The sequence below is a fragment of the Paenibacillus shenyangensis genome (assembly GCF_000346635.1).
Taxonomy (GTDB): Bacteria; Bacillota; Bacilli; order Paenibacillales; family Paenibacillaceae; genus Saccharibacillus; species Saccharibacillus dauci.
In genome coordinates, this window is the sequence record NZ_AOIG01000008.1 from 1 (window position 1) to 57671 (window position 57671).

Annotated in this window: 50 protein-coding genes and 3 pseudogenes (1 of these 53 running past the window's edge); 18 read left to right on the plus strand and 35 right to left on the minus strand. The window is 44.2% G+C overall.

The features are described from left to right. The 4 genes and pseudogenes from H065_RS25430 to H065_RS0106740 form a co-directional block, all read right to left on the minus strand. A pseudogene (locus tag H065_RS25430) lies at positions 1-214 on the minus strand (hypothetical protein); the annotation flags it as partial. Positions 215-349: 135 nt separating this feature from the next. Further along, positions 350-2584, minus strand: a complete 2235-nt coding sequence (locus tag H065_RS0106730; protein ID WP_017812266.1) for a TerD family protein — start codon at positions 2582-2584, stop codon at positions 350-352. A 577-nt stretch (positions 2585-3161) separates the two neighbouring features. Beyond that, a complete protein-coding gene (locus tag H065_RS26895; RefSeq protein WP_017812267.1) occupies positions 3162-3866 on the minus strand; it encodes a hypothetical protein in 705 nt (234 codons plus the stop codon). A gap of 624 nt (positions 3867-4490) precedes the next feature. Further along, on the minus strand, positions 4491-5174 hold the full coding sequence (locus H065_RS0106740) for an NAD(P)-dependent oxidoreductase (RefSeq protein WP_017812268.1): 684 nt from the start codon (positions 5172-5174) through the stop codon (positions 4491-4493). A 301-nt stretch (positions 5175-5475) separates the two neighbouring features. Here H065_RS0106740 and H065_RS0106745 point away from each other — a divergent pair, with 301 nt between their 5' ends. Further along, positions 5476-6033 (plus strand): TetR/AcrR family transcriptional regulator, encoded by a 558-nt coding sequence (locus H065_RS0106745; protein ID WP_017812269.1) that lies wholly within the window; start codon positions 5476-5478, stop codon positions 6031-6033. A gap of 191 nt (positions 6034-6224) precedes the next feature. Here the strand turns inward: H065_RS0106745 and H065_RS27305 are convergent, their stop codons facing one another. Then, positions 6225-6452 carry an aldo/keto reductase gene (locus H065_RS27305; protein WP_152425833.1) on the minus strand — a complete coding sequence of 76 codons (228 nt, stop codon included), beginning with the start codon at positions 6450-6452 and terminating at the stop codon, positions 6225-6227. Positions 6453-6553: 101 nt separating this feature from the next. On the opposite strand from H065_RS27305, the pseudogene H065_RS0106750 reads away from it, so the two are divergent. After that, a pseudogene (locus H065_RS0106750) lies at positions 6554-6859 on the plus strand (helix-turn-helix domain-containing protein); the annotation flags it as partial. A 92-nt stretch (positions 6860-6951) separates the two neighbouring features. Here the strand turns inward: H065_RS0106750 and H065_RS0106755 are convergent. Next, complete coding sequence (locus H065_RS0106755) at positions 6952-8112, minus strand: MFS transporter (protein ID WP_017812271.1); 1161 nt, start codon at positions 8110-8112, stop codon at positions 6952-6954. A gap of 509 nt (positions 8113-8621) precedes the next feature. On the opposite strand from H065_RS0106755, the gene H065_RS0106760 reads away from it, so the two are divergent. Then, positions 8622-9209: a hypothetical protein gene (locus H065_RS0106760; RefSeq protein WP_017812272.1), complete on the plus strand. Its 588-nt coding sequence runs from the start codon at positions 8622-8624 to the stop codon at positions 9207-9209. A 1415-nt stretch (positions 9210-10624) separates the two neighbouring features. Then, complete coding sequence (locus tag H065_RS27680; RefSeq protein ID WP_238557910.1) at positions 10625-11272, plus strand: site-specific integrase; 648 nt, start codon at positions 10625-10627, stop codon at positions 11270-11272. Positions 11273-11826: 554 nt separating this feature from the next. Here the strand turns inward: H065_RS27680 and H065_RS0106770 are convergent. Together H065_RS0106770 and H065_RS0106775 are read right to left on the minus strand one after the other, a co-directional pair. Continuing rightward, positions 11827-12045 carry a hypothetical protein gene (locus tag H065_RS0106770; protein ID WP_017812273.1) on the minus strand — a complete coding sequence of 73 codons (219 nt, stop codon included), beginning with the start codon at positions 12043-12045 and terminating at the stop codon, positions 11827-11829. A gap of 707 nt (positions 12046-12752) precedes the next feature. Next, complete coding sequence (locus H065_RS0106775; RefSeq protein WP_017812274.1) at positions 12753-12938, minus strand: hypothetical protein; 186 nt, start codon at positions 12936-12938, stop codon at positions 12753-12755. Between the two features lie 778 nt (positions 12939-13716). Here H065_RS0106775 and H065_RS26900 point away from each other — a divergent pair. From H065_RS26900 to H065_RS28555, 3 genes and pseudogenes are all read left to right on the plus strand, one after another. Next, positions 13717-14418: an NPCBM/NEW2 domain-containing protein gene (locus H065_RS26900; protein ID WP_017812275.1), complete on the plus strand. Its 702-nt coding sequence runs from the start codon at positions 13717-13719 to the stop codon at positions 14416-14418. A 1532-nt stretch (positions 14419-15950) separates the two neighbouring features. Next, positions 15951-16420 (plus strand): annotated as a pseudogene (locus tag H065_RS28445) (arylamine N-acetyltransferase). Then, positions 16393-16551 carry a hypothetical protein gene (locus H065_RS28555; RefSeq protein WP_443146857.1) on the plus strand — a complete coding sequence of 53 codons (159 nt, stop codon included), beginning with the start codon at positions 16393-16395 and terminating at the stop codon, positions 16549-16551. The pseudogene H065_RS28445 and the gene H065_RS28555 overlap by 28 nt, the downstream one beginning before the upstream one ends. A gap of 532 nt (positions 16552-17083) precedes the next feature. Here the strand turns inward: H065_RS28555 and H065_RS0106795 are convergent. Next, the gene (locus H065_RS0106795) at positions 17084-17689 is read right to left on the minus strand and encodes a pentapeptide repeat-containing protein (protein WP_017812276.1); all 606 of its coding nucleotides are present in this window, start codon (positions 17687-17689) and stop codon (positions 17084-17086) included. Positions 17690-18003: 314 nt separating this feature from the next. On the opposite strand from H065_RS0106795, the gene psiE reads away from it, so the two are divergent. The 6 genes from psiE (at position 18004) to H065_RS0106825 (ending at position 22628) form a co-directional block, all read left to right on the plus strand. Next, positions 18004-18420: a phosphate-starvation-inducible protein PsiE gene (gene psiE / locus H065_RS0106800; protein ID WP_026136075.1), complete on the plus strand. Its 417-nt coding sequence runs from the start codon at positions 18004-18006 to the stop codon at positions 18418-18420. A 72-nt stretch (positions 18421-18492) separates the two neighbouring features. After that, positions 18493-20235, plus strand: coding sequence for a sensor histidine kinase (locus tag H065_RS0106805; RefSeq protein ID WP_017812278.1), 1743 nt, complete (start codon positions 18493-18495; stop codon positions 20233-20235). A gap of 57 nt (positions 20236-20292) precedes the next feature. After that, entirely contained in the window at positions 20293-20973 is a 681-nt protein-coding gene (locus H065_RS0106810) for a response regulator transcription factor (RefSeq protein ID WP_017812279.1), read from the plus strand. Between the two features lie 45 nt (positions 20974-21018). Next, positions 21019-21543, plus strand: a complete 525-nt coding sequence (gene pssA, locus H065_RS0106815) for a CDP-diacylglycerol--serine O-phosphatidyltransferase (protein ID WP_017812280.1) — start codon at positions 21019-21021, stop codon at positions 21541-21543. A gap of 6 nt (positions 21544-21549) precedes the next feature. Next, the gene (locus H065_RS0106820) at positions 21550-22041 is read left to right on the plus strand and encodes a DedA family protein (RefSeq protein WP_017812281.1); all 492 of its coding nucleotides are present in this window, start codon (positions 21550-21552) and stop codon (positions 22039-22041) included. A gap of 68 nt (positions 22042-22109) precedes the next feature. Next, positions 22110-22628, plus strand: coding sequence for a GNAT family N-acetyltransferase (locus H065_RS0106825; protein WP_017812282.1), 519 nt, complete (start codon positions 22110-22112; stop codon positions 22626-22628). Positions 22629-22793: 165 nt separating this feature from the next. Here H065_RS0106825 and H065_RS0106830 read toward each other — a convergent pair whose 3' ends face one another. The 3 genes from H065_RS0106830 to H065_RS0106840 all read right to left on the minus strand — a co-directional run bounded on the left by H065_RS0106830 (position 22794) and on the right by H065_RS0106840 (position 25930). Beyond that, positions 22794-23309, minus strand: a complete 516-nt coding sequence (locus tag H065_RS0106830; RefSeq protein ID WP_017812283.1) for a hypothetical protein — start codon at positions 23307-23309, stop codon at positions 22794-22796. 214 nt (positions 23310-23523) lie between these two features. Beyond that, the gene (locus H065_RS0106835; protein WP_017812284.1) at positions 23524-24153 is read right to left on the minus strand and encodes an NUDIX hydrolase; all 630 of its coding nucleotides are present in this window, start codon (positions 24151-24153) and stop codon (positions 23524-23526) included. 16 nt (positions 24154-24169) lie between these two features. Next, a complete protein-coding gene (locus H065_RS0106840; RefSeq protein ID WP_017812285.1) occupies positions 24170-25930 on the minus strand; it encodes an ABC transporter substrate-binding protein in 1761 nt (586 codons plus the stop codon). Between the two features lie 140 nt (positions 25931-26070). Here H065_RS0106840 and H065_RS0106845 point away from each other — a divergent pair, with 140 nt between their 5' ends. After that, the gene (locus H065_RS0106845; protein ID WP_017812286.1) at positions 26071-27324 is read left to right on the plus strand and encodes an MDR family MFS transporter; all 1254 of its coding nucleotides are present in this window, start codon (positions 26071-26073) and stop codon (positions 27322-27324) included. A gap of 469 nt (positions 27325-27793) precedes the next feature. Beyond that, positions 27794-28714 carry a heme o synthase gene (gene cyoE, locus H065_RS0106850; protein ID WP_081604070.1) on the plus strand — a complete coding sequence of 307 codons (921 nt, stop codon included), beginning with the start codon at positions 27794-27796 and terminating at the stop codon, positions 28712-28714. A gap of 178 nt (positions 28715-28892) precedes the next feature. Here the strand turns inward: cyoE and H065_RS0106855 are convergent, their stop codons facing one another. The 11 genes from H065_RS0106855 to H065_RS0106905 all read right to left on the minus strand — a co-directional run bounded on the left by H065_RS0106855 (position 28893) and on the right by H065_RS0106905 (position 42931). Continuing rightward, entirely contained in the window at positions 28893-29522 is a 630-nt protein-coding gene (locus H065_RS0106855) for a hypothetical protein (protein WP_017812288.1), read from the minus strand. Between the two features lie 170 nt (positions 29523-29692). Beyond that, positions 29693-32824, minus strand: coding sequence for an efflux RND transporter permease subunit (locus H065_RS0106860; protein WP_017812289.1), 3132 nt, complete (start codon positions 32822-32824; stop codon positions 29693-29695). After that, positions 32817-34340: an efflux RND transporter periplasmic adaptor subunit gene (locus tag H065_RS0106865; RefSeq protein ID WP_026136078.1), complete on the minus strand. Its 1524-nt coding sequence runs from the start codon at positions 34338-34340 to the stop codon at positions 32817-32819. The genes H065_RS0106860 and H065_RS0106865 overlap by 8 nt, the downstream gene beginning before the upstream one ends. Before the next feature lie 501 nt (positions 34341-34841). Continuing rightward, positions 34842-35534, minus strand: a complete 693-nt coding sequence (locus H065_RS0106870) for a response regulator (RefSeq protein ID WP_017812291.1) — start codon at positions 35532-35534, stop codon at positions 34842-34844. 9 nt (positions 35535-35543) lie between these two features. Further along, on the minus strand, positions 35544-36635 hold the full coding sequence (locus H065_RS25440) for a sensor histidine kinase (RefSeq protein ID WP_238557912.1): 1092 nt from the start codon (positions 36633-36635) through the stop codon (positions 35544-35546). A gap of 274 nt (positions 36636-36909) precedes the next feature. Continuing rightward, entirely contained in the window at positions 36910-37353 is a 444-nt protein-coding gene (locus H065_RS0106880; protein ID WP_017812293.1) for a MaoC family dehydratase, read from the minus strand. An 81-nt stretch (positions 37354-37434) separates the two neighbouring features. Further along, positions 37435-37941 carry a GNAT family N-acetyltransferase gene (locus H065_RS0106885; protein WP_026136079.1) on the minus strand — a complete coding sequence of 169 codons (507 nt, stop codon included), beginning with the start codon at positions 37939-37941 and terminating at the stop codon, positions 37435-37437. A 126-nt stretch (positions 37942-38067) separates the two neighbouring features. Continuing rightward, positions 38068-38850, minus strand: coding sequence for an isocitrate lyase/PEP mutase family protein (locus tag H065_RS0106890; RefSeq protein WP_017812295.1), 783 nt, complete (start codon positions 38848-38850; stop codon positions 38068-38070). A gap of 2 nt (positions 38851-38852) precedes the next feature. Continuing rightward, positions 38853-39899, minus strand: a complete 1047-nt coding sequence (locus H065_RS0106895) for a bifunctional transcriptional activator/DNA repair enzyme AdaA (protein ID WP_017812296.1) — start codon at positions 39897-39899, stop codon at positions 38853-38855. A gap of 195 nt (positions 39900-40094) precedes the next feature. Next, complete coding sequence (locus H065_RS0106900; protein WP_017812297.1) at positions 40095-41057, minus strand: AEC family transporter; 963 nt, start codon at positions 41055-41057, stop codon at positions 40095-40097. A 158-nt stretch (positions 41058-41215) separates the two neighbouring features. Beyond that, complete coding sequence (locus tag H065_RS0106905) at positions 41216-42931, minus strand: NAD-dependent malic enzyme (protein WP_017812298.1); 1716 nt, start codon at positions 42929-42931, stop codon at positions 41216-41218. Positions 42932-43287: 356 nt separating this feature from the next. Between H065_RS0106905 and H065_RS0106910 the strand changes: the two genes are divergently transcribed. From H065_RS0106910 to H065_RS0106920, 3 genes are all read left to right on the plus strand, one after another. Continuing rightward, on the plus strand, positions 43288-44169 hold the full coding sequence (locus H065_RS0106910) for a LysR family transcriptional regulator (protein ID WP_017812299.1): 882 nt from the start codon (positions 43288-43290) through the stop codon (positions 44167-44169). Between the two features lie 205 nt (positions 44170-44374). Next, positions 44375-46069: a hydroxylamine reductase gene (gene hcp / locus H065_RS0106915; protein WP_017812300.1), complete on the plus strand. Its 1695-nt coding sequence runs from the start codon at positions 44375-44377 to the stop codon at positions 46067-46069. Positions 46070-46133: 64 nt separating this feature from the next. After that, positions 46134-46373, plus strand: coding sequence for a hypothetical protein (locus H065_RS0106920; RefSeq protein ID WP_017812301.1), 240 nt, complete (start codon positions 46134-46136; stop codon positions 46371-46373). Between the two features lie 162 nt (positions 46374-46535). Here H065_RS0106920 and H065_RS0106925 read toward each other — a convergent pair whose 3' ends face one another. The 12 genes from H065_RS0106925 to H065_RS0106980 form a co-directional block, all read right to left on the minus strand. Then, positions 46536-46934: a hypothetical protein gene (locus H065_RS0106925; RefSeq protein ID WP_017812302.1), complete on the minus strand. Its 399-nt coding sequence runs from the start codon at positions 46932-46934 to the stop codon at positions 46536-46538. A gap of 53 nt (positions 46935-46987) precedes the next feature. Next, positions 46988-47566, minus strand: a complete 579-nt coding sequence (locus H065_RS0106930; protein WP_026136082.1) for a histidine phosphatase family protein — start codon at positions 47564-47566, stop codon at positions 46988-46990. A gap of 58 nt (positions 47567-47624) precedes the next feature. Next, positions 47625-48239, minus strand: coding sequence for a hypothetical protein (locus H065_RS0106935; RefSeq protein ID WP_017812304.1), 615 nt, complete (start codon positions 48237-48239; stop codon positions 47625-47627). A 355-nt stretch (positions 48240-48594) separates the two neighbouring features. Next, positions 48595-50148: a protoporphyrinogen oxidase gene (gene hemG / locus H065_RS0106940; protein WP_017812305.1), complete on the minus strand. Its 1554-nt coding sequence runs from the start codon at positions 50146-50148 to the stop codon at positions 48595-48597. Continuing rightward, positions 50145-51263 carry a TIGR04053 family radical SAM/SPASM domain-containing protein gene (locus tag H065_RS0106945; protein ID WP_017812306.1) on the minus strand — a complete coding sequence of 373 codons (1119 nt, stop codon included), beginning with the start codon at positions 51261-51263 and terminating at the stop codon, positions 50145-50147. The genes hemG and H065_RS0106945 overlap by 4 nt, the downstream gene beginning before the upstream one ends. 27 nt (positions 51264-51290) lie before the next feature. After that, a complete protein-coding gene (locus H065_RS0106950) occupies positions 51291-52001 on the minus strand; it encodes a YwiC-like family protein (RefSeq protein WP_017812307.1) in 711 nt (236 codons plus the stop codon). A gap of 23 nt (positions 52002-52024) precedes the next feature. After that, positions 52025-53041 carry a GTP 3',8-cyclase MoaA gene (gene moaA / locus H065_RS0106955; protein WP_017812308.1) on the minus strand — a complete coding sequence of 339 codons (1017 nt, stop codon included), beginning with the start codon at positions 53039-53041 and terminating at the stop codon, positions 52025-52027. Between the two features lie 120 nt (positions 53042-53161). Then, positions 53162-54664, minus strand: coding sequence for a nitrate/nitrite transporter (locus H065_RS0106960; RefSeq protein ID WP_017812309.1), 1503 nt, complete (start codon positions 54662-54664; stop codon positions 53162-53164). Positions 54665-54996: 332 nt separating this feature from the next. Then, complete coding sequence (locus tag H065_RS0106965) at positions 54997-55338, minus strand: thioredoxin family protein (protein WP_017812310.1); 342 nt, start codon at positions 55336-55338, stop codon at positions 54997-54999. A 57-nt stretch (positions 55339-55395) separates the two neighbouring features. Continuing rightward, positions 55396-55764, minus strand: a complete 369-nt coding sequence (locus tag H065_RS0106970) for a rhodanese-like domain-containing protein (RefSeq protein ID WP_081604071.1) — start codon at positions 55762-55764, stop codon at positions 55396-55398. Beyond that, the gene (gene trxB, locus H065_RS0106975) at positions 55764-56699 is read right to left on the minus strand and encodes a thioredoxin-disulfide reductase (RefSeq protein WP_017812312.1); all 936 of its coding nucleotides are present in this window, start codon (positions 56697-56699) and stop codon (positions 55764-55766) included. The genes H065_RS0106970 and trxB overlap by 1 nt, the downstream gene beginning before the upstream one ends. Before the next feature lie 316 nt (positions 56700-57015). Next, on the minus strand, positions 57016-57671 hold the 3' portion of the coding sequence (locus H065_RS0106980) for a phosphotransferase (protein WP_017812313.1). Its footprint extends 259 nt past the window's final position; only the last 656 of its 915 coding nucleotides appear in the window; its start codon lies off the right edge, out of view; it ends in the stop codon at positions 57016-57018.

The following is a 57671-nucleotide window of genomic DNA, read 5'->3' on the forward strand; positions in this document are numbered from 1 at the left end:
TTTTAAAACACGCCCTAGTATTTATGTAATAGAAGTCTTCATGTTCGCAAGCCGTCTCCTGCCATAAAATAAATTGTTCGGCATACTGTTCTTGGTATTCTCTTTTCAGAAAATAATAACCATCTTCAAATTTAAGAAAATTCCCGTCAAATGGTAATTCTGCTGCTTTTCCTTCTTTTATACAATTACAATATACATATGCATCAAGTCCCATAACTCTTCCCCTTTTTATAAAAATAAATATTATTATATCAATAAAGTCGAGTAGGAAATATAGATTTTTAGAATGACAAACTAAAAAGGAGTGAATACTATCACTCCTTTTAATCGTTATGTTTTTATACTAATCTTAAATATACTCACCCAGGATTACATCCGTCTGATAAGGTGTAATCCCCTCTTCCATAGCAAACACAGTATCCGCTTCTTCTATGGAATCGACCAGAGTACCGCGTGCTTCTGCATGCAGCGTGAACAGCTCTGCCAGCGTCGCTTTTCGTATATCTGTAAAGGCATGTCCAAGCATCTCAATTCCATTCATATTCTGCTCGGCGGTAATGGCAAAGCTTCGATTTTTGAGAACGGCATCCATCCAGATCATCTCTCGCTGCTGCAGATCCAGTGCCAGTGGAACGGCTTGCTGGGCATCGACAGTCAGATCGAATTTGGTCTCGACGGTACGTGGATCATAGATCTCGCCGGTCTGACTGTAGGTACGCATCATGAATCCCGCAAAGCATTCCGGCAGTTCCGAAAAGGCCTGACGGGTAAAGCAAGATACCTGGACCATCGCATAACGGGCTTGGGTCGCCTGTAGTACTGCCGGTATATGCAGATCGATGAATTCCGACGCACCATCCTTGCCTCCATCCGTAATATCACCGCTGTGTGCACCATAGGATTCTTTCAAATTATAAAATGCCAGCGTCTCGATCGAATTCCAGTGCTCATCTAGCAGAACCAGAGACAGATCGACATCGACTCGGCGCTGGTTCTTCACACCGGTGCGAAGATTGGTCCACCAGCAGAACAACCGCACTGTTTCTCCGTTTGGCATGGCTACCCGGCTACCGCGCGGCAGCGGACGAAGTGATTGACTGGCAGATCGCTGAGAGAACGGTACCGGAATTTTGGCCAGTACCGGATCGATATAGACTCGTCCCAGTGCCGTCCGGTCTGCAAAGCGTGTCCGAAGTTCCTTTTCAATCTGCTGTACAATTTCTATAGACCATGCCGTATTCAGAGATGGCAGATGGTTATATACAGCAACAGCCTTGCCCATATTGCCTTTCGGGAAAAATACCCGGTAATCGCGCTGCTCATCACGGTGCTTGAAATGAGCCATCAGCTGCAGCAATAACGGTACTGCTATCTGGCCAATCACAGAAGTAAAAGAATTCAGTATTTCTTCGGATGCCTGTGGCTGGGAACGAAGCAGCAGGTCAAGTCGGCGTGCAAGTTCGCCCGGACGTGAAGCGAGTCTCGCAATAACCGCTACGTCACGGTGATACAGTCCCTGCTCTACTTCACTGCGGAATGTAGGAATATGTTTTTCCCGCCGTAGACGTGTAAATGCTTCGAAGGCATGGGGATACTGATTGCGCATTTCACCAGGATGTAGAATCTCGCCAAGACGCTTCCACAATTCCCGGTACAATACCATATCTTCAAGTGGCTGTGATGTTTGCTCCAGTAATCCGAGCAGAAGACGGCGCTCTGACCGCTTGAATTTGCGAAAATGGTAGACTGGTGCTGGCTGCTGATCAGGAGTTAATTGGACATTCATGCTTTGGTTCATATTGTACATATTCTGAAAAGGCTGCGTTAGCTGTGGGATTCTCTTGGCCCAGTACAGACTGGTATCCAGTCCCGATAGTCCAGCTGCCAGACGTAATACATCGGTTGCCGTCCGGAAGTAACGGGATAATCGCTCTATGCTCGCCCGCTCCTGTGTCAGCAATACGGATGCGATCCATGCGGCATTTTCCTTATAAGGAATATCATCTGGCAGAATATTATCTATACCAGGCATATGAGTCAATGCAGTGACCAGATCAGCTTTGTCCTCGTCGGATAATGAACCGTTGGCACCGGCAAGATTGCGCATCATTTGAGTGAACTGCTGTTCTGTACCAAGATCAATTACTTTCAGCTTTTTGTGATCCAGACTCAAAGGACGTTCTTTGACTTCTGTATTTGGCAGTAGTCCATACGTATAGTGAAGCACTGCATTCAGATACAGTTCCACTTCGGAGGCTTCCATCACCTCATCCGGGAAATTTGGGTACATCGGACGATGCTGTACATGCGCTCCGAGTATTTTTTGCAGTACTGGCAGGATCGTCTGATACAGAGTGACCATCTGTTCCTGATTCAGGGATTGGGCTGCACGGGTGAGTTGTGCTGAAAAGGTGTAGCCAAGACTTTCGATATTTTTAAGCAGCGCAGCGAGTATGCTTCGATCGGCTGGCAGCTGTTTGGTTAAGTTCTCTGCAGGTGGCAGTATGATCTTCTGACTGCGCCGCAGGAAAACAGGATTCATTATCTGAAGTAATGCAGCTGTATCGACATTCTGGATATTCATATGTAGAACCTCCTTTTAAAAAAGAGGCTGCAGGAGAGCCGGAACACTGACGTCCAATGTTTTAGAAGGAAGTACTCCGATAGCCTGCAGCCGATTGAGTTGTATTTGGATATGACAGTTTAGCTTCGTATAGATAATAAGATCTGATGATTATATATGGTTTGATGTTCTATGGTATCGATAATCTAATTTACGTGTTATGGTTGAACGATTCACTGATGATAAACGGATAAGCTGCAGGAGAGCTGGTACGCTATACTTGGGATGTGTTTAGAAGGAAGCACTCCAATAGCCTGCGGCTTATCTGTTGACTTTAGTGTAGTTGATTTCAAACACAGCGAACAGGGCACAAGTATGGCGAAGCCTATTTTTTGAACAGGTGCAGCTATAAAGACACAAAAAAACCGCAGGAGAGCGGAAATGCTAACTTACCGGCCCGGTAGACAATGTCCCCGGTGTCCGGTGCCCAATAGTAGAAGGAAGCTTTTCCATAGCCTGCGGCTGTATAGGTTTGTATTTAGAATACAGAATATACGTTTGTGATGCAAGGTTGTACTGATGTTTTGGTTGGTTATCTCTACTTTATTTCTTTGGCCTGGCTGATCAGCATATCTACTTCTGCCGCGGGTATCTTGAGGTTGCCACCATATATATAATTTTCATGGAAGCTCCAGTCTCCGTAAGCAACCAGACGATAATCTGTTTCCAATATATGCAGTAGCGCCCAGATTCCGATATCCCCTTCTGCTCCATCGCTGAAATACAGCCATTCCTCAAATTGATCCAGATCAAGCCCTCTGAACATACCCATGTCTTTAAGAAACCCGCTGCCATTTTGTTCATCCAGGTGAGTATCCATTTGATTTAGAAATAATACATCCTCGATCATAACTTTAATATAGGCATTGTTGATATTATCAGAAACGACAGACAAAAAGGTACACCGCACAAAAGCAGATTCATTAATTTCATGCTGATTTCTCTTTTCCCATCCATTTAAAAAGGAATCTGGGGGAGAGAACAATCCCCAGAACGTATCTCCTATAGCGTAATTAAAAGGGAATCTTACCAGGACGACGCTCTCTTTGCCTTTTACAGGTGCCTGTTCTGCTAGTATGAAGCGTTCAGAATCTACAAGTGAACCATCTTCTGCTGTCAATGTCTCCATCCAGCTTATCGCTTGTTCAAAAGCAAATATTTCATATCCTTTTTTTAATTTTGGGTATACCGGTGGACCACTTCCGCAACTGCTGCATGTGAATCCAAACAATGTGTTTTCCATTATTATTTTCTCCTTACGTGGTTAAGTCGTTTAATTTGATTGCGTTTTTTTCTACCAGAATAGATTTATGTTTTGCTCCTATGTACGTTGAGCTTTTGTTTTGTTGCTTTTATATATCTTCTTCTTATTTGTCTGCTATGAACAGGGTACAAGTATGGTGATGGAATCGATTTTGAGGTAGCTGGCTTTTATCATAGATGATGTGGATGATTTGTTGTATATTTTTGTTGCTTATTGATACTGGATTGTGTAGTTTTCTTTTTTACAATTAGTGCTCTTATTTTGAGTTTTGCTGATAGTAACAAGGTACATTTTGTTTTATTATTGTGAATTTTTCATATGTTGAAATTTTAATTTAAAGGGATAATATCGGTCTTAACCATTCAATTCATTTATTCATGATTTTTCTCTTCCCTCTCCAAATCGTTCATTGTCTCGTTCATTTTTGAAAATAAGACGTAAAAAAGAAGCAAATGATTGATTTGCTCCTAAAAAACGTTCTTTTTCTTTTTTAATGGAATCAAGTATTTTCTATTCCAGCCATAAAGCAAAATCGAACATTTTAAAATCGGAAAAGTGGTTTACGTCTGTTTGACGATATAACCCTGTTTGAGGCAACCCTTGTTATCGCCCAACATTAATGATCTTTCTGATCCAGGTTGGCTCATTTGTCGCCGCCCTCACGAGGCAGTCAGCGCAATCTGCGAAAGAAAGTGGTCGGAGCGGAGAAATGCGGATCAAGGGTCCTGCTGCATATTTTGAAGTGGCAGCGGTATCGCTAAGAGCTGGCGGTCGGACAATGACCCAATTCAGCTCGCTCTGTTGTACTGCATGCTCAGCTACAGCTTTATCCTCAACCGCCTTTGTGAAAATGCGACCCGAGATATGTATAGCCAAGCGATTTAATACTGAAAGTTCTTTTCCATCGCTCAGACCAATGCCACTCTGCATAACGAAGCGCTTCACTCCCGCGCTTTCGCAAGCTGCCAGGATATTCGTAATGCCCACCGACATGGTAGTGCCTGGCGAAAAGTTTTTGCGTATGCTCGAGATCCCCTCCGATATAACGGTACCTTGCGAAAAGTTGCCACTAGGACCCAGGCAACTAATTACCATATCTGTATCAACCAAAGCTTCAGCCATACTCGGCATATCGAGTACATCTCCCTGCCGAACGCTAAGGCGCGCTGTAGGGGTGATGACTTCTGGCCGGCGAGCTACGGCTATAACTTCATGCCCCAGATCAAGTGCTCGCTCTACCACTTTCCTGCCAGTCGCTCCTGTTGCTCCTATTACCGCAATCTTCATTATGTAGCTCCCCCTTCAACTATGATACTTATGAATTCTAGTCCATAGTCGCTTTATGTTTACTGGATAGCACTAGTGATATTGAACACTTTGACGCAGCTTACGAGCCGTGAAGACAGTCGTCTCTTGATTGTTTAATCAATATTCTCAAAAAATGCACACTGGTGTATTAATTAGCAACTGTATATAATCATAAACAAAAAAATAATGCGTTAGCAATTGCCAAGTAACCGTAATCCGTGCATTTATTCACAAATCATTTAAAGTTGTGTAATTTAATTCAGAAAGTAGCGTGACTACTGTGCCCAAGGTAGATAGAAGAATAATCAAATCTCAAGAAGCGATAAAAAAAGCCTTTATTGAACTAATGATTGACAAAAAAATTGATCAAATTACGATCCAAGAAATTTCTGACAAAGCAAATGTTAGCCGAAGAACCGTCTATCTTCACTACACCGATAAATTTGATCTGCTGGATCAGCTAATCGAAGAACATATTTGCGAACTGCGGAAGCTCTGTGAATCAGAGGATAATAATGGTTATATTGATACGGTATTGTTATGGTTCGAGTACTTTGAGAGCCATTACTTGTTCTTTTCCACTATGCTCGCGAATCAGGGAGGACCTTTTTTTCGCAGCCGATTCCTTGAATTTGTCCTCCACGAGTTGAAAAGTGTAGAAAGCCTAACCGAAGGAAGTTCTTCAGGATTAAATGACGGTGAAGATGAAGATGTGATCATTCAATTTTTTGGATCTGCTATTGTAGGGGTGGTGGAATCGTGGTTCAAAAAGGAACAGCCTTCCTCTCCTCCCTATATGGCACAACGAGTAGGAGCATTGTTGGAAAAGAATTTATAATCGATCTGGCATCGGCAACTATAAGGGGTTCTCGCCTTGTATCACAAAGTATATAAAATCAATTAGAAGAGCACTCTATTCAATAGATTCAGTTATGTAATAAAAAGCCGATCCTGCATAGTAACCATTCAACAGAATCGGCTGTATTTCTTTATAATCGGGATGATTGATTACTATTTATAACAACTATTCTAGTTGGCACCTACCACGGGATGCGGTATATATGGTTCCTCCAGAAAAGCTACATCTTCCGCTGTCAGCTTCACATCCAGTACCCCGACACCATCTTCCAGATGCGCAATTTTGGTCGCTCCGATGATAGGTGCGGTTACCAGACTCTTTTGCAGAATCCATGCTATACACTCCTTTGATCGGTTATAGTGATGTAGAATAACTGATAATATGTGTATACATTTGATTTACTGATGTACGCTTAATAGCGATATGTTTCTGCAGGCTTGTTCTGTTATGATTATATGCTGCTGGAATTGAAATGTACGGTGTACTGCTCAGAATGTACGTCGAGCAGATCACCCGTCATTATGACCAGCCGCTGCGTGTCGAAGAGTTGGCCGAACTGGCAAGTATGAGTGTCTCTTCCTTCCACCGCAATTTCAAGGAAGTAACCGCGATGAGTCCGCTGCAGTTCCAGAAGCAGATGCGTCTGCTGCTCGCCGAATCGTCGTATGCGGCAGATGTATCTTTTCGCGTAGGATACGAGAGTGCGTCACAGTTTAGCCGGGAATATTCCCGTATGTTCGGCGCTCCGCCGAGAACAGACATCAAGCGTCTAAAGGAACAGTATGAGAAAGCGCTTAATGCCTGAACCAACCTGTCTTTTTGAGTATCGCCGTTTTATCATCGTTTGATATTATCATGCATAACGATGGTGCAGACTTGCAGGATCACTCCTGCTGTTCAGACATTAGCCGGTTCACGAAAGCCCCGTCTCAGTAAAATGAATACCAGACTTGGTACAAGCGAAATAATACCTACGGATATCACATATGGCGTACCCCATAACGAGATAAATAGCCCTCCGGCCGCTGTCCCGATAGTCGTACCCAGATTGACGGAAGACAAAAAAAGTCCATTTGCAAAATCGGGTGCTTCTGGAGCGGCGGAAGTAATCCAATATTGATTGATATTGCCTGCTAGACCCGCCAGTATTCCCCATACCAGCGTGATGATAGCCATTGGCACAGTAAACTGCCCCAGCATCCCTAACAGGATATAGATGAATCCGAGTGCAAAAGGAAATACGATCACCGTTCTGTTCGCATTGTCGGTCAGCAGCCTGCCTGCCACGATATTGCCGATAATATTGGCGGCCCCAAAAACAACGAGCATCATACTGATCCAGCTGCCGGACATACGGGTCACTGTGCCCAGATACTCCGCCAGGTAACTGTATACGCCAAATACCGCCGAATTCAGCAGTATGACTGCACCGATCGAAAACCACATGATCGGTTTTTTCAGTACAGATAACTGGGCTCCGTAAGAGAGTCTTTCCTTTACAGGCATCGATGGGAACATAGCCAGCACAGCCACAAATACGATAGCATTTACAATAGCAAAAAAGGACATCGAGACCTGGTAAGAGATAGCGCTGGCAAGAAAGCTGGCAATCGGTACACCGAGTACCATGCCTGCCGACACGCCAATAAACACTTTGGAGACGGCTTTTGGTACTTCTTCCTTGCGAACGGAATTGGCAGCCATCGTAAAAGCAGCCGAGAAATAAATAGGGTGAAAAATTGCCGGAATCACACGTGCAATCAGAGCGACCGCAAAATCGGATGTGAATATGGAGACGATATTACTTGCTATAAAAACTCCGAGTACGAGCAGCATGGCCTTTTTGCGATTCATTCCGGAAAACAATAGCGGCATGGTAGGACCCGAGAAGGCAACGGTAAGTGCAAACAGACTGACCAGCCAGCCCGCTTTGGGTACGCTGATATCAAAATGTTCGGCAATATGAGGCAGTATCCCGATAACACCCATTTCCGTATTAATGATGCCAAATGCCCCAATGATCAGTATCAGGATAAGCAGATAATTGTGTTTATACATGGAGTATGCGCCAACTGCTTATAGGTTTACCCTAGATCGGTTACGGTTCCTATGACCAATCCTCTACCACAGATATACAGTTGCTTCTCAAACCGTAGGCTTACCTCCCTTGAACGTTTACCAGCAATGTTCTATCGATACTTTACTATGTACTTTTAGGAACGGTCACAGCAAGAGATGGGGTCACATCTATTCTTGCTGTATTTCGTATTGCTTATGCTTGTCTTTCTACTTGCCAGACTCTCTCACGATAGAAGATATAGAGAAGAGACTAATAAAGCTTCACAAAAACCTGGTTAGGCTAAAATTTTTGTGAATTTTTATAATTTCCGAGTAACTAGCCGATACAGTTTATGCGGGACTATTAGACTATTAATATAACTGATCTATCAAAGGGGGATGATGCGGACAAGAGCAAGTTATCTGGAGTAGTATACAACGTAGTTAATTCTTATTCTTTTACATTAAGAAAGCGAAAATTTATTTATGAATGATAAAGGAGAAGTTTCATGCAGTATATAATAGCTTACACAAAAGCAATTAAAGCTTTAAACAAAAAATATTATTTAACTCCCTTTTTATTACTTATGTATAGCTCTTTAATCATAAATATTTCAAGGGTAGTTACCCGATTTATTGAAGATGGACAATACTCGTTAGGAGATTTAACTTTATTTTTCGTGGCTTTTATTCAAGTATATGCATTGTCATTTATCAAAATTCTTTTTTATCCACATGCGAGTTTCTATATACAATCAACCTATTTATATCAAAAAATTTTTGGAAGCTTTTTTGGAAATATAAAATCAAGTTTTCTTCGTTATATCAGTGTTGGTAATAATATACCAGATGATTTTACTGCCTATTCTTCTCGCGGAGAAAAATATACAATCAGTTACGGCTATAAATCAAAGTTGACTAGAGTGGATGAAGCAAGAACAATGCAACTAATCCTTTTTTTCTTTAAATTTTTCTTCAAAGATTTAGTTTTACGTATATTCACACATTTACTAATCTATACGTTCAGTCCACTACTGTTCCTAATTGCTGTGCCATTGCTTAATAAAAAAGGAATACTTTCAAATATTGAAAAATAATATTATAAACAGTAGTAAACGAAAGAATGATAAACTATGGTATAACAAGATCTTTGAATAAATTGATAAAGATCAAATAAAATTATGTAAGTGAATTTTACGGGTGTATTGATTTGCAACTTACCTACAAATCAATACACATCTTTGAATGCATACTAATAAATATTCTATAGATGTGTTAAATCGAACTTCCTTATAACTAGCTCTCTTAATTGAGATATCCGTGATGCTACTTATCGTGAACTATTTTAAAATAAAAATGCTGGTAACTATAATGACTTTGTCTAGATCATAATTGTTTGTTCCATTCTTAGGTACATACTGAAATGCATCAAAAAAGATAATTATCATAGCTATGTTTTTAAAAATTTTATTCAGAGATGTATATAGGCAAATATCCTATAATGTATTGACGATCCTCCTGACCTTTTAGCGATTTTTAAAGCTAGTATTAAATTAGAGGCTAACGTTTAAAGAATATACACTAAACTTCTAAATTACCACATGTGAAATGTAACCTTATACATTTAAGATCGTATTAACTTTATTAATCATAATATTTTTTTGAGAGGGATACTATGGCATTTAAAAAACCGATTTCTAAAAGACAGAGATAAGGCATCAAAAAAGAATGTAAACAAGAGAAGAAATCTTTGATGATTACAAGTGTTATTTTTTGTGTATGTAATATATTATTTTCTTCGTTAGCTGAAAATATATATGATGCTCATCCTTACGCTTGGTACCAAGCCTTCCCTCATATTGATTTTATGCTTATAGGTTTCTCTTTTATATTCTTATCAATGAATTATTATAATAAAGTGAGACATCTATTTTTAGAATATCATTTCCAATTCGGCAATTATAAATTCATGTTAATATCGATTCTTTTTCAATTAGCTTTTACAGTTTATTCTCTGACCCAATTACCACCTCCTTATATTCTCGCATTTATCAGTATTATAGCAATTCATGTCTTGCAACACCTTAAACTAAGAACTTCTATAGTAGAATAAAAAACAGCAGTTTCTTGGTATAACTGCTGCACAAGCGGATGAACCGCTCCCAACCAAAAAATATTGTTTGCATTAATGATCTCTGTAACTTTCATCGGGCACGCTTTGGTAAAGAGAACGTAGCATTACAAGCGGCTGTTGAATTTGATCTAGCCAGCTAAATACACATTAACAACCTAGCAGTAATGTAAAAGAAAAAATGCTACTTGGTCATACCCTGTCAAGCAGAAATTAAAAATCACGTTACAAAACACGGCCTTTTCTCGAAATTATTTCGAGGAGAGGCCGTTTGGTTTGCTCTGGAAACATTCTTCATTGTAATATGTCAAATTGTAAATGTATTAGTTACTAAAAAGTAATAAAAATAAATTTATTCTTGATATTATATAGTTAAGCAACTTGGATGTGGAGCATATTCAGCTATATGCAGAGAGTTCGGTTGTCTATACTGAGAGAAGCAAAACAGACCAAGAAGGCAAAGGCGAATCGATCCTTATTCCATATGACCAACATAGCTTTACTTGTCCTGTCCAAGCATATCTGAACTGGATTGAAGCCGCGCAGATTGATTCTGGTCCTCTATTTCATTCAATAACTAAGATGAATAAACCTCTTTCTCAACGCTTATGTGAAGATTCTATATCAACTATCGTTAAAAAGTATATTGACCTAGCTGGATTAGATAGCTCAGAATATCGTGCTCATAGTTTGCGTGCTGGTTTTATTAGTAGTGCTACAAGTAATTCTAACTGTCATTCCTATGCTTATTATTCTACTTCTTCAACCAATAAATATTGGATTGACGATCCTACACCTTATTTAAATGATGGAAGTTATAAACAATATACAGGCAGCCTTGCTAATCTACCGAAGGGAGTGGTAGCATCTTACTCTATTACTGTACACTCTGCTAAAGTAGAACCGGTTAATGGAGCAAATACTCTTAGTAGCTTAGCTGCAATCTCCAAATGGGGTGAAGGTCCTGTAATGAGTCATACATTAAGTGATTCTCCATATAGCAACCAAATTAAGCTGTGGTACCGTTAAATATAAAAGCTCCTCTTTGTTTAAAAGAGGAGTTTTTATATTTATATAGAAGACACAAAGAAACGAAGATTATAAACCACTCTAAAACATATATAGATCAATATACTGTAGCAAAATAAGTAAATTTTAGTAACTATTAACTCCTACACCATTTTTTATACGTATTCATTTTTCTCGTCATTGTAGTGCAATACTTCTTGGATCATCCGTTGGATTGAATGAAGGATACTGTTTAGCAAACCACATGACAATGTTCGAACCAGCTGTTAGGGAGCATCCACTGGCTCGACCTGGTTGAACATCCTATTATTTTAAACTTTTCACACCGTTAATATAACCATTGTCTATACGTCTATAATTGGGCTCCCAACCATTAGGAGTTTCGGATCGCCATGAGGATCAGGGCCGTATCCATTTACACCACTAGAAGCGTAAGAGTAATGCTATCAATCTGCTTCCATTTCGCCCGGTTCCCTTCATTGCAAGCAGGCTCTGGATATCTTACCTCTGTTTCATCTTCTATTGCAGCAGTCAACGAATCCGATCTCATGCTATCATCTACGGCTACTTTCGACGTAATCAGTCTCTTTAGCCTGCCCCTGTTCATTGAATGTCACCTTTACTTTCTTTCCATCTGGATATTCCCGTATTACTTTGTCACCAATCATATAGGTGAAAGGAACACCCGCTGCTTTTGCTTCTTGTATTGCTTGCCGAGCTGCCTTCTGTCCGATTTTCTTCCATTCTTCATCTGTCAATTTAAATTCTGCCATTTGTTATACCACCTTTTTAGAATTATGTCATAATATCAGCACGCTGCTTATTCTTCATTAAAGACTATCCAGTGATCATCATAGTTTTAAATGCATCATAAATAAAAGACGAAAAGCGATTAAGATCTCATCTAAGAATATTTATGAAGTCATATTGAGCTTTGCGTTTAATTACTCATCTTCCACATTCAAATTCTAAAATCACTTAATACTATTTCGAATAGAAAAAACACCTTAATAAACATAAAGGTGTTAAGTATATTATACTGCGAAGTAACATTTTGTGGAGTTATTCCTCTCTAAATTATTCTGATAGAAACTTAATTTGTAATTCTCTAGTTCCACCTTAGCAGCTTTTTATTGATCCTACTTGCCTGCTTCATTCGACCGGACGCGGTACACGTGACTTTTAAAAAAGAAACAGAATCGAATGCCCGTTAGCAATCGGTTCCATTCACTAGTAAAGAGCCTTATTTTTTTGGTTCCAATTAAGACTAGTTGATCCAAATCCACATTGACTAAAAACCAAGTCACCGGTAGCCGATCCTAAATAATATTCTTTTAATAGTGGTAGCTGATGATCAAAAGGTTTTCTACCCCATTTTTACGATATCTTCTACATCTTTCATTTGAATTTTTTCCATATCCAATTCACAGCCTTTTCTTTTTTGAATGACTCTGGATAGCAGTACTGGGATTGTTCGTTGTTATACTTTATCACCTGTCGCCATCTCTAAGGCCATCTTTTTGAATTGTGCTTCACTAATTTTCCCAGTCAGCTGCTGCTTAACCAGCTCTTCTTGTTCAGTAGTCAGGTACATACCTTCAACAGCTAAAGACGCTTTAGCTCCTCGCATTGCCTGTTCTGCTTGTTCATCCGTTAACTTCTTCATAATGACTTCCCCTTCTGTGTACGCCTATGCTATATTATACTATTTTCATCCCTTACAATTACGTTTTTTTGTATTATCAAGAATTTTTAGCATTTAGAAGAGAGCCAAGATCGGGATCAGCTGCTTTTCTTGGAGCTCCATTTTAGAATCAGAATGTGCGCTATGAGATGCTTGTTCTGTACTCAACAGCATTCTCACAGTACTTGTATATTCTCTGATCATCACGACGTTCAAAGCCTTGAATATTTTCCCTCACAACTTTTTATAATGAAGTTCGAGTGTATGAGGAACAGTAACTTCATGCATCATTCTATGATAAGAGTAAAAGGGCAACCCGATATTAACCATCCCCAGGCAAAAGCTGCTGCGCGTCTCGAAAAATTTTCTCCGGAAAGAAATGCGCTTTAAGCAAACGAATATTAAAAAAATAAAAATGGTCTTAATGGCTCGGCTGTAGGAGCTTCAGTCCAAGGCTGCATTATTTGGAATAGAGCTGAATTTGATTCAATCAAGTTTCCTATACAGCCGTAAAATCGAAAACTTCCAATTGTAAGGACAGTCTTCCCTATTTCACAAAACATTAAGTGCAGACGGTTCATTTAACTCTTTTAAAAGCTAAAACTTTTAAAATCAAGTTAGATTTCATACCGTTTAGCCGACTTGTTCATTTGATCTTTTATATATGTAATTGTAGTAATTATAATGAAAATCGAGTATGCTAAACAGGTGATTTAGCAGTAAGTTAAATTAGTTCAAGATAAAGAAAAGAGGGGTATATATGAGCGCGTTTAAAAAGATTAAGTATAGTATGGTTGGATTTACATTGGGTGCAGTTTTCTTCGGTAGTATTGCTTTTGCAGCTACAACTAAAATTGAAGTTAGTTTGGATCCAATTAAATTTGTTGTAGACAATGTAGATAAAACGCCTTTGAACGGGAATTTTAATAACAATGGCACTAGCGTTCCAGCCTCGCTCTCGTATAAGGGTACGACATATGTACCTTTGAAGATGGTTGGTAACATGGTAGATAAAAATGTTGCTTGGGACGGTAAAACGAAATCGGTGTTAATCGGTAATTCTGCCGCAGCACCCGTATATTTAACTGATTTAGCTCCTATGAGTATTTCTTCTGATTCTGTTACGATAAATAAAGAAACATCAATAGGCGATCAAAGTTATAAAAAAACTTTTGTGACCAACATGACGCTTACAAAAAAAGAAGCAATAAGCTACAATCTAAAGGGCCAGTATAAAACATTCAGCTTCGGTTATCACGTAGGGGATGAACAGATTTCTACGATCGTCATTTATGGGGATGGCAAAGAACTTTGGAGCGGACTTGTTACAGGAGGCACCCCCCTTCAGAACGAGTCTATCTCGGTCAGTGGAGTACAGGAACTAAAAGTTAGCTTTGAACGTAAAGAATCAGGTACGGTTGTGGCACATCCAATTGTGGTAAATCCGATCCTAATCAAGTAAAAAGTAAACGGAATAAGAGATCATACTAGCGGAACTGATTGCTACTCCGTGCGATAATTGCAGCGGCTAACCGGCAAAAGTCGGAAAGGTGCTCTAGGTTTCTGCCTATAGATTTACGCAGCCACGGAGTGAATATTAAAATCCAAAGAACCAGAAGAAGAGAACCAGCATACGGGTTCTCTTTTTATATTGTCTGAATCTGCACGTATCATCCGTGTAGCTACCTTCCACTAAATTTCTGGAAATTCTTTCGCTTATTTCGCTAAGTATAGTCAAATACAAAGTAAACGGTGCTTTGGGCTCTATTTAGGAGCGAAACGTCTACTTCTCTTTCCTTCTTTCACATATAATAAGTCATCCGCTGACGGGACAGCAGATTCCGGAAAGAGGGTTTATTACCGCGGTCTCCGCATGATCCAATTACACATACTGTATCCATTTAGTTACGAGAACAAGGGATGTTTAGCAAAGGACTATGAAAAAATAGCGAGCATATTAAAAAATTTTCAACTGTGTTTTCTATCCGTTTTTGATTAAGGTCGATTTGTACACTCTCTTATTTATCAATGGCCTTTTGAAATATGTATTCAACTAGATTATTTTGTTACATATTATGTAGATTGGAAAATTTCGAAAAATTAGAATGCGGAATAATATACTTATATTAAACAGTCATCGAGCGGTATAAATCTATACCATCTAACATACTACTCCTTAAAAAATTGTAATGTATAATTATCGTGAGTTGCTAATAAAATCCATGTAATTTAAAGCTATTTTGGTATTCTATTTCCAAAATTGTTTTTATAAAACAGAGAGAAGATCATGATTCACAAAAGGGGAGTTAACAGATGATAAGTTCAGCTGAAACTATACATAGTCAGCTCAGAATATAATGCCCATAGTTTACGTACCAGCTTTGTAACAACAGCTAAACGTAAGAAAAGCCAGATTATCAGATTATGGCACAAACAGGGCATTCATCCCTTTATTATGTTGGATCGATATACACGTTTAAACTTACTTGATGTAAATATCAATTCTGCTAAAACTCAAGGTTGTAACTGTTCATTATGCTTATATTAATTAACTCGTCTACCATGAAAGCACCCTAACTCAAATTGAACTGCCCCCTTAAAATGGACATTAGAAAACCCCTCGGTTAAACTAATGAACATTTGGGGGTGCAGTTCACAATCGAGTTGGTGCTTTTTTATTTTCAGATCCAACAAGCTGCAGAATCGGTAATATGAGCTATTCCGGCATAAAGCATTAATGTTTGATTCTTGTATTCTCCTATTTGCTTATTAAGTTTGGCTATATCAGTTCACATAAGAGAATGAGTTGTTTATGTAGTTTACGTAAATATTCGCGTATTAAAAAAAATCACGTTTATAATAGGAATCATAACCCAAAGGAGAAAATTACATAAAAAAATCACTTCGCTGTTTGAGAAATGATTACATATGGATGAAGGAGCTTTATCGAATGAACCTTTGCAGTTCGAGCAACTGAACGAATTTTTGGAACAAATGGCGTTAGTACTGCCGTTTGAGAATCGAAGATTACTTGTAGAGGATGCATATACGATTGATCGTGACTCGCTGCTAGAGCGGCTATTGCTGAATCGTAGTGGCGGTCTCTGTTATGAGCTAATACACTTCTGTACTATGTTCTATCCGCCCAAGATATGAATGTATCGCTTGTACAGGGGCAAGTCTATGACGCAGTACTTGGAGACTGGTTAAGCATGGACAATTCGCACATAATGATCATTCTGCAACATAACGATCAGCAGTATCTTATCGATAATGGATTTGGCATCCGTTTGCCTTTGCGCGCTGTTCCTTTAAATGGCGATATTGTGGTCAGCCGTAACGGTGAGTTCAGCATTACAAAAGAAGATGGATATTGTATACTCAATCAAAACAGCTATACCAAAGCCCTGACTGGCAGATATGCTATCGTTTCCGGTTGGAGGTTATTATTAATGAACCAGTAGTAAACGATATTCAGCAGTTGGTTCGACAGCACCCCGATTCCAAATTCAATAAGTCGGTGCTCCTTACTCGCTGCACGGAGACAGGCAGCATGACACTAACCGATCATTCCTATACGGTTCTAAACCATTAAAAAGCTTAAAATCTGAGGTATTTTAAATAAAATTACACCCCTTATCGAATTATATACATGTAGTGCCTTTATATGATAACTACCAGCTACAAGCCAAATAAGGTAAATCACAAAGGTTTTGCAAAAGACACATTATCAAATAAGCATGTTTAGTTTATTTTGATGAGTAAGTTAGTTCATGTCATTAAATTGGATACTCTATCCTTTATAAAGGAATATTCAAAAAATGCAGCCTGAAGCGTACAAGCATAATGGGCAAACCTACTTCCCTGCACTGAACGCAAGAAAAGAAATAAGAGCAATGGACGACATTTAAGCCTGGAGATCCTCATTTCCAATACCCATTCGAGGATCTCCAGGCTTAACCGGAGGACATGCTCTTATTCTTTTCTGGAGTGGATGAAGCAAGAACACCAACCAGCACTTCTTTCTATCTTACATAGACCCCCTACATAACCATTTGCAGTAATACCTCCCTACAACAAACGCCCAACCCTCAAAACATGCAAAATGCGTCAAATGTGCTAAATGCTTAGTCTACCTTGGCACCATACGACCGCATAAACAGAACAGCCTGCTCCCGATCCATCCGTGCACCCTGCACATTGATCGACTTCAGATCAATCCCTTCCAATATTGCACCACGCAGATCGGCTCCCTGCAGCTTGGTCCCTGTCAGACTGGCTCCGGTCATATCACAATCGCGCAAATCTGCTTTGGCAAGATCGGTATTGGAAAAGTCGGTTTCATAGAACCGGATGCCTCGCAGATCCTGACGCCCCAGCTTGATATGGCTCAGATTGGTGTATGCCCAGTCTCCCCCATTCAGTGTAATACCATCCATCTGCGCGCCGGCAAAATCCGAACCGGTCATTTTGCACATGCTGAATTTGGCAGCAAACAGATTCGCTCCATCAAACCGGCAGTTCTCAAACGCAGACTCCGTATGAATCGATCCATTCAGCGTCACTCCGCGAAAATCACATTCGATAAACCGGCAGTGACTGGTATCGATCTCGTCCATGGCTGTATTCATAAATGTACAATTCTGAAATGTACAGCGTACAATCTCTCCGTATCTCAGATCCTGTCCATCAAAACGAACCGATTCATATTTCTGATCACTATACTGATACATATTGTTCCTCCTGTGCCCTGTTCTGGTATATATACTGTCTGATCATTTCCAGCTTCATCGTTGATGAACAGGATACTAAAATCAGTACATTCGCGTTTCTATAATACCATATAGGTGTCAAGCCCCTGCATAAGCTACCAGCAAAGTCAATTACAAATCAGCCTGTATATACTTTGAAATGATGTATTGTTGCTTCATTAATTTTATAAAAGCGGTATTGTATAGGACACATGGAGGACAAACCGTACCTTTACAATAAAGTTAGTTAATCAATGAGCTAAGCGAATAGCTCACAGGAGAGATGAACAATGAAAATGAAATTTATTATGATGCAGACACGGAAACTGCCGGAACTGCTGCAAATTGTACTGAATATTAGCCTATTTCTAATGGCGATTGTACTGAGTGTACTGCTGATGAAGGAGACATGGAGTATTTTCTCTTCGGTTTTTCTGTCGTCTGAAGAAATCGACAGTTATTTTGCTTTCACCGACGAGCTGCTTGTGTTCTTTTTATATTTTGAATTTATCGCTCTGATCGTCAAATATTTCAAGTCCAACTTCCACTTCCCATTGCGCTATTTTATCTATATCGGGATTACGGCGATTGTACGGCTGATTATCGTGGATCATGACGAGGCGCTCAGCACTTTCTGGTGGTCGATGGCTATTCTGGTACTCATTGGCTCATTATTCCTGGCCAATACCCGTGTCGTGCGAAAAGATCACTAATTCCACTGATCCAGTGGTATTCTTAGAAAGATGCAGACGTATCCGGAATATCGCTCAGATGAAGGAGAATTCATGAAAAATCGCAGTATTACCTTTAAGCTTTTTCTAATGACTGTCCTGTTTTTTGTATGTTTTTACGGGATGGTTATTCTTAGTCAATTATTGTTTTTTAATAACTTTTATGAAGAACACAAAGTCAACAAGGCAGAAAACGATCTGGAGCAGCTCGCGGCTGTCTATACCGGATCGGGAGATAATTCCAAGCAGATATCCAATCAGGTACTGCGGTTTATGAATCGCAACAAAAGTCAGCTGACAATTGTAAATATGGACGGACAGCTGGTCTTGGAAGATCCATTTCACCTGGTGCTGCGCAAGGATAACGGGCAAAAAGTCTCTGTCTCCCTCTCGCTCTATATGAATCTGTATGGCGATTCCTATCGCGCACTCAATATTCGCACAGGTGACAAACTGGATCTATGGGGTAATGTAGATACTCAGATTGCCCGGTCGCAAATTGTATTTACGCCGGAACAAATCGAAAGACATCAACCGCGTACGACACTATATTCACCTGATATCTCAGGTACAGTGACCGAGATTGTACTGCCTACGCCCAAAAACTGGAATCAGCGGCAGGGACTGCTGATGGAAGCACTGTATCATGCTTTTCCATTAACGGATAACCAGCGCGAACAGTTGCTAGCGATGAAGCCGCTGCAATATGAATGGACCGAGTCCTGGAGTGGAACACACAATGTCATTATGATTCAGCCGGTACAGCGCCCCAATCAGCAAGTAGAGCTGCTTTTTGCGCTTACATCCTTGCAGGAGATCAGCGATACGACCGAAGCGCTGCGCTGGTTCTATCTTTATCTGGGCATCGGCGGTTTTGTATTGATCCTGATTTTATCACTGTTTTTCTCCAAAATTATTACGCGGCCGCTGATTGCATTGAATGCTATGGCCAAACGGATCGTCAAGCTGGACTTTAGCACAGACCCGCCTCCTGTCAGGCAAAATGATGAGCTGGGCAGTCTTGCCAGCAGCATGTACACGATGTCGATCAGTCTGGATCGGGCGCTGCGTGAGCTTCAGGAAGCCAATCAGCAGCTGCAGCAGGACATGGAGCAAAAGCAAAAAATCGAGATGATGCAGCAGAGTTTTTTCACCAATGCTTCCCATGAACTGAAAACGCCGCTCAGTATTGTCAAAAGTTTTGCGGAAGGACTGCAGGACGGGGTTAATATCAATAAACAGGATCATTATATCTCCGTCATTATTGAAGAAGCAGACAAAATGGAAATGCTGATCAAGGATATGCTCGATCTGGCACGGCTGGAATCGGGAACGATCCGGCTGCACAAGACTTCCTTTATGCTCAGCGAGCTGACCGAGAAGGTCGCAGATCGGCTGGTGCATCTGTTACAGGCTCGTCAGCTGGAAATTATGATTATTCCGGTCAATGAGCTTCCTGTTATCGCCGATCCGGACTGGATTGAGCAGGTCATCCGTAATTTCATTGTGAATGCGATCCGTCATGCGGACGAAGGCAGTACGATTGTTATCGAAATGGTTAGCGATCCGCAATCTACTCGCTTCTCTGTTGAGAATAAAGGAGAACCGATACCGGAAGATCAGCTGGTCCAGATCTGGGAGCGATTCTATCGTGGAGAAGCTTCACGCAATCGCCAGACCGGCGGAACCGGCCTCGGATTATCCATTTCACGGCAGATTCTGGATCTGCATGGGTTCCGTTATGAAGTAAGCAATCGGGAAAAGGGTGTCTGCTTCTCCATCATTTTTGAACGATAAAGGCTGTTACGGTATAGAACGATAATGGATATTACAGTATAGAAAGAGGGATGCACGATGGCAAGAAAAGTGCTTCTGATCGAAGATGAAGCTCGAATACGCGAAGTGGTATCGGATTACTTTGAACAGGATGGCTGGGAAGTGCATCAATCAGATAATGGCCCCGACGCCCTAGAATGGCTGGATACACTGCAGCCTGAACTGGTCATACTTGATATTATGATGCCCAGGATGGATGGATTCGAAGTGTGTCGTCAGGTGCGTACCCGTTCGGGAGTCCCGATTATTCTGCTGACTGCCAAATCCGCAGATCAGGATAAAGTACTCGGATTTGAACTGGGTGCAGACGATTATGTTACCAAGCCATTCAGTCCTAAAGTGCTGATCGCCCGTGCCAATTCGCTTATGAAGCGGGTAACAGAAAATTATCAGCCTCAGGGGCATATGATTACTTTCGGCTCTGCTATTCTCAATACACTGGCTCACCGATTGGAAGTCGACGGCTCCCAGGTTGAACTCACTCCCAAGGAATACGATCTACTGCTGCTGCTTATTCAGAACAAAAATATCGTTATTTCCCGGGATTCTATTCTGAACCGGGTATGGGGTCTTGAATTTGAAGGCGATACCCGGGTAGTCGATTCCCATATCAAAAAGCTCCGTGCCAAGCTCGGCTACGAGTCGCGTCATATTCGCACCGTGATTGGTACAGGGTACCGGTTTGAACTGACATCCTGATGGATGGATGCCGCCATTTTGCACCAAGAAAGGAAAACAATTTTTATGAACCCGACATGGCTACCTACGCTGTGCACTGTACTGAATCTGGGTGCAGGAACAGCTTCACTACTACTTACTGTTAATGGACATTACCGACTGGCACTGATCTGGATTGCCATGGCAGCTGTTTTTGATGTACTGGATGGACTGCTCGCCCGCCTGCTCCACTGCACAAGTGAATTTGGCAAACAGCTGGATTCTCTGGCCGATCTGATCTCGTTTGGTGCAGCTCCTGCTATGCTCGTGCTGCTATACCAGCTGGACGATGACCGCTGGCTCGGTCCGCCAGCCGTTATTTTGTTCGTGATCTGCGGTGCACTGCGGCTGGCACGATTTAATATATCCGGCTCGATTAACGGATTTACCGGGCTGCCTATTACTGCTGCGGGGACACTGCTTGCACTGTCCTCCCTGTCCGGTCCCGATCTGCCCAGCTACTGGAGCATTATATTAATGGCCGTGATGTCGCTGCTGATGATCAGCCGCATCCCATTTCCCGCCTTCAAAAATAAAATGGTGAGGAAGTGAATACGTATGGACCTGGCTGCAGAATATATCGCCCAGTACGGTTATATCGCCATTACAATACTGCTTGCGCTTGGCATTATCGGTCTGCCTATACCGGATGAGACACTCATGCTGTTTATCGGCTATCTGGCTTCGACGGGTGTACTGAATTACCTTCTGTGCATCCTGTTCAGCTTTATAGGCTCGGTTGCCGGAATGTTGGTCAGTTATATCATAGGCAACAAGCTTGGGTTCAGGGTTGTGGACAAATACGGCAAATGGATTGGGTTGAATCCCAAGCGGTTTGACCGGGTACAGAAGTGGTTTGTCCGTTACGGCATCTGGACCGTGCTCTTTTCCTACTTTGTGCCGGGAGTTCGTCATGCAGCAGGTTATATTGCCGGAATCAGTGCTATGCCTTTCCGCAAATATTTGCTGATCTGTACCATCGGTGCTGTCGTATGGACCGTATTATTTATTTCTATCGGATATGTCGTGGGGTTAAAGGTAGTCGCTTGACTACCGCCTCTACTGCGATACCAACCCATTCAAAAGGGGAAAATGAATGGAAAGAAGGATTGGGTCACATGAGTTTGATGATCAAGGAAGTAACAGGGATGAATTGGCGGGCAGCAGCTGCACTACAGGTTACAGAAGCCCAGCGTCCCTATATGGAGAGCAATGCTTTTTCGCTCGCTGAATCCAAATATGAATACAATGCGACGTCGGTCTGTCTGTATGATGGTATCATGCTGGTCGGTTACGCGATGTATGGCTGGTACTGCGAAGAGAGTGACAGTCTATGGATTGAACGCTTTATGATCGATGCCGAATTTCAGGGCAGAGGTTATGGTCGCCAGTTCTTCCCGCTGCTGCTGGATTATCTGCACCAGCGCTTCCATTATGAAAAGGTAATGATCAGTATTCATCCGGAAGATCGAGCAGGCCAGCGTTTTGCCCAATCGCTCGGCTTCAGATCTACAGGGGAAACGGATGATGTCGGTACATTTACGGGTCAAGTGATGGAATTGGATGTAGAACCTGTGGAAGATCCACAGCCATGGCAGCCGCTGCGTCTGCTGCTCGGTTCGCTGCGCAGCCGCTAACTTCAATAAATGTCTATACTCCGTGCCAGCGATTTATGCTCTATGCTCACTGCAAATTTCCCGGAATATACGTCCAAATAACAATAATAGACACCGCCCAATCACCTCTTCTACAAGAGAGGATCGGACGGTGTCTATTTTGTATAGCTATCTGCTATTTCCGGATCAGGTATTCCATTCATTATCGGTAAAGCGCTCGCTCGGTCTGCTGTTCTCCCGCTCGGCCTGTTTGCCCAGACGGTGATGCAGTTCCTGGAGAATCATGCTGGTCACCTCGCGCCGCTCACCAAGATTGCTGAGTGCTCGCCGCAGACTGTCTTTGACCATGCCCGCTTTTTCGCCCTGCTGGTAATTGGCCAGCGCTGCTGCCCCTTTTTCAATCTCGAATTGCAGATCCCGTATATAACTGGTCACGATATCCAGGGATTCCTGGTATACCTCACTGGCATGACCATGAAGAGGTGAACGGATAAAACGATCAATATGAGATTCCTGAATATGAATTAATGTGAATGCAGGATTACCCAGCAGGAGCTCCATACTCTGCATCTGCATCTCAGCTGGTATTCTGTCGATCAGAATCGCTTCATTATCCTGGACCATCTGCTGAAGATGATTATCGAGCTCTCTGCTGTCTTCAGGCAGCTGATCCACTTTATTTTTTTTGATAAAATAAATCATGTTTTACCCCCACTTCATAAGAGATATCAGTTCTGCCGCCTCTTCACTATACAAAGAGTCATGTCTTTGATGTATTTACCCTATATTTTCTATTGTATATTGTTTATCGACAATAAATAGAGAAAAAAGCAGGAATTTCTACATAAATTGCGCTTGTTTCCACAAAAAAGGAAGCATTATCCTCTTTATGATAAACCATACAGATCATCTCCGCTTATTTATATCCCAGCGCATGAAACAATAAATTATAATAGGCTTCTGTATTGGCAGTGAAGTCGTCCAGACCAACCGAACGCTGCTGATTGACCGGAGATTGTTCAACCCCTGGATAAATAACCCCCTCTGCCGTGACCGCTTCACACTTACCATGGATCAAGTCTCGGAATGACTCGGCTGCGATCCAGAATAATCCTGTCACTTCACTATGCTGAACCTGATAGTCTTCCAGCGGATGGTCACATACATATAGATAGACATGCGTAAATTCACGATCCATATAGTGCTCAGAGATACGATATTCGTCCCTGTGTGTACCGCAGTATGTCAGTTCTGAAAATGTCACGGCTATACCCAATTCCTCTTCCAGTTCGCGTACCCCATCTTCCGGTGACTCGCCTGTCATCAAATGCCCGGCACTGGATGTATCCAGCTTATCGGGGAAAGTCTCCTTGTCCGGGTGACGCAGCTGAAACAGCAGCTTCCAGCCTGTTTCGGCCGAACCGGAGACGATCCAACAGTGAAATGTCTGATGCCATAATCCCTGAGCATGAACTTCTTCTCGTGTAGCTGTACCTGTCTTTTGCATCTGTTCGTTAAATACATCCAATATCTCTACAACTGTCATCGCTGATACCTCCTCCTTATTTCTTCCTGATCCAGAGCGCCGACAGATTCGGAAAGCCGAACGACTCGATATGCAGCCCATACAGATTGCGATTGAAATAGGCCTGCTGATTCAGATGATTGCCGTATATGACCCAGTTCTCTTCTCTCATCAGTCGCTCGACCTGATCCAGGACAAGCTCACGCTCCTCCTGCTCCAGCTGCATAATTCCTTCCAGCATCTTTTTCAGCTGAAGCTGCTGCTCATTGCCCAGAGCATGATACAGGTAATTGCCTTCATTGCCAAAAAAATTAATCATATCCCATTCCCAGTCATCCTCCAGTATTTCCATACCGAGCATGATTTCTCCTCTATCTCTGCCGTATAGCATCGTACCATAAGCTTGTGTACAAGGCAGAAGCCGAAGACGCAGACCAATCTGGGCAGCCTGCTGCTGCAGCCATTGTGCTTCTATCTGCTCTTCTTTTTTATCCAGAAAAGAAATACCGAGTTCGCTGCCATCATATCCGCTCTGTCGCAGCAGTAGCTCAGCCACAGCCAGTGATCCTTCCTGTGCAGCATGATAATCCGCACTTTTCCAGGGAAGCAGACTGTGGGCTGGTGCAATACGGTCACCACCCAGCTCGCGCATCATTCTCTGTCCATCATACAGATGACGGATGCACTCGCGAAAATGACGTTGATGCTGAATTCCAGGCTTACGAAAATCAAAACGCAGATAACGACATCCCAGCACCGGATGATTAATCTGGCGGCTCACCATCTGATCATCCCGCTCGCTCAGCTGGTAGAGGCGGCCATTATGACCCTGTTCCGGCATAAACCAGACATCTACCCGATCCAGCACCGGGCGCAGTCCATAATAATCGTCAAATGCCAGCAAAGACAGCTTGTTCGCGGTCAGCTCGGATATTCGAAAAGGTCCACTGCCGATGCGACATTCCTCCTGTTCCATGTGTGCAGGCAGAATCGCCATATACACATTCGTGATCAGATGCAAAAAGAACAGATTGCTGCGATGCAGGTGAAAAGTCACCACATGATCTCCCTTTTGCTCCACTTCACGAATGTCCCGGTACAGCCACAATGCACTGCTTTGCTGCTTATACAGCCTCTGCCAGGTATACTGTACATCCCGGGCAGTGAGCAGAGCTCCGTTATGAAAGCGAACTCCTTTACGCAAATAAAAAGTCCAGATCGTGTGGTCTTCATTATGTTCCCAGCGATGCGCCACTCTCGGCAAGAATTGACGTGAACCTGCATCATATGCCAGCAGTGTATCCGTGATCTGCCGTAGTATAAATACTTCAAATGCTGTAAATACATTTGCCGTATCCAGCTTCTCCAGCGAACGATAGCGAATCATCCGCAGTACATCCTGGATGTTACTCTCTTCCTGTTCACTGTGCATACCGAGATATATATGCAGTATATTCCACAGCTTCTCCCGGCTATGTTCGTCTGCTTCCAAGGTACTGATCAGCTCCAGCGCTTCTTTGACCCGATCTTTGTCCAGCAGCTGCCGGAGTCGTACTTCCATCATATCCGTATCCGGATACAGAAACTGCAACAGCGAAGTATGGCCCCTGCCTCGTCCTGGCTGCCAGATAATCCAGTTTCTGCTCTCCAGTCGCCGCAAAATGAATTTGACATTACGCGGTGTACAGCACAGCATTTCTGCCAGCATGGCTACTGTCACAGACAGTGGTGTATGATGCAGTCGTTTGGGATTCAATTTGTCATATAGCTGCAAGTACTGAATAGCATCATTATCCAATCCTCTCTTCCCCTTTCTATCTATTTTTTGATATAAAAGGTGAAAGGCAGATGCAAAAGCTTACTCTTTTTCTTCGCCTTTTTTCTTCTTACAATGATAACAGTTCAATAAAAGCTTTGTAAAATATGGGAGTGTAGCTTATGATCGCAAAAAACCTCAAAATGATTCATCCTCTGGCCTGGACGATTATTGTCGGGACGATGTTTGGACGACTCGTCACTTCAATGAGCATTCCGTTCCTCGCTATCTATCTCACCTCCACACTAGGCGTATCCGCTACACTGACAGGTATTATCGTCGCTGCCAGCTCACTGGCCGGTGTGTCGATCAGCTTCTATGGCGGTTATATTTCGGACCGGATTGGACGCAAAAAGGTAATGCTCGTCTCGGTGTTCTGCTGGGCTGCCGTATTTTTCGGATTTGCCGGCGCGCATGCAATCTGGATGTTTTTTGTTATGAATGTACTAAATGGTCTGTGCCGTTCGGTATTTGAACCTGCTTCCCGCGCGCTGCTATCGGATACTACGCCGCCGGATCACAAGCTGCTAGTCTTTAATCTGCGCTATGCCGCTATTAATATCGGTGTCGTATTCGGACCTATTCTTGGTCTGCAGCTGGGCTCAGCCAAGTCTACTTTTCCATTTGTGATTGCAGGATTCGTGTATATTCTGTATGGACTGGTACTGGTACTGCAATTTGCTGTCCACCGCGCTGCGCTGCCTGCTCTCTCGACTGCTGCACCGCCTAAGATTCGCGAAGCTTTTCGAATCACTAGCAGAGACCGGGTATTCCTGCCGGTGTTGATCGGAACCACCTTTTGTGTACTTGGTTACGGTCACTTCAGTTCAACGCTCGCACAGTACTTGTCATTGACTCCCGATTTGGAAAATGGCAGTCGCATTTTCTCCTATATGCTGGCGATGAATGCTGCTGTTGTGCTAATCGTCCAGTATCCGGTAGTACGCACCGTCAGCCGCTTCCGTCCTGTTGTTCCACTGATTCTTGGCAATATTCTCGTATCGATCTCTCTGCTAATTTTCGGCATGGCACATAGTCTGATTGCTTTTATGATCGGTGTGTTTATTTTTACTGTAGGCGAAGTGCTGCTATTTACAATGATGGATATTCTGATCGACCGGATTGCCCATCCCGAATGGAAAGGCACTTACTTTGGTACAATCGGATTCAACAATATCGGTAACGTGGTCGCACCGGTAGTCGGTGGATTGCTGATTGATCGTTTTGCCTTACAGAGCGGTATTGTCGTTTTTGCTCCGCTTGCGCTGCTCACGGCGGTAGGTATTCCTTTTCTGCTGGCAGCACATAAGCGGCTGACGATCAAAGAGCAGAACGAAGCCCCTGTTGTCCGATCCTCAGCGGATTCCGCTTCATAAAATATTGATTACATATAGCCTGAATACTTCTTGAATCCGTAATACCGCTTCTTGATTCGTAATACTGCTTCACTTATTGTAAATATGGCTTGATCCGTCTGCTGCTTTAGCCCGACCTTCCCTTTTTGTGGAGTCGGGCTTTTGGTTTGTATATTATTTTTCCCGATTGCATAGCTGCTTCTTTATATCTGATTACGGTGATATGATGTATATCCGGCTTTATCTGATACTGACTAGAAATAGTTGGAATATGTATTGATTTTCAGGTGGAAATGGGAATAAATTTATCTTGATGTCTGACTAATGTTTGAGCATACTTTTGCTTAAATTCCTATCCATCCGGGCAAAAATTAATAAATTATTCACAATTTAATGACGTAATTTTAAAAAAAGTCATTTCATTTCCATTCTTCAAAATTAAAATGTTATGATAAAGTCACAACAATCGAAACGGGTGACAAATACAGAGATGAATAATCAACCAAACCAAAGTGCAAGTGCACAAGTGAATTCCATGCCCGCGATCTTTTTTGCTACGATCAAGACGGGTATTATCAAGTCCAATCTTATAGCGATGTTCGCCGGGTTAAGTATGGCGCTCTACATCTTTAACGTATCTTTTATAGATCATATCTGGGCGATCATTCTTGCCTTTGTTGGATCTTCCCTCGTCATCGGCTCTGCCGGGGCTTTTAACAATCTGTATGACCGGGATATTGATGCCATTATGGAACGGACCAAGACACGGCCAACCGTAACCGGCAAAATGGATACCCGAACCGGTCTGACGATCGGGATTACAATGAGTATCTCGGGCGTGATTCTGCTCTACCTGAGTTCACCGCTCGCCGCTTTCTTCGGATTCCTGGGACTGTTCCTGTACGTGGTTCCTTATACCATGTGGACCAAGCGCAGAACGATCTATAATACCGAAGTCGGCAGTATCTCAGGCGCCGTACCTCCACTGATCGGCTGGGCTGCTATTTCCAGTGATCTGGGACATTTCGAAATCTGGGCACTCGTAGCTACGATGCTGATCTGGCAAATGCCTCACTTCTATGCGATTGCGATTCGTCGATTTGACGAATACAAAGCGGCCGAAGTACCAATGCTGCCGGTTGTCAAAGGTATCAAACGTACGTATGTGCAGTCGAACTTTTACCTGGTACTGCTGATTGTATCCAGCGTAATGTTCTGGCCGCTGAGCCCTTATATTGCAGGTGTTGCTTTCCTGCTGAGCCTATTCTGGCTGGTGTTCAGCGTACGCAGCTATCGCAAGGATGATATCAAGGACTGGGCCAAGAAAATGTTCATCTTCTCCCTCAACCATATCACATTGCTATTCCTGATCATTATCGCTTACTCTCTGATCGCACAGCTGCTCAAGTAATAGCGAATGCATTTTTCAGGAATGCTGATCATCTACTTTGTATAGTATGAAGTAATCAATGATTACTATCTGCCGAATAGATAAGTAAAAAGGAAGTACCGATGTTATAATCGGTACTTCCTTTTTTGTGTTGACTACAGATTGAACGCTAGATACGAGTCGTCGGAAGAAGTATCACCTATTGCAGCAATAGGTGAGTACGATCGGACAGCAGCATGCATTCTTCAACCAATTCCGGCTGCTGTTCGATAAAATCAAGCCAGGCCTTCACCAGATATAATCGATGCTGCTCTCCCAGCACCTCTCTTTCCATCTGCTGAAAGGAATACCAGCACTCCCTGCGAAACTCGTCGGATACCTTCATCTGATGCAGCAGCAGCTTGGAACGATACAGATTCTCCTGAGCCTGGATAGCCTCGAGCAGTACTTTGTTATTGGAGACCCGGATTTTCCGCTTGAGCTGGTCCCAATTCCAGAGTGGATCACCATGCTCATCTTTCATTTCATAAATAACGATATTCATCATCTCAATCAACAATATACTGAGCTGATATTCTGTTTCCTGCAAAGTTGGCGTATTCTTTACTGCTCCACTCTGCTGCTGTCGCAGGCTTCGATCTGTCGTATGACTCAATTCCTGCTGGGACATGATACTCATATACATCTCAATGTACCAGGCCAGCTTGCGTTTGGCATCCAGTCTATAGTCACTATACATACGAAATATGCCATGCTGAATATCTGCGCTGCCGCTCCGACCTGTAAACAGCTGATCTGCTGCATCCATCACACTTTGTTTGCTATCCATAGGGAATCTCCTCTCCAATACAGGATATAGACAGAAACAGACGGGGGGATGTCTGTTTCTGCTTTAGCACCACTCCATGTGTCTGTTCAGTCAGCGGAGAAGCGCTTCTATTCAATTGACATATTTACTATTCATAAGCATCTCTTGCATCTTGATTATTATCATTTCGCTTACAATGTGGAATCGGATGGTGCAGAGTTGTGCTTATCCATTCTTTGCTGTTTGCGTTCCGCTTTACGCGCCTGCCGTTTGTCTTTGGCACGTGCAATAACCATATAGAGTGACGGTACAACGAACAGCGTCAGAATGGTAGAGAAAATAAGACCGAAAATAATAACTACGCCCAGTGGACGGAACAGCAGTTCACCGATTGTAGCGATCGGAATCATACCTACGATTGCCGTCAATGAAGTCAGAATAATAGGACGGAAACGTGCAGATGCTGCCTGAATGACGGCTTCTTTCAGTTCCATACCTTCATGCCGGGCATCCTCGATAAATTCGATAAATACAATACCGTTTCGGACGACAATACCGGCAAGCGCAATGATACCCATGATCGCCATAAAACCAATCGGAGTACGGGTAATAAACAATCCAAGTACCGCTCCGGCAGCTGCCAGGTATACGGTAGTCATAATGATTAATGGAATTGACAACGAGTAGAACTGAATAACAATCAGAACAAAGATAATAAAGATGGCGACGACAAACAATTGTCCCATATCTCCAAACGTATCTGCCTGATCTGACGTCTCGCCGCCAACTTCGAGCGTATATCCTTCCGGAAGTTTAACCTGATCCAGTTTAGGCTGGATCTCTGCCATTACTTCGGTCGCTGTACGACCATTCACTTCGGCTTCAACTGTGTTTACTCGCTGCAGATCATAACGATCAATCTGTTGGATCGAGAAGGAAGGCTTCATACTGACAATCTGTGATAAGGGAATTTGTTCCTTGGACGAATTGGTAATATTCGTTTTCTGGATCAGGGATTCCGGACTTTCTTTATCGGAACCATCCAGATACAGTTTTATATCAATCAGATTCTCTCCATTATCAAAGTCCCCAAGGCTTATACCGCTGCCCATCATGAGTAGCGTCTGGGTTAATGTGCCATAGGTGACTCCATAACGATCCATAGCTTGCTTATTCACGGAGAAATTCAGTCCATAGTTGTCATTGCCCATCGTATCGGTAATGCCATAAGTGCCTGGCGTATCTCCAATAACCTGCTTGATCTGATTGGTCAGTTGACGAATCTCATCCAGATTATCGCCGGTAATACGTATCGATACCGGCTTGCCTACCGGAATACCAACAGCACTCCCTTCGACTGAAGTCTCTATACCGGGATAGTCTTTCTTCAAGGTGGCAGACCACTGGCTGGTTACGGCCTCAATATCCATATTCTCATCACCAACAACAAGAATTTGTCCATTGCTGCTTCCGCCACCTCCGCTTCCACCCAGATTACTAAATAGCAAAGGAGCTCCGCCGCCTGCAGCATAAGCAATATTTTCTACATTTGGCTGTTTTTTTACCCAGCCAGCAATGCTTTGTACAACGCGATCTGTTTCTTCCAATGCTGTACCGGAAGACATACTTATATTAACGGTCACCTGTTTTTCTTCCGAAGTCGGGAATAGTTCAACAGGTGTCAGTGCAGCAAGTCCATACACAGCTGTACTGATAATCAGACCTACCAAGGCTACCAGCAGAGGCTTCTGCAGTACTCTTGGCATCAGGCGATGTGCATAACTGTCGGTTACCGCCTGAATCTGCTTGCCCAACAGGCCTGCAGGACGGTTCACACGCCGCTTGCCTCTTTCCATCTGACGTTCTTCATACCATTGACGGAAAATAGGAATAATGGTCAAGGACATAATCATGGATGCTAACATACACAGAGAAATGACAGCCGGAATCGGCAGGATAAATGCTCCCATATCGCCTGGCAGGAACATCAGCGGCAGAAATGCCGAAATGGTCGCAAGTGTCGCTGTAATGATGGAAACGGCGACTTCCTTGGTTCCTTTGATCGAGGCATCTGTCGGACTCTCACCCATATGAGACAGCCGGCGTTCAATATTATCATTGACGACAACCGCGTCATCTACGAGTATACCGAGTACGATAATCAGACCAACAATTGTAATCTGATTGAGTGTAATCCCCAGACCCGGCAGGAAAATCAGACCAAGTGCTATCGAGATCGGTATCGCCAGCGCTACAAACCCGGCTGTCAGCAGATTCATGCCCAGTGTACAAATAATAATAACAGCGATAATCGCTATAATCATTTCCTTGATTAAGGAGTTAAAATTTTTGGTTACCTGATCATTCTGGGCGAACAGTGGTGCCAATTTAACGTTGGCAGGCAGTGTTTTTTCCAGAGAATTAATCTTGGCGCTTAATCCTGCATCCATATTCGGTACATCTGAACCAGTCTGACTGCTGATATCCAGTGAGATAGCCGGTGTACCGTTATAATAGCTGAGCTGGGATTCTTTGGCCTGGGTCAGCTCCACTTTGGCAACGTCTTTGAGATAGACCGGAATACCTGCTTCGGTCTGCTGGACGACAATATCATTCAGCGTTGTATAATCCACAGACTTGTCTACCGTAAGCTGATAGATTCGATCATCATGAGTCAGATTACCTGTAGGTACACGGTTGTTCGCCGATTGGATCGCCTGCTGTACCGTCTCCCATGAGATTTTGTACTGCTGCAGTTTGGCTGGATCAATATTGATGCGAACTTCCTGATTCGGAATCCCTTTGATATTGACCTCGGTAATTCCCGGTACAGAGCGCAGCTGATCCTGCCAGGTATTCATTAATTCACTTAGCCCGTAAATATCCTGCTTGGTTTTGCCATAGATAATGTAAGATTTGATAAAGGATTGGGTCAGATTATCATTGACCACAGGTGTATCTGCATCCTTTGGCAGTTGGGATTGAGCGTCTTCCACTTTGCGGCGCAGTTCATTCCAGGTATCTGTCGTGTCGGCGTCTTCGTTGGCCTGCACCGTAATAGTAGAGACACCATTACTGGAAGTGGACGTGATTTTCTTGAGATTGGAGACTTCCTTGATTTTCTGCTCCAGAACTTCTGTGACGGTCTGCTCCATTAGCTCGGGAGTAGCTCCTGCATAGGTAGTGGTAACCATGGCTGTTTTGACGACAACGTCCGGTTGCAGCTGACGAGGAAGCTGGGTCAGCTGGGTAACTCCCACAATAATGAGCATAACGAAGAACAATAGGGTGATTTTGCGCTTTTTGACGAAGTACTTAATCATTGGCACTTGCCTCACTGTTGGCAGCGGAGGAATCAGCCGGCTTACTGCCAGGCTTTGGATTGGCCGCCTGGCTGACAGTCAACTCATCTCCATTGAACAGACGGTCTGCTCCACGTGTAACGATTTTGTCTCCTACCTTGATTCCGCTTGTAATCTGATAGTTGTTATTGTAGATTTTACCAAGTGCAACAGGAGTTTTGACTGCTTTGCCATTTACAGCCTTGAATACATACGGCTCACTACCAGAGCTGATAACAGCCTCGGTCGGCAGCAGAATTCCCTGCTCGGCAGATACCTGACGGGAAGCTTTAACAACCTGACCCGGTTTCCAGTCCCGTTTGGGGTTATTGATTACAACTTCCACATTGATGGAACCGGTACTTTCATTCGTTTGCGGATTTAGCTTGGTCACCTTGCCGGTACGTACTTGATCATACAGACTAATGCTGACTTGCTGTCCAACTTTCCATTGACCAATATCACTGTCGGCAATCGGTAGCTGCACTTTGAGACGATCAATCTCGCCAATCGTAAACAGCGGGCTGCTGCCACTCTGCGCAGAGGTCCCTCCACCGGCACTTACTGTCTGTCCAACCGTAATACTTTTAGTCAGAATTACACCGGATGCCGGTGCTTTGAGGCTAGCACGAGACAGATTCAGCTGTGCTGTCTTTTTGGCAACGAGCTTCTGCTCATAACCGGCCTGGGATTGCTGCACACTGGCCTGGGCCTGTTCTACAGCAGCATTTGCTTTGGCAACACTGGCTTGGGCATTTTCGATACCGACCTGTGCTTCCTTGACTGTAGCTGCTGCCTGGGCACGTTCGGATTCGGTCGCTCCTTCCTGTTGAAGGGACAGTTTGGACTGGGCATCCTGAAGTGCAGTTTGCGCATCAGCCAGTGCCGTTTGTGTTTTCTCATATTCCTGCTGGGTCAGCAGTCCGTTATCCAGCAGTGTTTTTGAACGAGCTTCCTCGGTTTTGGCCTGGTTATAGGCGTTTTGTGCTGTTGTTACTGCATTCTGTGCCTGTGCTTTCTCCTGGGAGCGGGCACCTGCCAATACATCCTGCTGACTGATCCGGGCACTTTCTACTTTGGCGCGGGCAGAAGACACACCGGCTGCTGCAGATTTCTGGCCGGCTCTTGCATCGCTGAGTGAAGCACGTGAGCTGGCCAGAGCGGCCTGTGCGGCTGCTACATCCTCGTTGGCTGTATCCAGCGTCAGCTGCAGATCAGCGGTATCCAGTCTCGCCAGTACAGAGCCCTTGGTTACAGAATCACCGATGTCACCATTGACGGCTATTACAGTTCCACCCGTCTGGAAAGCTGCAGGCGTCTCATCATAAGCTGTCAGCGTACCGGACAGATCATAGGACGCATTCAGCGGCTGTTCCTTGGCTGCTGTTACCTCTACTGAATTGCTTGCTGATTCTACTGCAGGTTGATCTGCAGAACAGGCAGTTAGACTTACAGCCAGTACAAGCGCTGTAAAAGTCATAGGCCAATGTTTTCTCATAATTACAATATCCTCCCCTAAACCTGTTTATTGTGTATAGGGTGCTCATTCTTCAGATATACCATCCGAAGAAATACACCTACCAAGCTATAGAGGTTTTTAAGTTGAATACAAAGACGTTGATTTTTCAAATTATCGCATCACTCTTCTGATTTCAGTAAATCAGTGAATAAGTGATATCTGATGAACAGTGTTCTTTACGGATCTCTCTCCACGATAAAGCCGACAAAATCACTATCACAACGCTTTACATATAGTTCTCTATGCTCCTGTATTCAGGATAGCAGAATCGACATTTTTCGAAATCGTCCGTAGGTACATTTGCCCGTTTGCCCTTTTGGGCAATTCAGCTCTGCCCTTTGGACGGAGCATAACAAAAAGCACCTTTCCATTGCGGAAAGATGCTTTGGCGATACTGATTGGTTTGAAAATTATATAGGTCGTATCCTAATCAGCATACAGAACGAAGCTCTCTGAATATCCATCTGCTTGCTGTGCATGTTATCCCAGATGTACCAGTCCGCGTTCGATTGCGATTGCGACAGCCTGAGCACGCGAATCCACACCCAGCTTGTTATAAATATTGGTGAGATGCGCTTTGACCGTACGCTCGGAGATACCCATATCAAATGCAATATCCTTGCTGCGATGACCGTGGGCAATCGCCTGAAGTACAATTTTTTCCTTTTCGGAGAGAACAGGAATATAACCTGCACTGGAAGTATTAGAGGCAGATGTATAAACTGCTGTCCTGTGGGCTGCAGAGGTATTGGAACGCACTCTGGCCTGGAATACAGCTTCCATGATTTCCGGCTGCAGCAGCGTCTCTCCCCGGATTGCCGAATCCAGGGTACGGAATAGATTCTCTCGTTTGGAATCCTTAAGCAGGTAACCCTTGGCTCCCATCGCCAATCCTTTTACCATCAGATCATCTTCATTATATGTTGTCAAAATAACGACAGGTATCCTGCAATCCCGTGCATGAAGCTGTTCAATAGCTTCCAGCCCACTCATAACCGGCATATTCAGATCCATCAAAATCACATCCGGCTGCAGTTCCATTGCCAGCTCTACAGCCACTTTGCCATTCTCGGCTTCGCCGATCACATGAAACTGTTCACTCGTTTCCAAAATTAGCTTAAGCCCTTCCCGAACGACAAAATGGTCGTCGGCTATAAGTATGTTGTATTTCATCCTGACCTCCTAGTCGAGAGGAACTTCTATTCTAATATGCGTACCATGCGGTAAATAGTTGGTAATCGATAATTTGCCATACATAATACGTACCCTTTCCTGAATACCGATCAATCCATAATGTCCTGACTGCCGACCAATCTGCTCGGGATCAAAGCCCTTGCCATCATCTGTAATCTCAATCAGCAATTTGTTGTTAATATTCAATATGTTGAGCTGTACATGCTTGGCTTGGGCATGGCGGGTAATATTGGTCAGGCACTCCCGAATGATGTGTATGCTATGTTCGGTGAGTAATTGCGGCAGATCGCCAACTTCTTCCACTTTGTCAGCGACTGAAATGCCTGTAGCTTGTGTGAATCGCTCAAGCTCTGCACGTACAGAATCAGTAAAACCGAGACTACCTACTGATTGCAGGCGAAGATTGTCAATCGCTTCTCTCGCTTCTGCGAGGGTACTTCGTGCATTTTCCATCGAAGACAGTACAATCTGCTGAGCACGTGCATGGTTCTGATTGGATAGATGTACACTTATCGCTTCCAGCTGCATAATAATACCTACCAGTCCTTGAGCCAGCGTATCATGCAGATCACGCGCCATCCGCTGGCGTTCATTGGCAACCGTCAGTTCTTCAACCTGACGGTGCGCGATTTCCAGATCCTCCAGAAAATTCTGGGTACGCATACGTGCATAATACTGCTCCAGCATCAGATTAACGAGTCCAATTACGATCATGCACATCAGCGTAAGCATAACCAGCGGTGGAATCAATCCAGGCACTGCATCTATATACAGGGCAAACAGCGTCATAATTGTGTAAAGAACAATCATAAAAAGAATAATGTGAAGCTTTTTGTAATAGATATAAGCAAACTGCCCTACCAGCAAAGGAAATAATCCTACCATAATAAGACCATACATATACATAGCCATGTACGAAGCAGCGCATAAAATCGCCAGCTGAATCGTAAAATATACCCAGGCATGTCTACGGGTCATAGGAACAAAAAACCAGGTTAATATCATAAAAGTAAACAGCAACAAATTCAGCGAAGCAATATGAATTGCACTGATTTTCGCTAAGGTCTGGATAATACTCATTGCACTAGTAACAATAATGATCCACAATATCATCAGTTTTCTGGCATGCTGGGCAATGCCGGAAAGGTAGTGGCTATTTTGCATAATTTCACCCTTTCAAATTCCTATTTCATTATATCAAGAATTTGTGGGAAGATATTGTACTTTTGGGCATGCCCTTTTCTATCGCTACTATTTTGCAAAACCTGCTGTTTCGGGATACAAAAAAAACCGACATGAAGTCGGCTCTTGTGTATATCGTATTTCAAATGATGAATGTTTAATTCCACACTCTTTATTCTTGTATCCTGTTTTCATTCTTAACCAATACAGACAGATCGCCTACAAATACCTTTTCTTCCTTGTCATTGTAGGTAGACAGTGTAACCGTCACAATCCCTGTCTGGTTACGCTTCTCCTGCAGATCGATTACTTCTACTATAGTATACAATTCGTCACCCGGATAAACAGGCTTGAGAAATCGGATATTGTTCATAGCTGTACCAGCAATAACATCCTCACCATAGCTGCCGGTCTCTACCCAGAGTTTGAATGAAATTGCCAGCGTTTGGATACCAGAAGCAATAATTCCTCCAAATCTACCCTCTCCGGCTTTCTTTTCGTCCAGATGCATATACTGTGGATCAAACTCTGAAGCAAATTCCTTGATATTCTCGGAAGTCACCTGGAGTGACTTGGTTCGAAAGATCTGTCCAATATGAAATTCCTGATATTGCATGTTACACCTCATAATTCACATAATAATAAAACCATTGGGATCTCCATAAATCCACTTTAATATATACCATGTATTATTCTGTTATGTCATCACAGCTTGGTAATTACGGCAGTAGAATCGGGTATCCACTTGCATCACCGGAAACTTTTCAGGCAGCTGGTCCATCGTAACCGGTACAAACTCATTTTTCTCATAGAAACGATGTGCAGCTTTGAACTGCTCGGTCGTCCCCAGATAAATCTGCCGGATCTGATGTTCTTCCGCCCATTGCAGTGCCTCCTGAAGCAGCAGTTGGGCTGTCTGATAGGTCTTGCCGCGATAATCCGACGCCACAAACATTTTTCGCAAGGCTGTCTGTTCGTTGCCAATATCCAGCAGTGCAATCGTACCGACAACCTTGTCTCCGTGTAATGCTACCCAGAAGTTTCCGTTTCCCTGTTGGTAAAATTCACGGATATTCGCCAGATCCGGCTGATCCTCCTGACTAATCGGAATCTGGTACTCGTTGCGCTGAATATTGACGATCAGCTCAGCAATCTGTTCACGGTATGTATCCTGATAGAACTTAATGATTACTTTGTTATCCATGAACACTTGCCCCTCTCCTATCGTTATGTCACTCATGCGATTCATTATAGGAAGTCGATCCAGATTGTTCTGCTGTCTGTATATTATTTTTTCTATAATAAGGCATCATACAGCCGGGATCAAATATCATACACTGCCCAGAAGATTCCTTGCTAATCTCTGTAAATGAGACATCACTTCCTGATAAGGCAAAGGACCATAGCTGATACGTGACACTCCCAGATCTGCCCATTCCTGAACAGAAGACACCGGACGACTCAGCATAATATTGACGGGCAGTTCCGATTGATGACACAGCGCCGAAATAGCACCCGCATCGGTTAGTCCTGGAACGAATAGACCACTTGCTCCAGCTTGGGCATAAGCATCTGCTCTGGTTAATACCGCTGTTACTGCTTGATTCAGAGCAGCTCCGGATATCTCTTCATTCATTTGCAGAAAAATATCCGTACGGGCATTAATAAAAAGTGGCATACCGTATCGGTCGGCAGCTTCACGAGCGGCAGCGATGCGGAGACACTGTTCCTCGATCGGATACAGTTGGTTCCTGCCCATGATCTGATCTTCGATATTGATTCCGATCGCGCCTGCGCCGAGTATTCTACGAACAGTATGACCAACTTCTTCGGGATGAATACCGTAGCCTCCTTCAATATCAACAGATAAAGGAAGATCAGTCTGCCGCCGTATTCGTTCAATATTGGCAACAACATCATCCAGTGGCATTGCCTCGCTGTCCTGCATACCATGAGCAGCTGCAACAGACCAACTGCCAGTAGCAATTGCCCTTGCACCTGCAGCCTGTACAGCAGCTGTGCTGCCTGCATCCCATACATTGACCAGCACTAGTGGATCACCTTTGATATGTAGAGCATGAAAATGTGCAGCCTGTTCCTGTAAGGTAGTCATGATCAATCCCCCTTCTTTTCTAATTGTAGCAGCCATTCTTTGCGGGTAAGACCTCCGCCGTAACCTCCCAATTCTCCATTGGCATTAATCACACGATGACAAGGAATCACAATTGCCAGCTGATTGGCACCATTTGCGCGGGCAACTGCGCGAAAGGCCGAAGGATGTTCCAGCGCTATAGCAATCTGACCATATGAACGCGTCTCCCCTGGTGGGATTTTCATTAATTGCTCCCATACCTGCTGTTGAAAAGGCGACCCCAGCAATGCCAGCGGTGTTGTAAATACAGTAAGTCGCCCTTCAAAATATTCGTGCAGTTCCTGCTCGATCTGGCGAATCGGAGCGGTTATTCCCGGCACGATAGCACAGCGCAGCTTTTGCCGCAGTCGCTCTACCTCACGCTCCAATCCGCGCCGATCTACAAATTCCAGCAGATACAAGGCTTCTTCGCTGGCAATAGCAATCATGGGTCCCAACATCGTATCGATCCAGGAAGCTTTTAGCACATGATTTTCATTCACCAGTGTTGGAGCAGCACCCATAATACGGGCAAACGCATCACGAAAGCCACTGCTGGATTCGTAACCCGCCGATAACTGGGTATCGATAACCGACTGCCCGGAGCGAATATTTTTGAGGGCGAGTCCCATGCGACGAGCGCGAGCATATTCCACAAAGGTCATGCCAAAGCGCTTTTTGAACTGCCTGCGGGCGGTTGATTCATCTACTGCTAATGCACGAAAGTCTGCTTGGCTCCATCTTTTCTCGGGATGCTTCTCGACCTCTTCGACCAACATACGAATGATATCCGATACCTGATTGGGATGAGACAGTGGTCGACAGCGCTGACAGGGACGATACGAAGCCAACAATGCTTCCTGTGCAGTCCGGTAAAATTCACAATTCTCGAACTTGGGCTTGCGTGCTGGACAAGTCGGTCGGCAGAATACACCGGTCGTTTTTACCCCGACATAGAACAGACCTTCATATTCCGTCTTTTTGTCCAGCAGTGCCTGATAGTATTCGTGATGATGCTCGGTAGATATCATAGCTATGCTCCTTATTTGCAATGTCATGCTCATATTATAAAGCATGCTATACAACCATATCGCCGAAATTCAGGCATTGATTCTTGGTACGTTACTGCAGGTGAATATCACCAAACCATATAAAAAAGGCCATCCGCCGTAACCAGGTTATGCAGCGGATGACCTTATCAAATTTTAGTTAAAATTAAAGCTATATTACAAAAGAATAGAAATCAGTATAGGCAACGAAATGAGTGACAATACTGAACTGATTACAAAGGAAGAAGCCGTCTCGACTTCGAGTGTCTCAAAGCGTGTCGCAATCATGGCTGCTACTGCAGATCCCGGGAAGGATACGAGCAGAACTGCCATCGTAATATCGGTAGCTGACAGACCGAACATCAGAGCGATCAGATAAGTCAGTACTGGAAGCGCGATAACTTTGAGCAGCGAAATGCTGATCGCATTGGCACTGAATTTGATTTGATTCAGACCAATCGTTACACCGATCGCAAATAATGCCGCACCGGAAGTAATATCACCGATCTGATCCAGGGAATCCTGCAGCAGCTGCGGCGAATGGAATCCAAACAGGGTCAGGATTACACCGATCAATGGCACACAGGCCAGCGGCTCTCTCAGACCATGCAGAATAGAATGAATGGTCAACTTGAACAGATTCTCCTGATGACCGCTGTCATGACCTGCCTGGGTCTTTTTGCCGACCGAACTAACAATGGTAGCTATTGGATCAAGCAGTGCATTGACTACCACCCCGGTAATAGCAATCGGGATGGCTACTTCAGCCGGACCGAACAGACTGCCCAGTACGGGAATGCCCATAAATGCAAAAGAAGGCTGCGTAGAATTCAGAGAGAAGATCGACGATGTGTTCAGATCTTTTTTGAAAAGAAGACGCATAACGAGCAGCAGAATGACATAAAAACCGATGATACCAAGGAACATGGTCATGAAAAACGGCCATTTATCGATCAGCGTCTGCTTGCTTGTAGTCGTAATACCGATGAACAGATGCGCCGGCAGCGCAAACTTGGTCACCAGGGTGTTCAGGCCTTTGGATGAAGCGGGATTGAATACTTTGAAATGCCCACCCAGAAAACCCAGTATAATGACAAAGAAAATTGGAATTAATATCACAAAAATATGACCGACTGACATGATACAGGACCTCCATCTTATTGTTACAACTTATCCCCATAAGGGCAGACTGCCTATCCATAGCGGATAGGCAACCTGATTGGTACATGGGTTCTACCTCATCCCCCGTCATCTCTACGAACAGACGGTGAACCCGGCTTACTCTAGACAATTGGGGATTAGACAGCTTGTGTAACAGCAACCGATTTGAGTGTTCTGTATACAGGATGCCACATGGCATCTTTGACAGCCTGTTCCACATTTTCCGGTGTATTGCGGGCAACTCCATCCTGGATAGCCGCATTGGCGACAGCGACAGCGACGGCAAAGGATACATTTTGCAGCTCATTCACACGAGGCAGCAGCGGTGCACCCGGCTCGGAAGAATCAACAGCATTCGCTACGGCATCGGCTGCAGCCGTGAACATACCTTTGGTAAATACAGTCGCTTTGGCTACAATCGCACCCAGTCCCAGTCCCGGGAATACAAATGCGTTGTTGGATTGTCCGATCTCGTAAGTCACACCTTTATAAGCTACTGGTGCAAACGGACTGCCTGTAGCGATCAGCGCTTTGCCATCAGTCCATTCCAGCAGATCCGCCGGAACCGCTTCGGCCAGCGAAGTTGGGTTGGACATTGGCATGATAATTGGACGCTCTACATGCTTGGCCATTTCCTTGATAATCTCTTCGCTGAATGCTCCGGTTACACCGGAAGTACCGAGCAGAATCGTTGGTTTGACCTGTTTAACTACTTCCAGCAGACTGATCTTGCCGTCTGCTTCTACAGCCCAGCCTTCGACTTCGGATGTTTGGCGGACATAAGGCTTCTGGAATTCCAGTACGCCTTCGGTCGCATCAGTCAGCAATCCGCGATAGTCGTATGCCCAGAAGCGTCCTTCCGCTTCTTCCTGGGACAGGCCTTCTTTCATCATTGCATCCCGAATCTGGTCAGCGTTACCGATACCGGCAGCACCAGGACCGAATACGAGTACACGATGTTCACACAGTGGTGTACCGCTCACCTGTACGCCGGACATGATCGCAGCCAGTGTAACTGCTCCGGTACCCTGAATATCATCGTTAAAAGTAAGGAGTTTGTCACCGTATTTATTAATGATATTACGCGCATTGACATTACCAAGATCTTCCCAGTGCAGCAGCACATCCGGGAACAGCTTCAGTGCTGTCTGTACATAACGATCGACGAATTCATCATAACGGTCACCGCGAATCCGTTCATGACGGTTACCGATATAGAGTGGATCATTCAGCAATTTCTCGTTGTTGGTACCGGCGTCCAGTACAACCGGCAGTACGCGGCTTGGATCAATACCTACAGCTGCAGTGTATACAGCCAGTTTACCGATCGCAATATTGATACCGCCCACGCCCCAGTCACCGATTCCGAGGATACTCTCGGAGTCTGTTGCTACGATCAGGTCGATATCGCCAGGCTGTACACCGCTGTTACGGAATGCTTCTTCAATACCATCCATATTGTCAATGGACAGGTATACGCCGCCCGGTTTGTGGTACTGCTGGCTATATTCCTGAATGGATTGGCCGACAGTTGGTGTGTACACGATAGGCAGCATCTCGCTCAGATGCTCGCTCAGCAGACGATAGTACAATACAACATTACGGTTATAGAGATCGTTTAGCATAATATTTTTGCGAAGATTGTTGGGCTCGCTGTTTAATTGCTCATATACGCGGCTCACCTGCTCTTCGATGGTCAGAATCATAGGAGGCAGAATCCCGTTCAAATCCAGTTCTTTTCTCTCTTCAGCGGTAAAAGCCACGCCTTTGTTCAGAATAGGATTGGAGAGGATATCTTTTCCTTTCAAAAGAGTTCGGATCGATCCATCACGGTCAAGGTAAAAAGCGTTCATGGTTAAATGCCTTCTTTCTTACTTTTCTTTTTATTATTACTTTTCGTAAGCTCGTTGATCACATGTTTAATAATAGTATCATTTTGACATATTGTAAAGACTTTTTGCGAATATTTTCTATGATAAATTATTTTATCATAGCTAAAAACTATCATTAATTCATATATTCAAAATTTTACTTACGTTTCTGAAATAAAATATAATTTAGCATAACGCTTCCATTAGCTATATAGCAGGCAAAAATGATATATTCGTTGTATTGTTCAAATTAATGCTATAAATTATCATCATAGTTATAAGCAATGATAATGTTGGAAGCAAATTATAATTTAAACCAGGCTTGAGGAGTGTTACATATGGAAATCAGACAACTGGAATACTTTGTAGCAGTTTGTGAGGAGCTTCATTTTACCAAGGCTGCCGAAAGGCTCGGCATCACCCAGCCCACGCTCAGTATTCAGATCCGTACGATGGAAGAAGAACTCGGAACACTGCTGTTCGACCGGATCGGCAAAAAAATCACGATCACCGAAGCCGGTTTCATTCTACTTCGGCAGGCTCGCAGTATTCTATTAAAGCTGCAGGATGCATACGATGAGATTAATGGACTGCGCGAATATAATGGTGGAAATCTGGTTGTCGGCGTTATGGCTGCCGAACTGGATTACCGAATCACACCGATTCTGATCGATTTCCATCATCAATTCCCCAATATTCATCTCAAAATCTCTTCTGCAATTGAAGTCGCCGAGATGGTTATTAATAATGTCGTCGATATCGGGATTACATTGATTGAATTTACTGATCCGAGGCTGATTATTACTCCGCTGTATACGGAAGAATTCGTCCTGGTCGTCTCCGAGGAGCATGAACTGGCTAATGAGAAATCGGTATCACTGGAGACCGTATCTGCCCTTCCTCTAATCGCTTATCCGAAGGGATTCAAAGCACGCGAACTAATCGAGACTCATTGCCGGGAAAAAGGATTCAACCTGAATATTATTGTAGAGACATCAACCGCATCTTCCCTATACGGATTCGTCAAATCCGATGTAGGTGCCTGTCTGCAGCCCTACTCCCTGTCCAACTCGCTCAACGATCCAACACTGCGATTGATCAAAATCAGTGATTATCCACCAACACGGCAGATCGGAATTATTTATCGGACAGATAAGTTTCTCGGTGTAGCTGCCAAGGAATTTATCCGGATGGTGCAGGATAATCTGAAGGTAGATTGAAGTGATTGCACAGAACATAACAAAACCGCCTTGTTATATAGGCGGTTTTATTATGCGTTGTAAACGATCTGTCACATATTCCAAATTTCACTTACCTAATTTTGAATAAGTGATTGTAATCACAAGGTGGCCTCCAACAAGCGGCTATGCTGAATACATAAGCTTGAATTGCAGCGAGAAAATTCATCTCAGGAGGTAATACCCAATGACAACTCAATCCACTGCTACACTTGAATCCCAACCATCCATGTTCTGCTTTCAATGCCAGGAAGCCTCTAAAGGCACCGGTTGCACGATCAAAGGCGTCTGCGGCAAGCCACATGATGTAGCCAATCTGCAGGATTTGCTTATTTATACAATCAAAGGCATATCCTATCTTAGCAAAGATCTTCAGCTGAGTGATGAACTGAATCGCCGCATTTCCCTCATGATTACCGATGGTCTATTTACGACAATTACCAATGCCAACTTTGACCGTGAATTCTTTATCGATAAAATTCATGAAGCACTGGCTCTACGCAATGAAGTTCATTTATTCTGGCAAACCTGTATCGGAGCGACTCTTTCAGAGCCTGCGCATCTGCCGGATGCAGCAGTATGGAAAGGTTATACCGCTGAAGAGCTGGATGAGAAAGCACGGCATATCGGGGTACTTCGTACTGCCGATGAAGATATTCGCTCTCTTCGCGAACTGCTGACCTATGGACTCAAAGGTATGGCTGCCTACACGTATCATGCAGACCACCTCGGTTATGTCGACAACGGCATCGATCAGTTTATGCGTCAGGCACTAGCTGCTACGCTCGATGATACGCAAGGCGTACCCGAACTGCTCGCTCTCGCTATGGAAGCCGGCAAATATGGCGTCGATGCGATGGCACTGCTGGATCAAGCCAATACAACAACTTATGGTCATCCACAGGTAACCAAAGTAAATATCGGTGTCGGTCAACGCCCTGGTATTCTGATTAGTGGACATGATCTGCACGATATGGAAGAGTTGCTCAAACAAACTGCAGGCACCGGTGTTGACGTGTATACCCATAGTGAGATGCTGCCTGCGCATTATTATCCTGCATTCCAAAAATATGATCATTTCGTCGGCAACTATGGCAACGCCTGGTGGAAACAAACGAGTGAATTCGAATCCTTTAACGGACCAATTCTGATGACAACCAACTGTATCGTACCGCCCAAAGCGAGCTATGTAGACCGCATTTATACTACAGGCAATACGGGTTATCCGGGTGTACAGCATATTCCCGATGGTACAGATGGACATCCCAAAGACTTTTCCCGGTTGATCGAGCAGGCTCTCCAATGTCAGCCACCAACCGAAATCGAGACAGGTGAAATTATTGGCGGCTTCGCTCATAATGCGGTTATGAATGTAGCCGATCAGGTCGTCGATGCGGTACAGACCGGTGCAATCAAGCGATTCTTCGTTATGGCTGGCTGTGATGGACGAATGAAATCCCGTAGCTACTATACCCGATTTGCCGAAGAACTACCGCAGGATACAGTAATTCTGACCGCAGGCTGTGCCAAATACAAATACAACAAATTGAACCTTGGTGAAATCGGTGGTATTCCGCGCGTACTGGATGCCGGGCAGTGTAATGATTCCTATTCACTCGTCGTGATTGCCCTGAAGCTCAAAGAAGCATTTGGTCTGGAGGATATCAACGATCTGCCGATCTCCTACAATATTGCCTGGTATGAGCAAAAAGCCGTTATCGTTCTGCTGTCTCTGCTGTATCTGGGCGTCAAAAATATCCATCTCGGCCCTACACTGCCTGCTTTCCTTTCACCAAATGTAGTGAACGTGCTGGTCGAAAACTTTGGTATTGCCGGTATTACAACTGTTGAAGATGATATGCAGATGTTTATGGGCGCTTGATTTTCACTCGGGGTCAGCGGGTAATGGTAGGTAGACCTGTTTACAATCCAGAGGAGGTATAACCATGGCCAATGATCCGGAAAAAGTGAAAATTACAAGTCGTGAAGAACGTGAAGCGATTGGACGCAATATCAATGCAGGATTTGCCCGGGTGGAACGTGCCGAGTTAGCCGATGGAGCTACCGACATCCCAACCGGTCCTGTAGCCAAAGAACTGACAGAAGATGAGATTCGCGAACGCGTAGGCTCAGGCAATTTTGAAGCTGCCAAAAATGACGGTCAGACCGGCTCAATCAACAGCTGATCCAGCTGGTAGAGCATTAAAAAGCAACCCAATCATTAGTGCAGTATAGCATTGGTTTACACGACAAAAAGCACTGTCCAGCGTTAGATCGGTTATCCGATGACTCTCGCTAGATAGTGCTTTTTGCTATGTATAAGATTGCCCAATCTGCTAAAGATGAATTTACGGAATAGCAGTATAGGATTTTTCAATGCTTTTTAACTCTATACTTTTACAATAAAAATGTAGTTCTCCATTCTCATAATCTTCAATATAATATCTCATATCGGTATATCCACGATCATGAAGACTGTTTATTTTGAAGCCACTGATCTGGCATAATAACGATCCTGGTTGAAAATTCAACTGCTCAATATTGGTAAAACGAAGCATTACTTCATAATTTCCTGATTTCCCATGCAGCAGAAAAGTGATATCCACTATTGTAACAGGCTCATAATACGAATTAGGAGCAGTATATAAATGAAAACCGGATATCCATTCTAATCTGGAATACCAGTATTCCCCTATCAATTGCTGTGCCTGTTCTGCATTCTGAATATAATGCTCTGGTTGGATCAACCTAATGCCTCCTCTTTCAATGATTCTTTTACAGTATTATTTTATTCCCTTATCTATATGGTCATTTTATATAGACCTGCTTCACCAAGAAAGTCTGCTCTTGTCAGTCCCTGTTCTCCCAGAAATTCGCGGTAACTCTGTATCGTGCCATCATGACTGATAATAATCGTTCGTTTCGCCGGATAATGGGCGATCCATTCCATTTGCTTTGCAGCCAGTCTTGCAAACTCGGGCTCTGGCATTATGTTTATTCCTGAATCTCCGAGCTCATCTTGTTCTGTATATATCATCGACCATGCCGGGTAATTTTGCTGCAGCTCGGTTCTTGTCAGCAGACGATCGCACAGGAGTGGCTTCCACTCTGGATTCTGCGGATACATGCGAGGCCCTACAGCATGGCTAAGGTAAGCGTGAGCAATGAGGGAATGGTTGGTAAGTATAACTGCCGATTCGATAGTACGTACCATGGGACTGACGAGCAGCAGATCATCTGTTCCAATCTGCAACCCGGATTGCAAGCCGCTGATCTGCTGCTTCCCGAGTTCTGTCAAATGTGGATGTGTCTTATTGAATCGATCTGGCCCCGGCAAATTATGTTCAGCCTGCCCATGACGAATAAAAATAATCTCCAGTTTGCTCCCTCCTTTAAGATTAAATTCTTATACCTCTCTAATTATTATCAAAATCTACTTATCTATCCGATAGATTCCATTTGAATTCGGTAAACTGAGCTGTCAGGGTTTCTTTTTGATCAATATAAAAATCAGAGCTTATCGCAAAGGGGAGCTGCAACAGTTGTTCGAGTTGCTCCAGTGCTTTTTGCTGCTCCGGCTGTTCAATAATTTGTTGTAACCCTGCCCCGTATTCATAACCAAATATCTGTGCCAAAATACTAATATCTACATCCTGTTCTTCTATTCCATATTCTTGTCGCGTTTGACTGCACCAGGTATAGCCGGTTAATTTCTCTCCATTGGTAAACATGCCAATTTCCAGTACATCTTCATCAAAATAAGACAAAGTAAATACAGGAGCATTCAGATAAGAAGACAATTCTTCACCAAATTGCTCTGTCTCTCCCCAACCAAACCAGTCATTTAGAATACTGAACCATCCTGGCTTCTTTTCTGCGATATAATAAGTGTGTCTGGTACGCTCTGCCTCATCAATAATCTCCTGGTACGGATTGGAAGAAGTAACTGAACCGCTTACAGCGGGTTGATCTGCAATCATATCTTCCAGAGCATCCAGCAGTACTTGCAAATTACTGATTTGAACATGCACATTCCCGAGCTTGGCTCCCATTCTTGTCCTCTCCTTGTTACAGATATGGTGACAGAATTGACGGATTAAACATAATTGATAATGTTACGATAATGTTTTTACAATAACTTTCTGACTATATGTATTTGAACATCTCCATCATATCATATACTTTCCTATCGCTCTATTAAGCTGTCTATGCTGTTGAGAGCCAGCTTTTTTTACGATATAACTTCATATCTTACTTCTTACTTCTCACTTCTCACTTCTCACTTCTCAAATGATGTTACATAATTTCTATCACCCCCACTCTACTTATCTATATATATAAAAGACTACAGCTCACAAGAACTGTAGTCTTTTTTTATATTTTATGCCCGCTGGCTAATCACTTGAATCAATTCACTGCCCATCTGCTGATGAGCTGTTCAGCGGCTTCCCGGCCATGCTGTACACAATCGGGAATCCCGATTCCTCCATAGCCTGCACCACATAACCATACATCAGGTAAATGCGCTGCGAGAGAAGTTCTTACTTTATCCATTAAATCTCCATGTCCTACCGGATACTGCGGCATTGAGCGGTAACAGCGGCTGATCTCCACCAGATCTGGCTCTGCATCGAATCCGATCAGATCCCGTAGATCCCGGCGTACCGCCTGTACCAATTCTTCATCAGACAGGTTCGTCCAGTCTTCTGCACCTGCACGACCAATATAGGTACGCAGCAGCGTCTGACCGGCTGGAGCAGTATGCTGCCATTTGGTCGAGGACCATGTGCATGCGGTAATCATGCGATTTTCCTTGCGGGGCACGAGGAACCCTGTACCTTCGAATTCGTGCTGCAGCTGGTGATGCTTGTATCCAAGAGCAATATTCGCTACCGACACATAATGAATCTGACTTAGCTGCCGGATCTCGGGAATATCTCCAAGCAGTTCGGCTGCTGCATAAGCCGGAATAGTGCAAATAATACTGTCCGCGTCAATATTCTCTCCGCTGCTCAGTGTCAGGGTATAACGATGATGCTGTATGCTACTATTCGAGTCATCTACCGGATGAAACGTATCCGATGCAGCGATTCCTGTCACATGTTGCTGCATGCGGAATTGTACATGGCTCAGCGTGAGTTGCTCTTGCAGTCTACGAATAATAGCGGACAACCCCTGCTGATAAGACAAAAACATACTTTTGGATTTGGGCATAGACGACGTTGGAGATGAGGAGGATATACCGGATAGCTTGCTATCGCTTCCTGCATGGGTTCCGGCCTTTTGCTGAATTCTCTTGTTTGCGGCAGGTCGACGCAGCATCCCTCTGGCCATACCGATAATGAGGCTGTGGTGCTTCTTCTCCATTTGTCTGAACTGGGGAAATGTCGACAGTAGACTGAGCGAACGTGTATCTCCTGCGTAAATGCCTGCCAGCAGTGGCTCAGTCATCTGTTCCAGCACTTCACGACCCAATCGCCGTTCAATAAAGTCACCAAGCGCCTCATCTTCATCTGCCTGACGTGCAGGCAGTACCATATCGAGTACAGCTCTGGCTTTGCCCAGTGGAGAGATCAGACCGGTACGGATAAAAGGGCTAATCTTCGTTGGAATACCGAGCACCAGTCCCATCGGCATCTGATGCAGCTTTTTCTTATGCAAAATGTAGGCGGAACCTGCTTTTGGATTAGTAGGTACCAGCTGTTCACCCATTCCCAGATCATGAGTCAGATCGATAATCGGCTGTTTGCGGGCAAGGAAAGAGTCTGGGCCTTTTTCGATCAGGAATCCATCTGTCTGAACCGAATGAATTTTGCCGCCGAGACGATTGCTGCTCTCAATGAGCGTTATTTCTACCGGTATACCCTGCTGATCAGCAGCCTTTCGGGCATAATAAGCCGCACTCAGGCCCGTGATCCCTCCGCCCAGCACGACAATTTTGCGTATAGATGATGGTGTCATAGTATGTCTCCTCCTGTCCATGCTGCAGGTTGATACGCGCAGTACGGATCGCTTTCCAGATAATCGCCGGTCAATGCATACGCTCTTGCCCGCGAACCGCCGCACAGCTGCCGGTATTCACAGACTCCGCATTTGCCTTTGAGCAGTGATTTGTCCCGCAGCTGCTGCATCACCGGAGCAGATCGGTAAATATCGGCGAGATGCTGTTCCCGTACATTGCCACAGCTAAGCGGCAGGAATCCGCTGGGATATACCTCTCCCGTATGGCTAATGAATACAAACCCATCCCCGTCATTTACACCCTGAGGCGCACGCCCCAGCATATCCCTGCGTTTGCTGGCAGATGGACGGGAGACTCCATTTTCAGAAGATTGAACTATACTACGCTGCTGCTGAAGCACTACTCGTCGATAGTGTGGTGCTTCGGTTGCTTTGACGCCAAATGGCATTCGCTGCTGCAGCTCATACATCCACAGCATTACTTCTTCATGCTGTTGTGGGGTAATCATATCCTTTTCCATACCGCGGCCTGTCGGAATCAAGAAAAATACACTCCATAGTACCGCCCCCATCTGTGCGACAAGTTCTGCGATCTGCGGCAAATCTTCCAGATTGTAACGGGAGACGGTCGTATTGATCTGAATCGGGATATGCAATTCCTGCAGATAGCGTATCCCTTGCATCGTACGTTCATAAGAACCTGCTGTTCCGCGGAAATGATCGTGAATTTTTGCACATGAACCATCAAGACTGAATGCCCAACGCGATAATCCGGCCTCACCAGCTTTCTCTACTGCACTGCGGGTCACACGCGGAGTCGCACTTGGTGTCATAGACAGCGATAGCCCTTTATCCTGGATAGCATATCGTGCCAGCTCGTATAGATCCGGTCGCATCAGTGGATCACCGCCGGTAAATACAAACAGCGGCTCGTCAAACTCGCTGATCTGATCAATCAACTGTTTGCCCTCCTCCAGACTGAGCTGGTGCGGATCTGAATGATACTGCGCTTCGGCACGACAGTGCAAGCATTTCAGGGCGCAGGCACGGGTAACTTCCCAGATCACGATAAATGGATTCTGACTATAGTCCCGCTGCTTGATGGATGGCATCATGGCAATCCTTCCTTTCTGCAAATACGATTAAATGATCCATACAACCGACACATACATCATGACTGCAAATCCGATCTCGGCAATCCCTACCTGCATGGTACGCAGTTTCTGCTTGGGCAGCCATACGGCCCGGATCAGCAGCACGGCAAAAGGAATGCATAACCATACATTCCAGCCAGCTGCCAGCACGACTAGCAGTAGATGATACACACAGGAAATGTAATAATAACGCCGGTTCTTTTTCTCGCGAATCATGGTCTTTACATATAAAGCGGTACCTGTAAAATACAAAACCGATAGCAAAAACAGCTTACTTGCCGCTATCCAGTCCGGTGTGCCACTCATATAGACAACCGGATAAATGAAAGAACTGAACAGCACAATCGCTACAATATCATTAAACAATGCACGCTCATTACGGCGTTTGGCATAATAGGCAGGCACAGCAAAAAAGATCAGCAGCAGTGCACCGTACATCAACATTTGAGGCTGCTGGGCAATAACGACGGCAACCAGCGGAACCAATAATACTCCATATAGTGCTGCGGGGCGCAAATATCTGTCTTTGCGTCCTGTCTTGATCCACTGCAGTACCGGATAGCTGAACAGATACATGACCAGCCAGCAGAGGAACAGCGGCAGATGGATCCAGCCTCCTCCCGAGATGCTGAGACCAAGCAAAAAAGGCAGTATGAGCATAGCCCATGCCCCATGCTGATTGGGAATGTACCGGTTCATCTTTTGAGCCTCCTGTTTATTTATTAACCTCCAATATAGGACATGCCGATTCTGCGGCAGGAAGCTGCCGTATGCGCGGTTCGCAGATCAGAGTAACGATCTGTCCGGTGTTCCCAGATATCGGCGATGACATCCTGCAATTCTTCATCCGCTGCTCCGCCGCGTACCAGCTGACGCAGATCATAGCCGCTGGAAGCAAACAGGCAGGTATACAGTTTGCCATCGGATGACAAACGCGCTCTGGTGCATGAAGAGCAGAATGAACGCGAGACCGATGTAATAAAACCCACTTCTGTACGAGTACCACGATATCTATAGTAAGTGGCGACTTCGCCGTAGATATTATGTTCGGCAGGCACCAGCTCATAACTACTCTGCAGTTGCTGGAGAATCTCTGCCTGGGTCACTACTTTGTCGTAGCTCCAACCATTACCGCTTCCGGCATCCATAAACTCGATAAATCGCAGCGTAATTCCCTTATCACGGAAATATTCAGCCATTGGCAGAATTTCTTCATCGTTAATTCCCTTTTGTACAACCATATTGATTTTGATCCGAAATCCCAGGGATTGGGCATAATCAATCTGCTTCAGGATATGCTGCGGCTGTACACCTCTTCCGTTAAGTTGACCGAATATAGACGGGGTCAGTGCATCCAGACTAATATTCAGCCGCCGCAGACCTGCCTGATAAAGGGCTTCCGCGTGTTGTCCGAGCAGCAGTCCATTGGTCGTTAGTCCCATATCCTGTACGCCGGGAATCGTACCTATTTCTCTAACCAGCTCATCCAGATTTTTGCGAAGCAGCGGCTCTCCGCCAGTCAGACGTACCTTCTGCACGCCCAGCCCCGTGAATAGTCTTACCAGCCGGCTCATTTCTTCAAAAGTCAGCAGTTCGGCACGCGGCATGAATGCATAGTCGTCTCCGAACAATTCTCTTGGCATGCAATAAGCACACCGGAAATTACAGCGGTCGGTTACCGACAGACGCAAATCACGTACCGGACGACTCAGTGTATCAGTCAGCTGGCGGATATTCACAGGGCTCTCCCTCTTTTCGTAGTTCATATTTTATAATTCATGGATATCGGATTGTAGAGCTTGTAATAAATTAATGTGAATAATGGAACTTATTTGTCCATATGGATAGTAATGTCTATATTACGCCTTGAGCTGCTGCTGATTCAGTTCGCTGAAGGTACCGACATAGCGAACATCTTCGCCCGTCTCATCTTTGACTGCACTGATATTCAGCCATTGTACATATTCTTCACCATTTTTACGTTTGTTCCAGATCGCTCCCTGCCAGACTCCATGCTGCTTGATTTCAGCCCACATCTGGCTGTAGAAGTCCTGGGATTGACGGCCGGATTTGAGGATGCTTGGTCGTTGTCCAAGAACCTCGTCAGCTTCATAACCAGTTAACCGGGTAAATGCCGGATTGACCGTTTTGATATATCCGGATGGATCGGTGACCAGTATTCCCTGAGCTGTAGAATCGAATACTTCGGATACGAGAGCAAGTTTGTCCTGATAATACATCCAGACTACGATAATCAGACTCGCCAGTGCCACCTGGGACAGCAACATGAATCCGATCGAATATTGTCCGGTGATACCATGAATAGCCGATAGCATTAGTGGCGGGAAGAATCCACCCAGACCACCCATCATAGAGACAATACCATTGGCAATACCTGCCTGTTTGTTGAAATAGAACGGTACCAGCTTGAAGATAACGCCGTTACCAATACCTGCACTGACAGCAATCGCGAGACTGCCGATCGTATACAATCCGATCGATGGAGAGAATGCCAGTACAATCGCAGCGATCGTATACATAGCGAATGTACCTACCAGCAGGAACAAAGGCTGAAAACGGTCAGCCAACCAACCGCCAACCGGACGAAGGAACGTTGCCAGTGCGATAAACCCGGCAGTACGTATGCCTGCGTCGACTTTGGAGAGATCAAAGTTCGCAACCAGGAAGTTGGGCAGATAGACGGTAAATGCTACGAATGAACCAAAGGTAATAAAGTAGAACAACGAGAAAAACCAGAGCTTTTCATTTTTGTATACACCTTTGATCTGCTCGATAATTGGCGTTTTCACTTTGACTTCACGGCGATCACCGAGGAAGAAGTTCAGCACGATAAAAGCAGCCAGCAGGATCATATACAGTTGTACAGTGGATTGCCAACCAATCTGGGTAGCCACGACCGGAGCAGAGAACGTCGTAATCGCTGTACCGATATTGCCCATGCCATAGATCCCGTTAACCAGTCCATGTTTTTCTTTGGGATAATACTTGGGCAGTGATGTAACCCCTACCGAGAAGACAGCACCACCGATGCCCAGGAACAGTCCGCCGATAATCAGATCCGCCATGGAATCTGCGCGGCTGATATAGAATACCGGGAACAACAACAGGATAAAGCTGACCATGAAGATAATCCGCGCACCTACGATATTTGCATAGTATCCGAGTGGTATCCGCAGAATCGAACCCAGTACAACAGGTACTGCAGTAACCATTGCCAGACTTCCGACCGGAATGTTGATATCTTCCCGGATAAAGGGCATCAGGGACGAAATGATTACCCATACCATAAATCCGAGCACCAGATTCATTGTTTGTAAGGATAGCTGTAATTTTTTGATCATCCAACTCACCTTTCACTTGTGTTTCGCTACAATTTGATAGAAGCCATATGGCCGTTCTTTATACTTCTTTATTGTAGGGTCTGCGATTACAGACAGGATATAGGGGAGTCCCCTGTACATGATAAGGGAATCCCTAAGTGCAGGATCAGGCAGGGTTTCAAACAGCTATAGTCTGTGTTTTATCCTGCATTCCCCATATTTACAACCCAAAAAGACTCCTCAACGATGCTGCTCGTCGGGAGGCTTTTTTCTGATTTTTGCATATACATTTCCTGATTATGGTAGACACTTTATCGGGCAATAGCTTTTTTATCCGACTGGATAGTTATTTCTTAGTGGTTTGCGTTCTCCAGATCGACAGCCTGCTGCAGGAACTGTTCAATATCACTCCGGGATTTGCGCAATTTATTCACATATCGACTAACTTCACGGCCACCGGAGAAGGCTACAAAGCTGGGAATACCCATAATATTATGTTCTTCACTTACTGTACCCACCTGATCTACATCAACTTCTACCAGATTCACATCCTGTGCGAATTGAGCTTCTACTTCAGGCATAAATGGATCAATAAATTTACAATCACTGCACCAGTCTGCCTTGAATACAGCAACAGTCAGATCGGAAGATTGAATCGCGGTATCAAATTCTGCTTTGGATACGATTTTTTTCATATAAAACACTCCTTTGGATTGTTGAATAGGTTTGGAAGTATAACAGCACTGCTGCTATTATAACTGCTTGAAAATTGGTGTTTGGACAGTATGCAGCTTTTTAAAGTATTTGCGATATAAAATCCGGGCTGCTTTTTTACTTTTTAGACAGCTATCGGCGAGAATAACTATTTCATCGTCGGGAGATAACTCCTTTTGCCATACAAATGGCAGTCGTCCCAGCGAAATATTGATCGAACCCGGAATATGTCCCTGATCAAAGTCGGTTACATCCCGTATATCCAGCAGCTTCACTGTTGAAGGCAGCCAGCTCAGATGCTCTGCAAGCGTGACTTTGGGACAGGTCAGGGAATCTACCGGCGACCAGCGCTGCCGCAGCCATATAGCAGCTGCCAACAGCAGTATTATGCTCAGAATATACATCATTACACTCCTACGCTTACCAGAGATTCTACGAATTTCTCACTATCCATAGCAGCCATTGCCCCACTACCGGCTGCAGTAATTGCCTGACGATAATGACTATCCTGAACGTCACCGCAGGCAAATACGCCGGGAATATTGGTTTCTGTCATTCCGGGTGTTGTCATGATATAACCTTGGGCATCCATTGTTAATTGACCTTCTAGGAATCCGGTATTAGGCCGGTGGCCGATTGCTACGAAGACGCCATGTGCAGTCAGATTCTCTTCTTCGCCAGTATTTTCATTGCGGACCAACAGGCCGGTAACACCCTTGTCATCAGCATTTACTTCCAGCGGAGTACGGTTGAGCGCCCACTCGATCTTGGTGTTGGCACGAGCACGATCCTGCATGATTTTGGATGCACGCAGTTCATTGCGCCGATGCACAATAGTTACTTTGGAAGCAAATCGTGTCAGAAACTGTGCCTCTTCCAGCGCCGTATCTCCTCCACCAACCACTATTATCTCTTTGTTACGGAAAAAGAAACCGTCACAGGTAGCACATGTGCTTACACCGCGCCCGATATTTTCCTGTTCATTCGGAATTCCCAGATACTTGGCACTTGCTCCAGTGGAAATAATCAGTGTCTCTGTTACCAGTTCCCCTTTGCCTTCTACCTGTAGTGTAAATGGGCGCTTGGACAGATCCACTTTGTTTACCCATCCCGTATAAAATTCGGCTCCAAAGCGCTCTGCCTGTTTGCGCATATTATCCATCAATTCGGGCCCCAGTATACCTTCGGGAAAACCGGGATAATTCTCGATTTCTGTTGTAGTAGTCAGCTGACCACCAGGTTCGGGTCCCTCAATAACCAGCGGATTCATATTGGCGCGCGCCAGATAGATTGCAGCGGTCAGACCGGCAGGCCCGGTACCTACAATGATTGATTTATACATAAGATCCACTCCTTCAGATCATATTTCACGTCTCTTTTTTTATTCAATTGAATAATTGAATTATAGATCCGAAAATGATTCCCGTCAACCCTTTTCAAGATACGCCGGAAATCATTTTATATATTTAATTTAAGTGCGGTATTTTATCTGCTGCAAAACTCAATTGTAAAACGCATAGATTTTTAAAAAGCGTAGTCCCAAACATGTTTCTCAACACAAAGCAGGATTAGAAAAGAAGGATTGTAGGTTAGCGCCTTCTTTAGATGACAAAATAGTACCGATCGCCACGTCCTATAGCCGCAACGAAATAAGGAGCCTAATCCGACAGTGCCCGCATGATATTGGATTTCGCTTCTGACGCAATTGCTTCATTTCCGTCATCGATGGCTTGCATTAAGATCAGCATGGGGATGTATACTGCGATTAGCCGCGCCAGCATTCTCGTCTCCTCGTCCGCTCCTCCGTACGTTTCAAAAAATACACCGCGAGCATAAGGTGGTAAAAAGCTATAAGCAACGCTCAAGTCGCAAGCCGGATGTCCTACACTCAAATCACCCCAATCAATGATGCCGGAAATGATCCCTTTCTCATTTATAAGCATATTTTTAAAATGAAGATCTCCATGCAGCAGTACATTCACTGATTCAACACGGTCTTTTTGCAGCCTGCTTATATACGCTTCGATCACACTGGACTCCTCCAGTGACAAATGTTCAGCTACTTTCGATAGAAAGCTCTCCAATTTTACTTTGCGCGCTGCTATATCCGTTAAGTTGCGATGATCTTGCTGAACTCCGCACTTCACCGCTTCCTGCACCGGAAACTCGTGTAATCTTCGTAAAAATTTCGCCAGCGTCTCTGCCGATAAAGCACGGCGTTCTTCCGTCAACCCGATTGGGAAATCTCCTGACACGTAGGCATATCCAAGAAATGGTGCCGGGTATTCATCACTTGCGTCGCCATAAAATAATG

Coding starts and splice junctions, on each gene's coding strand:
- H065_RS0106965 (WP_017812310.1), bottom strand. CDS start 55,338: ATGAAAAAAATCGTATCCAAAGCAGAATTTGATACCGCGATTCAATCT.
- H065_RS25440 (WP_238557912.1), bottom strand. CDS start 36,635: ATGAGTATTATCCAGACCTTAGCGAAAATCAGTGCAATTCATATTGCT.
- H065_RS0106775 (WP_017812274.1), bottom strand. CDS start 12,938: ATGAAGAAGTTAACGGATGAACAAGCAGAACAGGCAATGCGAGGAGCT.
- H065_RS0106825 (WP_017812282.1), top strand. CDS start 22,110: ATGAGTTTGATGATCAAGGAAGTAACAGGGATGAATTGGCGGGCAGCA.
- hemG (WP_017812305.1), bottom strand. CDS start 50,148: ATGACACCATCATCTATACGCAAAATTGTCGTGCTGGGCGGAGGGATC.
- H065_RS0106730 (WP_017812266.1), bottom strand. CDS start 2,584: ATGAATATCCAGAATGTCGATACAGCTGCATTACTTCAGATAATGAAT.
- H065_RS26900 (WP_017812275.1), top strand. CDS start 13,717: ATGAGCGCGTTTAAAAAGATTAAGTATAGTATGGTTGGATTTACATTG.
- H065_RS0106860 (WP_017812289.1), bottom strand. CDS start 32,824: ATGATTAAGTACTTCGTCAAAAAGCGCAAAATCACCCTATTGTTCTTC.
- pssA (WP_017812280.1), top strand. CDS start 21,019: ATGAACCCGACATGGCTACCTACGCTGTGCACTGTACTGAATCTGGGT.
- H065_RS0106810 (WP_017812279.1), top strand. CDS start 20,293: ATGGCAAGAAAAGTGCTTCTGATCGAAGATGAAGCTCGAATACGCGAA.
- H065_RS0106960 (WP_017812309.1), bottom strand. CDS start 54,664: ATGATCAAAAAATTACAGCTATCCTTACAAACAATGAATCTGGTGCTC.
- H065_RS0106820 (WP_017812281.1), top strand. CDS start 21,550: ATGGACCTGGCTGCAGAATATATCGCCCAGTACGGTTATATCGCCATT.
- H065_RS0106910 (WP_017812299.1), top strand. CDS start 43,288: ATGGAAATCAGACAACTGGAATACTTTGTAGCAGTTTGTGAGGAGCTT.
- H065_RS0106885 (WP_026136079.1), bottom strand. CDS start 37,941: ATGGATAACAAAGTAATCATTAAGTTCTATCAGGATACATACCGTGAA.
- H065_RS0106950 (WP_017812307.1), bottom strand. CDS start 52,001: ATGAACCGGTACATTCCCAATCAGCATGGGGCATGGGCTATGCTCATA.
- H065_RS0106945 (WP_017812306.1), bottom strand. CDS start 51,263: ATGATGCCATCCATCAAGCAGCGGGACTATAGTCAGAATCCATTTATC.
- H065_RS0106795 (WP_017812276.1), bottom strand. CDS start 17,689: ATGTATCAGTATAGTGATCAGAAATATGAATCGGTTCGTTTTGATGGA.
- H065_RS0106890 (WP_017812295.1), bottom strand. CDS start 38,850: ATGACTACCTTACAGGAACAGGCTGCACATTTTCATGCTCTACATATC.
- H065_RS0106835 (WP_017812284.1), bottom strand. CDS start 24,153: ATGACAGTTGTAGAGATATTGGATGTATTTAACGAACAGATGCAAAAG.
- H065_RS0106865 (WP_026136078.1), bottom strand. CDS start 34,340: ATGAGAAAACATTGGCCTATGACTTTTACAGCGCTTGTACTGGCTGTA.
- H065_RS0106935 (WP_017812304.1), bottom strand. CDS start 48,239: ATGGGAGCCAAGCTCGGGAATGTGCATGTTCAAATCAGTAATTTGCAA.
- hcp (WP_017812300.1), top strand. CDS start 44,375: ATGACAACTCAATCCACTGCTACACTTGAATCCCAACCATCCATGTTC.
- H065_RS0106970 (WP_081604071.1), bottom strand. CDS start 55,764: ATGATGTATATTCTGAGCATAATACTGCTGTTGGCAGCTGCTATATGG.
- H065_RS0106755 (WP_017812271.1), bottom strand. CDS start 8,112: ATGTATAAACACAATTATCTGCTTATCCTGATACTGATCATTGGGGCA.
- H065_RS0106855 (WP_017812288.1), bottom strand. CDS start 29,522: ATGGATAGCAAACAAAGTGTGATGGATGCAGCAGATCAGCTGTTTACA.
- H065_RS0106880 (WP_017812293.1), bottom strand. CDS start 37,353: ATGCAATATCAGGAATTTCATATTGGACAGATCTTTCGAACCAAGTCA.
- H065_RS0106895 (WP_017812296.1), bottom strand. CDS start 39,899: ATGATATCTACCGAGCATCATCACGAATACTATCAGGCACTGCTGGAC.
- H065_RS0106845 (WP_017812286.1), top strand. CDS start 26,071: ATGATCGCAAAAAACCTCAAAATGATTCATCCTCTGGCCTGGACGATT.
- H065_RS0106870 (WP_017812291.1), bottom strand. CDS start 35,534: ATGAAATACAACATACTTATAGCCGACGACCATTTTGTCGTTCGGGAA.
- H065_RS26895 (WP_017812267.1), bottom strand. CDS start 3,866: ATGGAAAACACATTGTTTGGATTCACATGCAGCAGTTGCGGAAGTGGT.
- H065_RS0106805 (WP_017812278.1), top strand. CDS start 18,493: ATGAAAAATCGCAGTATTACCTTTAAGCTTTTTCTAATGACTGTCCTG.
- psiE (WP_026136075.1), top strand. CDS start 18,004: ATGAAATTTATTATGATGCAGACACGGAAACTGCCGGAACTGCTGCAA.
- H065_RS0106920 (WP_017812301.1), top strand. CDS start 46,134: ATGGCCAATGATCCGGAAAAAGTGAAAATTACAAGTCGTGAAGAACGT.
- H065_RS0106900 (WP_017812297.1), bottom strand. CDS start 41,057: ATGTCAGTCGGTCATATTTTTGTGATATTAATTCCAATTTTCTTTGTC.
- trxB (WP_017812312.1), bottom strand. CDS start 56,699: ATGTATAAATCAATCATTGTAGGTACCGGGCCTGCCGGTCTGACCGCT.
- H065_RS0106830 (WP_017812283.1), bottom strand. CDS start 23,309: ATGATTTATTTTATCAAAAAAAATAAAGTGGATCAGCTGCCTGAAGAC.
- H065_RS0106905 (WP_017812298.1), bottom strand. CDS start 42,931: ATGAACGCTTTTTACCTTGACCGTGATGGATCGATCCGAACTCTTTTG.
- H065_RS0106740 (WP_017812268.1), bottom strand. CDS start 5,174: ATGAAGATTGCGGTAATAGGAGCAACAGGAGCGACTGGCAGGAAAGTG.
- H065_RS0106760 (WP_017812272.1), top strand. CDS start 8,622: ATGCAGTATATAATAGCTTACACAAAAGCAATTAAAGCTTTAAACAAA.
- H065_RS0106770 (WP_017812273.1), bottom strand. CDS start 12,045: ATGGCAGAATTTAAATTGACAGATGAAGAATGGAAGAAAATCGGACAG.
- cyoE (WP_081604070.1), top strand. CDS start 27,794: ATGAATAATCAACCAAACCAAAGTGCAAGTGCACAAGTGAATTCCATG.